The organism is Sphingomonas arabinosi (genome assembly GCF_036663715.1).
Classification (GTDB): domain Bacteria; phylum Pseudomonadota; class Alphaproteobacteria; order Sphingomonadales; family Sphingomonadaceae; genus Sphingomonas.
Window position 1 is genome coordinate 57672 of the sequence record NZ_JAXOJN010000011.1, and the last position, 57671, is coordinate 115342.

Consider the following 57671-nt stretch of genomic DNA (forward strand, 5'->3'; position numbering starts at 1 on the left):
GGCACATAGCAACCCGCAGCGTTCAACGGGATGTTCTTGTGCCCCAGCACCACGCCCGGGAGCGTCTCGACCTCGACGTCGGTCATGCTCGCGCGCTGCACCTCTGCAAAGCGTCGCACCTGCGTTTGAGCAAACTCGATATCGCTGATGGCCTGGGAATCCAGTTGATCGATGCAGTCCTGGATCTCCGCTGGGGTCAGCCGGTAGCTCTCACGGTCCCAGCCATCGAAACGGATCGACAGGTCTCGAACGGCAGCGTCACCCCGGTGCTCGATATCCTCCAGGATCGCTTCGACCGCAGTTTGCACTGCACGCCCCTGTTCTGCTCGTACGGACGGTAGCGTGCCGGTCTTCAGGTGCCGCATTTCTCTCTCCCTTGCATTCGGATGCAAGGCTACTATGATCGCTGCTCGACGACAAGGGCGTATCGCCGCGTTCCGGAACAAGCTGGAGACTGACAGCTATGCATTCACGTCGCTCTATGATTCTGTTCGGCTTGATTGCCGTTGCGATCGCTATATTGATCATGGTCCAAACATTTGGCGGCCGTCTCGATGGCTTGGATCCACACTTACTCGCCAGAGGACACTAGATCATCTATGGGGCTTAGCGCCTTTATGCAGACAGCGAAGTTCCAATAGCGATACCTGCGCGCTTGTAACTTACTTTGCAGTTCGAGAAGACCCACAAGCGGACGTTTAGGAGGCCTCGCCCCTTTTCCAACTTCGGACACTCATTCATCCTTAAAATGATAGTGCATATTGCCAAAGTTTGATCGTTAGCATCTTAGTACGATGGCAATACACAAAGCTTTGACGATATCATTTCAGTGCAACCAGGCCGGTCGGAAAGTTATAAGGTCAGTAACTAGAACAACGTAATCAGGCTAAGGTAGCCGTTAAGCGCCGGCCCGAATCTTGGGCTGAAGATCGGATGCACCGTTACTCCCAAGCCCGGCTGGATATAGATCCCCGCCGCAGCGCGATAGGCGTAGCTGGCCGTGGCAGCCCAGGTACCTTTGTAGAATGATTGGTTTGTCGGGACACGAGCGCGCAGTCCCTCCGGACTATACACGTTATACGTTGTTACCAACGACGCCAGATCGAACGGACGGCTTTTGATGAGACCGACGCCATAGACGCGGCCTTCGTAATATTGCGTGAAGAGGTTCTGTTCCGGTGGCGCGTAGTTGAATGTCGCTCCGGCATAGATTCCGCGAAAGGGTTTCGCCGGATCGGTCTGCGTCAGCTGTCGATCGGCAGCAACGAAAACGGCCCAATTATCTTTTTGCGCACCATCCGAGAAACGAGTGTAGCGCGTCGAATTGTGAATGCCGCCGAACCGTACCCAAGCAGATTTCGTTCCGGGCGCCGATGCCCGATTGAAACCGATTTCGTCGATCAATAAGACGCCAGTACCTGGCGGAGAGAAACGAAAACCTCCCGGGTTTACGGCGTTTTCCGCTGTCGCGCCCCCTGGTGGCAAACTGCGCTGAATACCGAATTTGTTGTAGAAGCCGGCCTTGGATCGTACCCGGACGTTGATACCGGGCGCGGCAAACCCGCCATAACTCAAACCGAGTTGGAATGGGATCGTCGCCTGCGGTCCAAGGTTTCCGGTTGCCAGATTGCCACCGACGTTGATCCCGAGGAACTCCTGCGTGTTGTCGATGTAGCCCGCTTTGAAGTCCAACACCCCGGCGATCACATCCTGATAATAGTGGAGACGACCGATCCGGATTTTCTTCGGACCGTTCACTGCTGGAAAGCTGTTGTCGACGATGCTCAATGTCGTCGCGATCTGTCCACCCTTGAGCCCAATACGGCCGAGGTCATAGGTCGCGGTGAGGCTGGCCGTGGTATTGGTCCGCGTTATACGCTGACCGTTATAAAGCTGTGGTCCACGATAGCCGCGATCGTTCTGCAAGAAATCATATTGGAAATTGGCCGTATTGATCGGCGAAATGCCTATCCCGATATCGGCGAGCGCATCACGAACGCCCAGATGATCGGCAAGGATCGTATCGGCAACCTTGGGATACGAGATTGCCCAACCCTTCAGACTAAGATCGTCGAACCGCTTAAAGCGATCGGGCGCGGGCAAGACGCTGTCGTCTGGCAGTGCGCTGGTTGTAGCAGGCTGTGTCGTCTGTTCGGGGGGAACCGGTCGCGGGGGCACCTGAGCAAGAGCCACGGAGGGCGCTGACACCGCCAATAGCGCTGCAACGCAGCAGAATGCGGTAGGATCGGACATACGCAACTCTCCAAATATCAGCGACGCGTCGCGCGCTCCGCCTGCGCCCAGGCCAGCGCCATCAACTCGGGCAGTACCGCGACGCGCTGGCGTGCCTCGGCAGACGCCGCCGTACCGTTCAGCACGCGGCCTTTTATTCCGTGGAAGATCGCGGCGAGGCGAAAGAAGTTGAACGCAATGTAGAAGTCGTATCCGGGCATCGAAGCCAAGCCACGCCGAGCACAATAGGCCTGCAGATACGTCTCTTCGGACGGGATCCGCAGCGAAGCTGGATCCACACCACCAAGCCCGGCGACGATATGTGCCGGCATCCGGTACATCATGGCATGATAGGCGAAATCCGCTCCCGGATGCCCGAGTGTCGACAATTCCCAATCGAGCACAGCCAATATCCTGGGTTCGCTGGGATGAAAGATCAGATTGTCGCAGCGAAAGTCGCCATGCACGATGGACGATGCATCGTCGTCGAGGGGAATGTTCGCCGGCAGCCATTCGACGAGCCGGTCCATATACGGGTCCCGCCCTGCGGCATCGTCGGACAGATACTGGCTCGACCAACGCACGATCTGACGTTCGAAATAATTGCCGGGCCTGCCATAGTCGGCGAGTCCGATCGCGTCTGGATCGATCCCGTGGAGCTGCGCCATCGTCGCATTCATTGCATCGAAATACGCAGCCCGCTCTTCGGCAGGTACGTCAGGGAAGGTCGCGTCCCAGACGACGCGCCCTTCGACCATGTCCATGACGTAGAACATCGTGCCGATCACCGTGTCGTCCACCGACAATCCGTGCACGTGCGCTACCGGAAAGCCGGCACGCTCGAGTGCGATCAGCACCCTGGCTTCGCGGTCGACGGCGTGAGCGCCCTTCAGCAACGGCCCGGGTGGCTTGCGACGCAGGACGTAACGTCGCTTCGGCGTGGCCAGATGGTAAGTCGGATTGGATTGCCCACCGCGAAACTGCGTGACGATCAGCGGCCCCTGATAGTCCGCAACATGCTCGCGCATCCACGTGTCCAACGCGGCTTCGTCAAGCTCGAAACCCGGGCGTACTGGCGTGGTCCCCAGATTGGCATCGGAGACCCTCGTCATGACGTGCTCGACCCGCAACTTGCGGCGCCGCGGTAGCGGTTCGCCGGGAAGACCAGCGTCAGTTCGGCGGCGCAACGTGCGATCTGGCACCGACCAACCCTGGTATGCCAAACCTTCAAAGCGTCTGTCCGTCGTCGATCGTCATCACCGAACCGGTCAGGTTCCGGCTCGAATCGGACGAGAAATACAGGATCATCGCGTCAAGCGCGTCGCTGTCCATAACGCGATTTCGCGGAAAGGACGCGAGCAGCCCCTGCCCCGCCGGCTGATCCCAAAGCGTTTCGTTCATTTCGGTGGAGATGTAGCCGGGGCAAAGCACGTTGACGTTGATGCCCTTGCGTGCCCAATCCTTCGCCAGCGATCGCCCCATCTGGGCGACGGCAGCCTTTGTCGCGCTGTACGGCGCAATGCCCGCCCCCGGCTGATGCGCGGTAATCGACGATATTATCGTGATGCGACCATGTTCGCGGTCCTGCGATCCGGCTGCCACCATGCGCCGCGCACCTTCGCGTGCCGACAGGAAAACACCGCGCAGATTGACCGCGACGATCCGGTCGAAGGCGTCGGCCTCCAGCCCAAGAGAACTGCCTGCGACGTTCAGTCCGGCGTTGGCAATGACCGTATCGACGGGGCCGAAGCGTGCTGCTGCTTCGTCATAGGCCGCGATGATCGAGGCCTCGTCGGTGACATCCATCGCCAGCGGCAGCGCTTCGCCGCCATTGTCCGAAATATCCTGCGCAAGCGTGTCAAGCAGATCGGCACGCCGCGCCCCGATTACGACTTTCGCACCGCTCGCCGCCAATATGGTCGCAAAACGACGCCCCAGTCCCGAGGAGGCCCCGGTGACCAGCGCGACACGGCCGGTCAGATCGAACGAAAATCCCGTCATGCCGACACCAGTGCCGCAACCGCACGCGCGGCCATGACCTTCTTGTCGAGCTTTCCGGTCGCGCCGATCGTCATCTCATCGACCAGGACCAGATGTTCCGGCCATTTCTTGCGCGACATTCCTTCGCGTTGGAGATGCGCGATCATCTCGTCGAAACTGATTGGCGACGCCCCATCGCGTATCCGACAGACTGCGCAAGCCTGCTCGCCAAGCTTGCGTTCGGGAACGCCGACCACTGCCACTTCGGCAAGTGCCGGATGGCGCAAGAGCGCGGCCTCGATCTCGGCTGGGTCGATATTGAGACCGCCGCGGATGATCTGGTCCTTGATACGACCCACCACCCGGACATAGCCCTCATCGTCGCGCACGATCTCGTCGCCGGTCAGGTAATAGCCGTCGGGCGTCATGCGCTCCTGTCCGGCTCCCAGATCCTCGGCATAGCCCAGGAACAGCGACGGTCCGCGCACGCCCGCCTGCCCGCGCTCACCGCGTAGCAGCGGGCGACCGTCCGTATCGAAAGCTTCCTCGAGCGTTCCCGGGAAGGGGCGCCCATCGGTCGATTGACGCCGCACGAGCGTGTCTGCCGGCACTGTCGAACAATGTCCCATGCATTCCGACATGCCGAACATACGCAGCGCCTTCAGGCCAAGCAGAGTATCGGCATCGGCGATCAATTCAGGCGTCATTGCACTACCGCCAACGGCCACGGCGCGTAAGGGCAGTCGCCCCGACCACGCGCCTGTCTTCGCCGCCTCCACCATCGTATAAAGGTGCGTCGGCACCATGATCGCCCAGCCGCAGCCATGAAGGGTCGCACGTCGCATCGCTGTCACGGGATCCCATGGATCGATCAGCACGAGGGGGTGGCCAAGCGACAGGGCGAAATGCGCGGTGAACGTGAAGCCCGGCGCGCTGTCGAGCGGTACGATCCCCAGGATCGAGTCTCCTGGCTTCAGGCCGGCATTGGCAGCGCAGGCACGCGTCGCGTAGTTCAACGCTGTCGACCCGTGCATCACGCCCTTGGGCACGCCTGTCGTACCGGACGTGAACCCGATCAGCGCGGCGTCGCGGTTGCGGAAATCGTTGGAGCGGACTGTCGAAGGAGCCGGATCGATACGGATGGCGTCGTCGGCATCCACGAAGATGTGCGCAGCATGGCCCAGCCGGCTCTCTAGCATTGTGCGGTCGGCGTCGGACAATTTCGGCGAATAGGGGCAGAAAATCGCCTCGCACGTCGATACGGCGAGCGCCACGACCAAGGTGCTCGCACGCTTGTGCCCGGCGACCAGCACGCGGGATCCTGCGCCGACACCCGCTGCACGCAGACGGACCTGCAGGGCTTCCGCCTCGATGCGAAGCTCGCCCCGGGTCCATCGTCGATCATCGCACTCGACAAGAGCAATCGCGGCTGGATCTTCGTCGGCCCTCGCCACGAACTGCGGCCACAGCCGGTCGTCGGACCAGACAAGTCCATCCGCGCTCAGGTCAGCCAAGGGATTGCCCTCCATCAACGAGGAAAGTCTGGCCGGTAATGAAACTGCCGGCCTGGGAGGCAAGCAGGGCCAGCGTACCGGAGACTTCGTCGGGGCGCCCGAAGCGCCCCATCAGGATGCGTGCCCGGGTCTTGTCCTGAATCGCGGGATCAAGCGTCTTTGTCATTCCGGTCTCGATCGATCCGGGCGCGATCGCGTTCACGCGTATGCCGTGCTCGGCCCATTGCGCAGCCAGATCGCTCGTCAGGTGGACGATGGCCGCCTTGCTCGTCGTGTACGGCACGACCTGGCCATCCGCAGGGCGGTAGGAGATGAAGGCGCCAACCGAGGCGATGTTGACGATGGCGCCGCCGCCATGAGCGATCATGTGCCGTGCCGCATGGCGGCATGCGAGGAACGTGCCGGTGACGTTCACCTCCATGACCTTGCGCCAGCCCTTAAGAGGAATGTCCTGGGGAAGCCCCCACCACGAGGCACCGGCATTATTGACGAGGATATCGAGACCGCCAAGTTGAGCGATCGTCTCGGCCACGGCGGCCTCGACGGAGTCCTCATCCGAGATATCGCAGGCCAGTCCGATCGTCTGCGTGCCAAAGCGCTCAGTGATCGTGTTGGCCAACGCAACACATTCGTCGCCGTTGCGGGAGGCGAGTGCTACGGCGCAGCCCAGATCCGCCAAGGTCGCGGCCATCGCCTCTGCCAGTGCGCCGCGTCCGCCCGTGATGAGCGCACGCTGGCCGTCCAGTCGAAAGCCTTGCGCCGTAAAGCCAGGAGAGAGTTCACCCATCTCCATACTCCTTCGACTGAACCTGTGCTTCCAGCAGATCGACCTCCTCGGTGATCAGGATGATCCGCCGGCCGCCCATCCCGCGGGTCTGGGCAGTCGCCGCCTTCCATTCGGAAGAGGCGAAGGCGACGTCGAGCGCCGCCTGATCAGCGAAGGTCAGCACGGCGTGCCCGTCCCATCCCGGCGTTTCGGGACTGTCATAGTCCTTCGTCACGACGCCGTGGCGATACGCAACGAGACCAGGCAGCACCCGAGCGGCGTCGGCATGGGGCCCGCGCCACCACTCGGTGAAACGCGCCTGCGTCCAGTCGTCGGGACGGCTGGCGAGCACGACCATGCTGACCTTCGTCACCTTAGTTGCCCGTCCAGACCGGCTTGCGCTTCTCTAGGAACGCGGCGACGCCTTCCTTCGCATCGGCGGAATGGTGGACGACGTTGCACGTCATCGTCTCAAGTGTGATGAGCGTGTTGGTGTCCGCGTCCATGCCGCGGTTAAGCGCCATCTTGGTCATCCACATGCAGAAGGGGCTCTTGTCGATCAGCGGTGCGCAGAAGTCGGCGATCAGAGCATCGAACTTGTCGGCGGGAGCAGACGCGTTGCACAGGTTCCACTCGACCGTCTCGTCGCCGGTCAGCAGCTTGCCGGTCAGCATCAGTTCCTTGGACTTGCGCATGCCGATGTAGCGCGGCAGGCGATAAATCGGTCCGGCACCGCCGAACAGCGCGCGGCGGATATGGAAATCGCCGATCTTGGCTTCCGATGCAGCCAGTGCGAAATCGCACGAGATCATCAATTCGAAGCCACCAGCGACTGCATAGCCTTCGACTGCGGCGATGGTCGGCTTCGACATGTTGTAGATCTTGTCGTAGGTCCGCGCCGAATCGATCGCGAGCTGTAGCGAAACCGTGCTCTCGTGCAGCACAGGACCGACCAGCTGATCCAGATCGGCGCCAGAGCAGAACGTGTTGCCGCGTCCGCGAAACACCACGGCCAACGCCTTCTTGTCGGCAGCAGCGCGATCGACTGCGACCTCGAGTTCACGCAGCAGCTGGGGGCTGACGCAGTTCCGCTTGTGAGGCCGGTTCAGCCAGATAGTGCAGATACCATTATCCGCCAGTTCATACTGGATGACGTCTTTTTCGAGTTCCATGTCGCTCTCCGTTTTTAGTGATGGAAATACTTGTAGAAAGTTCAGTCCGCTGCCGGTTCCAGCAGCGCGCCAACGGCCATCCAGGCGGCGACCCCTGCTGCAGGGATCGCGCAGAGCACCGCTTCGGCAATTTCCTCGTCGCTGGCGCCCGCCCGGCGGGCACCGCGAACATGCGTTGCTGCCATCGGGCTATACCCGGCTGCGAGGATCGCCAGCAGCAGCAGTTCGCCATGCTTGGGCGACAGCGGGTTGGCGTCGATGCTGCCGCGACGCATGAGATAATATGCGTCCGCGGCCCGCGGCACGAGCCGCAGCAACTGGGCGAGTGGCGGCGGAATCGTCCCGAAATACGCCTCGAAATTGGCGACCGCTTCGCCAGGCGCAGCGTCGGGTAGCCGCTGTGGTTCGGGCAACGCGCCCAGCGCCATGGTGCTGGTCACCAGTTCGGCGAATTCCAGCGCCGCGCCTTCACCGCGCAGGCTGCTCAAGACGATGATTCCGGCAGTCGCTTCCGTCACGGTCAGCCCCAGACCCACGCTACGAACAAGTTCGCGCCGAGCAAGATCGGGATAGCGCCGATCGATCGCCGTGACCGCGACGAACAACGCCTTCAACCGCGCCGGAATGGCTCCGTCCCGATCGATGACGTCGCGAAAGGCCGCATACCCAGCCAGCGTGTAAGGGGCGTGAGACCGCAGCAATACCGCGTCTTCCAGCCCGTTCGACGAACTCATCAGCACTATCCTCTCTTGCCGCCAATTGTGTCGACCGTCCGGTCGGGCGTCAATCTATTTTCTTGGTTGGCGGTCCGGTGGTCGTGATTATCATCCTGCCAAACCGATACTCCAACGTCAGTACCTAAGCACCGCCCGACTGGACGGTCGCCTATCTAATTGGTCAATGGATTTCCCGAATCGATCTCAGCCGAACCCGGCGATTTGGCGCGTCCATGTTCCGCCCCAGGCGCCACAAGACCGGTTGACAGCCGACCGGTCGGTCGAATAACTTTGGTAAGACACGACCGACCGGTCGATTGAGTGATGATTTAGCCGTTAGGCAGGGGTAGCCGCATGAATTTCGAGCATTCGGATCGATCGCGGGCCTGGATGGGCCGTGTCCGCGCCTTCATGGACGAGCATATCATTCCTGCCGTCCCGGTTTATCACGAGCAAGCCGCGAAACTGGATCGTTGGAAAGATATTCCATCGATATTCGAAGAGCTTAAAGACAAAGCCCGCAACGAAGGATTGTGGAATTTCTTTATGCCGCCGTCGGAGCATGACGATGAGTTCTTCACCAGTCCCGGGCTGACGAACCTCGATTACGCCCCGATCGCGGAGCTGATGGGTCGCGTGTCGTTCGCGAGCGAAGTCTTCAATTGCATGGCGCCCGACACCGGCAATTTCGAGGTCCTTCACCGCTATGGCACGCCGGCACAGAAGGCGCGTTTCATGGTGCCGCTGCGTGACGGGATCACGCGGTCTGCGTTCCTGATGACCGAACCCGCCGTCGCCTCGTCCGACGCGCGCAACATACAAACCGCGATCCGCCGCGATGACGATGAGTATGTCATCAACGGTCGTAAATGGTGGTCATCCGGTGCGGGCCATCCCAAGTGCGACTTCTTCATCCTCATGGGCAAGACCGATCCCGACGCGCCGGCCTATAAACAGCAGTCGATGATCCTGGTGCCGCGCGACACGCCGGGCGTGACCTTGCTGCGCCACCTGCCCGTATTCGGTTACGATCACGCGCCGCACGGCCATTTCGAGGTATTGCTCGAGGATGTTCGCGTGCCGGTCGACAACATGCTGCTCGGCGAGGGACGCGGCTTCGAGATCGCGCAGGGCCGCCTCGGGCCCGGCCGAATCCATCATACCATGCGCAACATTGCGACGATGGAGGTGGCGCTCGAAAAGATGTGCCGGCGACTCCTGACCCGCCATACGTTCGGCAAGGCGATTGCCGAACATTCGGTGTGGGAAGAGCGGATCGCGCGCGCGCGTTGCGAGATCGAGATGACGCGCCTCCTATGCCTGAAGGCGGCCGACATGATGGACACCGTGGGCAACAAGGCCGCCCGCGCGGAGATCGCGATGATCAAGATCGCCGCGCCCCGCATGGCGCAGCAAATCGTCGACGATGCCATCCAGGCGCATGGCGGTGGAGGCGTTAGTGACGATTTCGGATTGGCCGAGTTGTGGGCGAACACCCGCATCGTCCGTCTGACCGACGGCCCCGACGAAGTGCACGAGCGTCAGCTCGCACGCATGGAATTCGACAAGTACCGTGGGGAGTTGGCGGCATGAGTGCTCCCGCTGCAACGATCGGGCAGACCGAGGCAGTCGTGCCGGGCTCTCAGTTCGACGAGGCGACGCTGGAGCGTTACCTCGTTGGGGTGGTACCTGGATTTTCAGGTCCGATGGCCGTCGATCAGTTTCAAGGTGGCCAGTCCAATCCGACCTTTCTGTTGACGACTCCGGATGCCAAATATGTATTGCGCCGGAAGCCGGCTGGCGTCCTGCTCGCGTCGGCGCATGCGGTGGATCGCGAGTATCGCATCACGCGCGCGCTGTTCGAAGCGGGGCTGCCCGTTCCCGAACCGCTGGTGCTATGCGAGGACCTCGATGTCATCGGCACGATGTTCTACGTCATGCGACATGTCCCCGGCCGCGGCTTCTGGGACCCCCGCATGCCGCAATTGTCCCCGGCCGAGCGCGCGGCGGTGTATGATTCCGCAAACGACACGCTCGCCAGACTTCATCGCGTGGATTATGCGGCGCTCGGTCTTGGCGACTATGGTCGCCCGGGAAATTATTTCGTCCGTCAAATCTCGCGCTGGACGCGCCAATACGAGGCGTCACGGACGGTCGATATACCGGAAATGGACTGGCTGGCCGAGTGGCTGCCGGGCGCTATTCCGCCTAGCGACGAACGCACGACGATCATTCACGGCGACTATTCGTTCCACAATCTCCTGATCCACCCGACCGAACCGCGCGTCGCGGCGGTGATCGACTGGGAACTCTCGACGTTGGGGGATCCGCTCGGGGACCTGACCTATCACATGATGGAGTGGTTTCGCCCCGAGGGGGTGGATGTGCGCGGAACGTTGCGCGGCGCCGACCTGACGGCACTCGGTATCCCGACGCCCGAGGCTTATGCCCGGACGTATTGCGAACGCACCGGGTTCGACGTCGACCCCACGCATCCCTTCTACACCGCGTTCAACCTGTTCCGGGTTGCGGCCATCTTGCAAGGCATCGCCGGGCGCGCGCGAGACGGTGTGCAGACCGCCGCCAATGCAGGCGAAATCATCCAGCGGATCCGTCCCCTCGCCTTGGCCGCATGGCATTCAGCGCGCGAAGCCGGAGCAGGCTGACCTTCCTTTCGCGGCCCGAAACCTACCGTCGGGTCAGAGCGACCATCTGACTACGGAGCGAAACAAGCGACCATCAGATCCGACAACAGATCGGACGATATAAAGGAGAGGATTATATGACGCGATCGATGATTCCGTTGGCGCTAGGTGTTTCGACGCTGGCCCTGCTTACTCCGATGACGGCCTATTCCCAAGCCGCCGGCACCACGACGCCAGCGGAACAGGAATCCGTTATTCCGACTACACCAGCCCCCCCGGCCGGCAGCGTGACGAACACGGTACCGACGCCGCAGGCAGCAGCGGCAACTGGCATCGCCGGCGACATCATCGTCACCGCGACGCGGCGGTCCGAACGTCTCCAGAATGTGCCGATCGCCGTCAGCGCGCTGGGGGAAGAGCAAATTCAGGCTCGCAAGGTCGACAATTTCGCCGAGATCGTGAAGATCGCACCTGGCCCCACCTTCGTACCGGTCAAAGGTACATCGGTCGTTACGGTACAAATCCGAGGTCAGGGTACCATCAACGATTCACCCGGTCTGGAAAGTCCGGTCGGGGTGTATATCGACGACATATTCTACGGGACGCTCGCGTCCTTCGACGCCAATCTCTATGACGTCTCCCAGGTGTCGATACTTCGCGGGCCGCAAGGAACGACTTTTGGGCGCAACGCCGTGGGCGGCGCGCTCGTCGTCACCAACAACATGGCCGAGATTGGCGTGAACAGCGGCCGCGCGACGTTGACTGGGGTCACTTATAAAGGTGGTCGCGGCGGGTTGGAGGCTGACGGATTCATCAACGTACCAATATCGGAAACTCTCGCCGGACGTTTCGCTTACAGCGTGAAGTCGGTTGGCGGATATCAGCACAATTTGATCACCGACAACTACCTCGCGAATAACAAGGTATCTTCCTATCGGGCGTCTGTTCGCTGGCGGCCCAACGAGAAATGGAACATCGTCGCGAGCGGCTCCTACCTACGCCGCGTTGGGTCCGGCGATGGCCCTACCATCGTCGGCGACGGCGCCCTGGCGGCATCGGTAAAAGAACGAACGAACGGCAATCTCCACAAAGTGCTTCTCGATGACGATGGGTTCACGCGGCGTACGATCGGCACCGCGTTGCTCAATGCGAGTTACGAGACCGCCATCGGACAGGTCAGTTCGATCACGGGATACCGATACCTGAAGTCGAGGCTTGCCGAAGACGCCGATGGAGGCCCGAACCCCGTCAACTTTCCGTCACTCAACACGAACGACGAGTGGCAGGTAAGTCAGGAATTCCGGTTCACATCAGACCTTGGCGGCCCCTTCGATTTCGTCGCGGGCGCATATTTCGGCTATGAGGACTTGAACCACAAGATCACGTTCGGTTTCGACGGTCGCGATCCGAACCTCTTCTTCTCGGTCCTCAATGCGGGTCGATATACGCCAGGTCAGACGTTCGAGGGACAGATCGAGAATCGCAGCTTCGGACCGTATTCCGAGGGAAAATACAAGTTCACGGACAAATTGTCGCTGACCGCCGGCCTTCGTTACAGCTACGAGCGCAAAACGGGCTACACGCAGCATATCGGATCGTCTCCGTTCCAGGGCGGTCCCTACTTCCAGCAACTGCCGGCCAATGACGATGCGGTCGACAGCTGGAAAGGTTGGACCCCGCGCGTCATCGCGGAGTATCACCCATTCCGTGGCAGCCTATTTTACGCATCGGCGTCGCGGGGCTTTCAGGGTGGCGGCTGGTCGTTCAACGTCCGAACGCCGCTGGCTGCTGCTACTCCGCTGCGCGCCCAAACGACGTGGAGCTATGAGGTCGGCACAAAGACCGATCTCTTCAATCGTGCTCTCACCATCAATATCGCTGCCTTCCACGCCGACACGGCCAATCTCCAAGTGCGGTCACAGGTGGACGGCGTGTTTCAAGACTCGAATGCAGGGAAGCTTCGGTCTCGCGGCGTCGAGGTCGAGGCAGTGGTACGTCCCACGTCCAACCTGTCGATCGGCGCCAATTATGCTTACACCGACGCTTTTTATGCAAGTTTCGTCGGATGCACTGCAGCAGGTTTGAATTGTACCGGGAACCAGGCTCCATTCACGCCGAAGCATGATTTCACCGCCCTTCTCGATTATACTGCCGATCTTGCGAGCGGGGCTTCGGTGATTTTCCACTTTGATACGAAGTTCGCTAGCCCTTTCCAAGTTACCTCAACCGGACTTGGCCAGCCCGCAGTACGACTGACCGAGCGCAAGAATGTTGCCAATACTTCTTTGACTTTCAAACCGGCCGCCGCCGACTGGGATATCCGTGTCTGGGCCCGCAATCTGTTTGACAAGCAATATGCCACCAACGGTCTCCAGTATAATTTCTATCATGTGTCGCGCGCCGAAGTTGCCGCTGCAGGTGGCTTGGGCAACCTTGACGTTGAACGGATCACCGTCGGCGCACCGCGAACGATCGGTGCGACCCTGACGATACGATATGGGAAATGAAATGATGGGACAGGCCGCAGATACCCCGACGACGGCATCACGACGGATCGCATTGCTGGTGCTGATCGTGGTGTCGGTGTTCAACTATCTCGATCGGACGGTGATCTCGATCCTGCAGGTGCCGATCAAGCGCGACCTGTCCCTCAGCGATGCTCAGCTCGGCGCGTTGACCGGGCTGACGTTCGCCCTATTCTATTCCACGCTCGGCGTGCCGATCGCGCGGCTGGCCGATCGGTACAGTCGCAGGATCGTGATTGCGGGATCGTTGTTATTGTGGAGCGCGATGACTGCGGTAAGCGGGTTCGCTGGCAGCTTCGCCATGCTTGTCTTCTTCCGCATTGGCGTGGCGCTGGGAGAGGCTGGCAGCATTCCCGCAAGCCATTCGATGATCGCCGACTATTATCCGCCGGAGCGCCGGGCGACGGCGCTCGGTATCTGGGGGCTCGCACTCCCGATTGGGGTCATGCTGGGGTATCTGTCGGGCGGCTGGCTCGCCCAGGCGATCGACTGGCGGGCCGCTTTGTGGATTATCGGAGGGATCGGCGTCGTGCTGGCACCGATCGTCCTGATGATGCTCCGGGAACCGGTTCGCGGGCGCTACGATGCCGGGCCCGCCCCCGACGCCATGCCGTGGCGCGACGGGCTGGCGCTGATGGCACGACGGCCGAGCCTGCTGCTGCTGTTCGCCGGTGGCGCGCTGAACAACGTCGTGCTCAGCGTCGCGCTCAACTGGAACGCGCCATTCTATACGCGGCTGCACGGCATGGCGCTTGGTGACGTCGCAACTGCGCTGTCGCTGATGACAGGCCTTGGCGGGGCGATTGGTATTTTCCTGGGAGGGTGGCTGACCGACCGTATCGGCGCCGACAAGCCTCATCTCCGGCCGGTATTGACCGGAATTGCGCTGATCGCCGTCACGCCTGCCGCACTCGTCCAGCTGTTGTCGCCATCGACCACGGTATCGCTGATCGCGTGCGCGGTGACGGTCATGCTGCTGTTCTTTTACTATGCGCCGATCATCGCGATGACCCAGACGCTGGTGCCGGCATCGATGCGGGCATTCACGTCGTCGATCCTGCTGCTGTCGGTCAATCTCATCGGGCTCGGCCTTGGGCCATGGCTGACGGGCGTCCTGAGCGACGTCATCGGCATGGGCGACCAGTCGTTGCGTTATGCAATGGCGGCGATGTCCTTCGTCGGAATTTTCGCAGGGTCGTGCTTCCTGCTCGCCGCCCGCTATTATAAAAAGGATCTGGCAAAATGAGCGATTGGTCGAACGGCTGTGCTGTAATCACCGGGGGCGGCAGCGGGATCGGCGCTGCGCTTGGGCGCCATGCGGCGACATTGGGCATGAACGTCGTGCTCGCGGATATCGCAATCGAAGAGGCGCAGGCGGTCGCCGACGAGATAGGCACCGATCGTGCGATCGCGCTGCGCTGTGACGTGTCCTCCGAAGCGGACGTGACCGCGCTCGCCGATGCCGCGGAAGCGAGGTTCGGCCGTGTCGGCCTGCTCTGCAACAACGCGGGGATCGTGCCTGGTGGGCGTCATCGACGCGTGTGGGAATATACCGAAAACGACTGGCAATGGTCGCTCGGCGTCAATTTGGGGGGCGTATTGAACGGCATGCGCGTGTTCGTGCCCCGGCTATTGGCGGCGGAAGCCCCCGCCCACATCATGAACACGGCCTCGGTTGCTGGGCTGGTCAGCGGCTCGGGATCGGCCTGTTACGGTGCGGCGAAGCACGCCGTGGTCCGCGCGACGGAGGCCCTGTATGCTGGCTTGCAGGAAATGGACGCTCCGATCGGCGTCACGTTGCTCCTGCCCGGACTGGTAGCGACGCGGATCTACGATGCCGAGCGGTCTCGTCCGCAGGCGTTGGCAGGGCCAGGTGGCCCGCCCAGCGAGTCCGCCGCTCTGGAAGCGATGCGCAACGATCTTTATCGCGGCGCACTGACCGCCGAACAGACCGCCACGATCGCCCTCGACGCGATTCGGCAGAACCGCTTCTACGCGACGACGACCGACGCGTTCGATCCCGCAATCCGCGCCCGTGCCGATGCCATCCTGTCCCGGACGAACCCCCATTTCGAGAGCATCGTCGACATGAGCCGCAAGGATGCCGGATTGGCCGTCACGTCGGCGGGATGAGCTTCGTCGGCCGCTCCGTACTGATAACCGGTGCCGCAATGGGCATCGGCCTCGCTACCGCGCGTCGTTTCCTCGAACGGGGTGGCGATGTCTGGCTCGCCGACCGAGACGAACGCGCGCTCGCGTCTGCGTGCGGTGATCTACCCCTTGCCCGCCGCGATCGCGCCATCGTGCTCGACGTCACAAGTGAAAATGACTGGGCGGCCGCTGCCGGTCGCGTGGCAAGGCGGGCGGCTTGGACATCCTGATCAATAACGCCGGGCGTGGTCATTTCCGTATGCTTGCCGAGACCAGCCTTGCCGAGTGGCGTGAAATCCGGGCGGTCAATGTCGACGCGCTGTTCCTAGGCACACGCGCGATGCTTCCGATGCTTGTCGCGTCGGGGTCGGGTGCGATCGTCAACGTCGCGTCGATCCGGGGCCTGATCTCGGGGCCGGGATCGGGTTCGTATAGTGCAGCAAAAGGTGCGGCGCGCATGTTCGGCAAGGCTGCGGCGTTGGAATTCGCGGCGCTCCGCAACGGCGTGCGCGTCAACACGGTCAATCCCGGCCTGATCGACACCCAGCTATCGCGTGCGGTGTTCACCGACCCCGCTGCATCTGCCAAGCGATTGGCGGACATCCCGCTCGGTCGCGCCGGCACTGCGGAGGAAGTCGCGGACGCTATCGTCTTTCTCGCGAGCGACGAGGCCGCCTATATCACTGGCGCGGACGTGACGATCGATGGCGGCCAAACTGCGGGCTGACGCCTCACGCCGTGACCAGCAGCGTCCCGTCATTACCGCCGTCAAACAGTGCAACTAACGCTTCGGGCAGACACGCGAACCCGGCACGCTGGTCGATGCGGACGGTGAGCCGGCCCTCGTCAGCCCAGTGCCGCAACTTCGCGCGTGCGACAGCAGCGCGACCGACGAAATCACCGACTACGAACCCTTCCATGCGGATGCGGCCATAGACCAGCTTCATCATGTCTCGCGGCCCTGGAGCGCCGCCCGCCCGGTCGTAGGACGAGATCTGCCCGCACAAGACGATCCGGCCGTGGTCCGCCATCGCGTTCGCCGCGGCCTCGAGTTGCGCGCCACCGACATTGTCGAAGAACACGTCGATGCCACCGGGACACAGTTCAGCCAAGCGGGCCGGAACGTCATCGTTGCGATAATCGATCGCTGCCGTCGCACCGAGTTCTTCGACCAGCTTGCGACATTTGTCGGGGCCCCCTGCGATACCGATCACGCGACAGCCTATGATCCCCGCGATCTGACAGACAAGCGAGCCTACCGATCCTGCCGCACCTGATACGACGACGGTTTCTCCCGCCAAAGGCCGTCCGACGTCCAGCAATCCGAAATAGGCCGTCAGACTGTTGGGTGAATACATGCCAAGCGCCTCGATGAACGTCACGTCGGAAGGTATGGGAAATGGCGGAACCGAGGCTGCATTCGGACGAAGCACGCTCCAGTCCTCCCACCGCGCCATCGCGACCATCCGCGTGCCAACGGGATGAGCCGGATGGTTCGACTGCACGACCTCACATGCTGTCATGCCTGCGATCGTGCCGCCGATCGGGATCGAGCCGCGATAGCTCGCGGGTCCGGCGTTCAACCAGTTGCGGATCGTCGGGGCCACTGCGAAGATATGGTTGCGGACCAACATTTCGCCTTCGTCCAGCGCGGGAGGCGCGAATGGCTCGGTCAGCATGACAAAATCGCTTGTCGCGACCCGCCCGTCGGGCCGCTTGGCCAAAGTCCATTTGCGGTTAGACGTCACGCCGCGAGCGCCACGCGCGCCTCGCTGGCGCTGCCAAATGCACGTGCCAGCAGCATGACGCGGCGCAGGCCACGTCCGACCGGGAGTTCGTCGGTCACGCCCATACCACCGTGGAGGTGCACCGCCTCCTCGGCAAGCCGCTGTGCCGCGTCCGCCACATAGGCCTTGGCACCCAACACGCCGCGCACGAACCCTGCATCATCGCGGTCGACGATCGCCGCTTTCAGCATAAGTGATCGCGCCTGTTCAAGCGCGACGAACATCCGCGCCAACTTGTGTTGAACGACCTGAAAGCTGCCGATCGCGACGCCGAACTGCTGGCGCTGGCGTACATACTCCACGGTCTGCTCGTACAGCGTGGACATCGCCCCCACCAATTCGGCGACGTGGCAAAGGCGAATCATTGCCAAGGTCGTATCGCCGTCCGCTTGTGTCAGGGCCAGAGCGGGCGTGCCGTCAAACCGCACCATGCCTGCAGCCGATCCGTCGATCAGCCGGACCGGGTCGATCGAAAGCCCGTCGGCGTCGCGTTCGACAAGCCAGGTCGCACCGGCGCCTATCACGACCAGTGCGGCTGCATCGACTGCGGACAATATGAAATCCGCGCGTCCCGTCAGCCGCACGCCGTCGGTCGAGACATCGGCCACCGCGACGGCGAGCACATGATCGCCCGTCATTGCCGGTGCTACCCATGTCTCGATCGCGGCGGCGTCGCCCCCACGCGCGATCGCATCCGCGGCGCCGACGATCCCCTCAGCTAATGGCGTGATCGCAAGCGCGCGGCCGAACTCTTCCGCCACGATCATCACGTCCTGCGGCCCGCCGCCCAGGCCGCCTGCCGCTTCGGGCAACAGGAAGCCGAACAGTCCCAGTTCGCCCAGCGCATGCCAGTCATCCTGCGAGATCGGCCCCTCGCCCGCCGTTGCAGGGTCCGTCCGATCCGCCAGAAAACGGCTGACGGTATCGCGCAACAAGACCTGTTCCTCGCTGGGGGTGATGTTCATGTCACACCCGCTCCACGATCGTGACGTTGGCAATGCCCCCGCCTTCGCACATCGTCTGCAAGCCGTACCGCCCACCGCGCGCATGCAGCGCGTGAACGAGGGTCGCCATCAGCTTCGTGCCCGTCGCACCCAGCGGATGGCCAAGTGCGATGGCACCGCCATTCACGTTGAGCCGCGCTGGATCGGCACCGAGCGCGGACAGCCACGCCATCGGGATCGATGCGAATGCCTCGTTCACCTCGAACAGGTCGATCTGATCCAGCGTCATGCCCGCACGTTGCAGCGCGCGACGGGTCGCGGAGATAGGCTCCTCCAGCATGATGACGGGATCGCCCGCCGTCACGGTAAGGTTGTGGATGCGCGCGAGCGGCGTCAGGCCATGTGTCCGAACCGCTTCGGCGGAAGCGACAAGCACACCGCTGGCGCCGTCGCAGATCTGGCTGGCGGTCGCCGCGGACAATGTGCCCTTCTCGCTCAACAGCTTGACCGAACCGATCGACTCGAGCGACGCGTCGGCACGTACGCCCTCGTCATGATCATGCACGACCGAATTGCCATCGGGATCGATCGTCGTGACCGGAACGATCTCGGCAGTGAAGGCGCCGGACGCGCGAGCGGCTACCGCCTTACGGTGGCTTTCCAGCGCATAGGCGTCCATCGCAGCACGGTCGAAACCGTATTTGTCGGCGATCATCTGTGCACCGGTGAACTGGCTGAAGCCCTCGACGCCGTAGCGTTCCAGGATCTTCGCCGAGAAGGGACTCCCACCCATTCCGGCCTTGGCGGCCAGCGTCACAGGCGATCCCATATGGACGCGGGACATGCTCTCGACACCGCCGGCGATCACTAGGTCCTGCGTGCCCGACATTACCGCTTGAGCCGCAAAGTGCAGCGCCTGTTGCGAGCTGCCGCATTGGCGATCGATCGTGACGGCAGGCACGCTGTCGGGCAGCGACGAAGCAAGTACGACGTTGCGGCCAAGTGCGAAGGTCTGCTCGCCGATCTGGCTGACGCAGCCGATGATGACGTCGTCGATCGCCGCTGGATCGACACCGGTCTCGGCGATAATGGCGTCGAGTATCGTCGCACCCAGGTCGGCAGGATGAATCCCCGCAAGCCTGCCATTGCGACGGCCGCCGGGAGTACGTTTTGCTGATACGATGAAAGCTTCTGGCATGAAAATGGTCCTTCGATGGTCAGAGGCCGACGGCGGCCTTGGCAATGATGGTGAGCTGGATTTCGCTGGTGCCGCCGAAGATCGACCACGCCCGCGCGTTGAGATAGCGTGCGGCGGCCAAGCCTGCCTCGGGCGGGCCGACCAGTGCCGGCGCGTCGTAGGCGTGGAACGGGCGTTCGGCGGGGAGCTGCAAGCTCGCCATGCCGAACGCGTCGATCGCAAGGCCCTCGATCCCCTGGCGCACCTCGGAGGCAATGAGTTTCACCGCGAGGCTACGCGCATGCGGTGGATTGCCCTGCTCGATCTCCAGCAACGTGCGCAACTCGGTCATCTCGAGCGCTTCCGCCTCCAGCCGCAGCCGTACGGCGCGATCCGCCAGTTCGCCCCTCAACGTCGTGGCGCGCGTCAGACGATCGAGATCGGCCAGCAATTGCGGCGCATAGCAGGTACCACCGCGCTCGTTCTCGAGCAGGAACTTGGCGATCGTCCACCCCTGCCCTTCCTCGCCGACCAAGTTTGCAACGGGGACACGGACGTCTTCGAGAAAGACCTCGTTCAGTTCATGGTCTCCCGATGCACTCAGGATAGGTCGCACGGTAACACCGGGCGATGCCATGTCGATCAGCAGGAACGAGATGCCGCGCTGCGCCTTGACGGTGGCGTCGGTGCGCACCAGCGCGAACATCCAGTTCGCGAATTGCGCCTGCGTGGTCCAGATCTTCTGGCCCGAAACGATATACTCGTCGCCTTCGCGCACCGCGCGCGTGCGAAGCGAAGCAAGGTCCGAGCCTGATCCCGGTTCCGAAAAACCCTGTGCCCAGATGTGTTCGCCGCTGCGCAATGCGGGCAGAAACCGCTCCTGCTGTTCATCGCTGCCGTAGGTATACAGGACAGGCCCGACCAGCTTCAGTCCCATACCGGGCAGGATCGGTGCGCCCGCGGCCGTGCATTCGGTCTCGAATATCCAGCGGCGCACGGCATCCCATCCGGGACCACCAGCTGCTTTAGGCCAGAAATAGACAAGCCAGCCCTTGGCGTTCAACGCCGCCTGCCACGCGAGATACACATCGGGTTCGGCAAACACGCCCGACGTCAGGGTTGCGCCCTGCCGCATCGCCGGCGTCAGCGCGTGCTGCAGGAAGGACTGCACCTCGGTACGGAAAGCCTGCTGTTCCGGGGATAGCGAAAGATCCATCACGCGCGCTCCACGATCGCGACGCCCGAGACGCCGGGGGCGCCATAGACGTGACTATAACCCAACCGAGGGGTGCCCGGCACCTGCCGCGCGCCGGCCTGGCCTGTCAGCTGGCGGTAATTCTCGTACACCTGCCGCAACCCCGAGGCGCCGACCGGCTCCCCGCACGCGAGACAACCACCATCAGTGTTGACCGGCAGCGCACCGCCGATCCGCGTGCGTCCCTCGGCCAGCCACCGTTCCTGCTCGCCGTCGGCACAGAAACCGTTCTCGGCCATGTGCATGATCTCTGCCCCGCTTTCGGTATCCTGCAATTGCGCGACGCCGATATCGGCAGGACCGACCCCTGCCATCTCATATGCAGCGCGCGAGGCGATCTCGGTGGGCGATGGCCCACGATCGATTTCCAGCGCCGGCGAAAAGACCTCGAACGACCCCGGCGGGCGGCTACGGACCGCTGCCGCACGAAGCCGCACCATCGGCAATCCCAGTTCGCGCGCGCGCTTGCCACTGGCGAAAATCAGCGCGACCGCGCCTTCGCCGGGCGAGCAGAACATGAACTTGGTCAGTGGATCGCTCACCATGGTCGAGTGCAAAATCGTGTCCGCATCGACCGGTTCGCGTCGCCATGCATGCTCAGTCAGCGCACCATTTGCGAATGCCTTCTCCGCGACTGCCGCGAGGGTCGGTGGCGTAATGCCGTAAGCCGCCATGTACCGTTGAATCTTCATCGCGAAGAACTGCGTGGTCAGCATCAGGCCGGTTTCACCATACCATTCGGGCAGGCCCCATTCGGCAGGCTTCGGATCGAAGGCACCGCGCGGATGCTTGTCGAAGCCGACGGCGATACCCAGGTCGAACTCGCTCGACTTGATCGTCGTATAGGCGCCGAACATCGCCGAGCCGCCGGTCGCGCAACCGTTCGACACGTTGATGAACTGCAAGCCCGTCAGTCCCAGATCGGAGACCATGGTGTCCGCTTTGCCCGCGGCGTCCGATCCGCCGTAGGCGAACTGCACATCAGGCCACGACAACCCTGCATCGGCGAGCGCCGCACGAACGGCGAACGCCCCTTGCTGCAAGCCACTACGGCCCGGCGTACGGCCGAACGGGTGAATGCCAGCACCGACGATGAAGACGTCGCTCATGCCGCCAACGCCGTTGGCGCGAAAGCGAAGGTCGTACGAACCTCTCCATCCATTCGCGTAAAGGCCTGCGCCACCAGCGTCATCGGCATGTCGATCGCGAACTGGTCGATGGGTGCGCCGGTCAGCCGACCCTCGACGATCAGCGCTTCACCCAGAGCCACATAGCCGACCGCATAGGGTTCGAACGCTTCTGGCCCCGCATAGGGCGGCGACTTGGGACGGAAACGCTGCACCGTCCATGACCACAAACGGCCTTCGCGGGGCAAGGTTACCGTTTCAAAACGGTCCTCGTCATCGGGTAGCGGAAAGGCGATCGCGCCCGTCATGCGATTGCGGCCCGCCAACAAGGCGACGTCGCCCCGTCCATCGCGGACAAGCAAGCGATTGTCGATCAGGGGCGCATCTTCCAGCGGTGCATCCAGCATATCTCTCTCCTTGGTTCGAGAGACTAGCGGCATCGCCAATGATACGCCGCTGACCTTTGTGTCAGCGCACCTTGCCGAGAAAACCAAGCTGCGCCGCCTTGAACAGCGCTTGGTCGCGATTGACGGCATCGAGCTTCTGCGCAGCGGAGCGGATATGAAAGCGAATGGTGGTGCGCTTCAGGCCAAGGATGATCGCGATATCGTCGTTGGTCTTGCCCGCCCCCGCCCACCGCAGGCACTCTACCTCCCGCTTCGTCAGGGCCACTCCCGCCAGCTGCTCGCGTGGCTGTTCTGTTGCCTTGACGTAGCTGGTGATGAAGATTCGCGCGAGGAGCGCCAGTGCCTCGTCATGCGCGCCGAAGATCGCGCTCAGGTCCTCCACGTCATGGTCATGATGGACGAAACTCGCAGCGCCGATCTGTCCGAACGGGAGATGCACCGGCGCCACGATCGCCGTGCGCGTGAACGCCCGCGCCTCGAAATCGGAGAGATCGAGCGCTTCGAGCGCACGATTGCGCGACCGCGAATAAATGCCGCTTCTGTTGCACCAGAACGGTTCCCCCTCCAGCCGACACGCCTTGGGCAAAGGCGACGTCAGTCCGAGCAGGGGTACTTCCCACCATAACGCCCCAGCCTCGCCCGGGGTAAAGACGTCGCTGGCGAGCACGCGGCCGTCCACATCCTTCATCGGCGTCGAGGTGGCGATATTGTGCGTGATGTTGACGAGTAGCCCGGTGCGCTCGCTCACCGCATCGCGCAGCGCCTCGGCAGCCGGACGTATGTCTGCGGACGTCTGTATCCGTACCGCGTCGAGGATATTGTCGTCGATCAGCATGGCAGCGTGGAGGGACTCACCGTCCAAGCATAAACACGGTGAGGATCAGGTCGCGATCGGTCGTACATGGACGGGGTTTAACAGGATCGCCGCCGGCGCGTTACCCCTGCGATGGGTTGGTCTTGAGCCCGTCGAAGAAGGGTTGGCATAGCGCATCCGCGACTTGCTCCGGCGTCTGCGTCGGGGCCAGCGGCGGGTACCATTTATACGCCCAGTTGCACATGCCCAGGAAGCCGTAGGTCGTAATGGTCGGATTGACGCTGCGGAATTCGCCGCTCGCTATGCCGGCCTCGATCAAGCCCTTTACGCGAGCGAAATAATCGCGTCTTGCCTGGCGGATAGCATCGCGCATTTCCCCTTCCAGATCACCGTAATTGTCCATGAAGGCACGAACATAGCCCGGGTGGTTGGCGATCTGAGTCAGGATGCCGACGCACGCCGCGCGTAGCGACGGTACCGGATCGGAGCCCTCCTCCACCGTAAGCCCGGCAAGCAAGGCCTGGATATGCGTATCGTGGATCGCGTACAGAATGGAAATCTTGCTCGGAAAGTAATGGTATAGGGTCGGCTTTCCCATGCCGACCTCGTCCGCGAGCATCTGCATCGACGTATTGTGATACCCGACTTTGTCGAACAGGCCGGCGCAATGCTCGATGATCGCAATACGCTTCTCATCATGCGCTTCCGTGCGAACCTTGGTCGTCTTTGCCGGCATGCGGTGTCGTATCCTGTTCTCTAGCAGTTATCGTTCGTATGCCGTTCGAGCGCGTGCGTCCATGCATCCGCGCAGTCTTGGACTGTTATCCGCTCTTTGGCGCTTCCATCGCGGTTGCGCCGATCACCCATGCCGACAACCCGGCGACCGGGACCGCGCAGAGGATGGCTTCGGCGATCTGGGCCTCGGTCGCGCCTGCTTTTCGTGCGCCATCGATGTGAACGGAGGCCCAGTTACTATAGTCCGCGGCGAGCACGGTCACGAGCAGGAGCTCCGCATGAGCCGGCTCCAATGCGGTCCCCGACAGCGTCCCCTCACGCATGAGATAATAGGCGTCGGCGCCGGTGGGCACGAGATCGAGCAACAGCCGAAGCGATGGCGGCACCGTACCGAAATACTTGATGAAATTGCCTTCCGCGTCTCCCTCGGCGACCTCAACCGGCTGCTCGTCGGCCTCGATCACGGCATCGTCGGGATAGGTCACGCTCAGCACTTCGGCGAAACGCAGCGCCGCCCCCTCGCCTCGCGAACTCGACAGAATCGTCATCGCAGCGGCGGCATGCTCGCTCGTCAGCCCAGCGGTCGCGGCCTGCGCCAACTCTCGTCGCGCCATCGCCTCATAGCCTTTCGTACAGGCGGCCGCGGCGACAAACAGACGCTTGAGCGAAGCCGGCAGCGCACCGTCCTCCTCGACCACCTTACGAAACCGCGCATAACCCGCGACGGTCTTCGGAGCGTTGGAGCGCAGTCGCCCGCTTGAAAGCAGCAGATTGGCTTGGGGGGCGTCGCGAGTCACGTCTTTCTCCTTCAAGCATAAGCCGATGAGCCTTGGTTCGGCCTGTGTGCCGCCCTTCTTAACGACCATCCGGACGCTGACAACAGTTGACGACCGACCGTACGGTCGATTATCCGTCGTGACGATAATCGAGAAGGATGTCAGGCTATGACGAACGACCGGCAATCGACGTGATGAAAGCATTGGACAACCGCGTCGCCCTGGTCACCGGTGCAGCGTCGGGGATCGGGCGCGCTACCGCCCGTCGCATGGCCGAACACGGTGCGACCGTTATTCTCATCGATCGGACAGCAGACGCCTTGCCCGGCGCGCTGGACGACCTGCCGGCAGGTGCCCACCGCACCGTCACGCTCGACGTCACCGACGAAGCCGGATGGATCGACGTGGCGCGGACCATTGCCGATGAAATCGGGCATCTCGACATCTTGGTGAACAACGCCGGCTTCGGGACCTTCCGTTCCATCGCCGATACGACGCTCGATCACTGGCGGATGGTCATGGCCGTCAACCTCGACAGTATCTTTCTCAGCACTAAATATCTCCTGCCCCTGCTCGCGAAGTCGCCAACGGGCGGTGCGATCGTCAATATGTCGTCGATCCGCGGCATCGCGGGCGCCGCCAACACCGGCGCTTACTGCGCGGCAAAGGGCGGCGTTCGCATGTTTACCAAGGCCACTGCACTCGAATGCGCCGCCTTGGGCAACGGGATACGCGTCAACTCCATTCACCCCGGACACGTCGCCACGCCCCTGACGGCGGGAGCGCACGCGTCGGAGGAAGGACAGCGCGCGCTGCTGGCGGACACGCCGCTGGGGCGCAAGGCCTCGCCGGACGAGATAGCCGATGCCATTGTTTTCTTGGCCGGAGATGGATCGCGCTACATGACGGGCTCCGAACTGATCGTCGATGGCGGATCCACCGCACAATAGGAGACAGTCTTGAAGATCAACGACATAGCCGCCATCGTCACCGGTGGCGCATCCGGACTAGGCGGAGCCACTGCTGCGATGCTCGCGGCCAGAGGCGCCAGGGTAACGATCGTAGATCGGGATCGTGACGCCGCAGAGGCTCACGCCACCGCGATCGGCGGGCGCGCCGCGATCGTCGACGTCACGGACGATGCCGCCATCGAAACTGCACTCGCCGAGGCCGAACAGGCCCACGGCGTCGCCCGCATATTGGTCAATTGTGCGGGCGTAGCGCCCGCGATCAAGACCGTCGGCAAGGAAAACGTTCCGCATCCGCTCGACGCTTTCCGCCGCGCCGTCGAGATCAACCTGATAGGCACCTTCGCTATGATTGCCCGCTCCTCGGCGAGACTGGTCGCGGCCGAGCCGATCGGTGAGGAACGCGGCGTGATCATCAATACCGCTTCGGTGGCCGCCTATGACGGACAGGTAGGCCAGGCAGCCTATGCCGCCTCGAAGGGTGGCGTCGTCGGCATGACGCTCCCCATCGCTCGCGACCTTGCGCAGCATCGCATCCGGGTGATGACGATCGCCCCCGGGATCTTCCTGACGCCGATGCTCATGGGCCTGCCACAAGCGGCGCAGGACTCGCTGGGAACGCAGGTGCCGCACCCCAGCAGGCTCGGGAAACCAGAGGAATATGCCGCACTGGTCGAAGCGATCCTGACCAATCCCATGCTCAACGGCGACGTGATCCGCCTTGATGGTGCGATCCGGATGGCACCCCGATGAGCGGCACCACCATTGCCGCAGCCGTGGCAGGCTTCGTTCGCGACCAGGTGGTGCCGTACGAACACGATCCCCGGCGTAATGCGCACGGTCCTTCGGACGAACTCGTCCAGGAGTTGCGCAATCTGGCGCGCGCGGCCGGAGTCCTGACCCCGCATATTCTTTCCGACGGCAGCCACCTGTCGCATAGAGATACGGCTAAGGTGCTGCGCGCTTCCGGGTTGTCGCCACTCGGGCCATTGGCGGTCAACGTCATGGCACCCGACGAGGGCAACATGTATCTGCTCGGCAAGGTCGCCAGCACCGAGCAAAAGACGCGCTTCCTCTCGCCGCTGGTGGACGGAACGGCGCGATCCGCCTTCTTCATGACGGAGCCAGCTGCCGATGGTGGCGCCGGCTCGGATCCGTCGATGATGCTCACGACCGCAACGCGCGATGGAAACCACTGGGTCGTCAATGGTCGCAAGGCGTTCATCACGGGCGCCGACGGTGCCAAGGTCGGCATCGTGATGGCGAAAGCCGACGAAGGTGCGACGATGTTCCTGGTCGACCTGCCCGATCCTGCGATCACGATCGAACGCGTGCTCGATACGATCGACAGTTCCATGCCGGGCGGTCATTCGGTTGTCGCTGTCACAAACCTGCGCATCCCGGCCGACCAGATGCTTGGCAATCCGGGAGACGGCTTCAAGCTCGCGCAAGTTCGGCTGGCGCCCGCACGGCTTACCCATTGCATGCGGTGGCTGGGTGCCTGCGACCGCGCGAACGAGATCGCGACCGACTATGCCTGCCGCCGCCACGCGTTCGGCAAGCCGCTGGTCGATCACGAAGGGGTCGGCTTCATGCTTGCCGAGAATCTGATCGATCTGAGACAGGCCGAACTGATGATCGATTGGTGCGCCGACGTGCTCGATACGGGCGCGCTTGGTACCGTGGAAAGCTCAATGGCAAAGGTTGCGGTCAGCGAGGCGTTGATGCGCATCGCCGATCGCTGCGTGCAGGTCATGGGCGGCACCGGCGTGACCGACGACACGATCGTCGCCCAAGTCTTTCGCGAGGTACGCGCCTTTCGGATCTACGACGGTCCCACCGAGGTCCACAAGTGGAGCCTTGCCAAGAAGATCAAGCGCGACTGGCGCGACGCCCAAGGTCCGGTTCAAACATGAACGGCTTGCTGTTCGAGCGCGTTGGACCAGTGGCTTGGCTGACCCTCGATCGCCCTGCCGCAGCCAACGCGATAGACGTGCCGATGGCGAAGGCGTTGATGGAGACTACGATCGAGTGTGACGAAGACCCGGCGATACGGTGCGTCATCTTGACCGGAAACGGCCGCATGTTCTGTGCCGGTGGGGACGTCGCCGGCTTTGCAAAAATGGGTGATGCGTTACCAGCGCACATCAAGCAGACGACTGCGTATCTGCATGCCGCCATCACTCGCCTGGCGCGAATGGACAAGCCGCTGATTACGGCAGTCAACGGTCCAGCGGCGGGTGCTGGTATCGGGCTTGCCGTCATCGGTGACATCGTGTTGGCAGCCCCCGAGGCCCATTTCACGATGGCGTATACCGCACTCGGAATGTCGCCAGATGGCGGTACAAGTTGGCTTGTTCCACGTCTCGTAGGATTGCGACGGGCACAGGAACTATTCTTCTGCAACACACGTGTCTTGGCGACCGAAGCCGCCAAGATGGGACTTGTGACGCGCGTCGTAGAAGGCGGCAGCCTCAGAGAAGAGGCAACGGCATTGGCCGAAAAGTTGGTGACCTCCGCCACATCGGCACTGGGCGCAACGCGGCGTCTGTTATTCGATAGTCTGGTCACGCCGCTCGAAACACATCTCGACGCCGAAGCACGCAGTATCGCAAGTCAATCGCGACGGCCTGAAGGCCGCGAAGGCATCGCGGCCTTCCAGAGCAAACGCAAACCGACATTCCAAGGTGCTTCTTAGCCCTGTCTACACCGCGTTGAACGACAGAAATTCTGGAGACTGTATGACTTCGCCGATCCGCTCCGAACGCCATGACGACGTGCTCGTCATCATCTCGAACAACCCGCCTGTGAACGCGCTCGGCGCCGCGGTCCGGCAGGGCCTTGAGTCCGCGATCAAACAAGGCGTTAACGACGACAGCATAACCGCGATGGTGATCCGCTGCGACGGCCGCACGTTCTTCGCGGGCGCCGACATCACCGAGTTCGGCAAGGAGATGGTCGAGCCCGGCCTGCCCACCGTCGTCGACATGATCGAGGCGTCTTCTAAGCCCGTCGTCGCCGCGATCCACGGCACCGCGCTCGGCGGCGGCTGCGAGGTCACGCTCGGCTGCCATTACCGCGTCGCCGTTCCGTCCGCGAAGATCGGCACCCCAGAAGTGAAGCTCGGCCTGCTTCCCGGCGCCGGTGGCACGCAGCGTGTCCCGCGCATCGCCGGCGTGAAGCTCGCGCTGGAGATGACCGCGAAGGGCGATCCGATCTCGGCGAAGAAGGCGCTCGACGCCGGCCTGATCGACAAGATCGTCGGCGAGGACTCGCTCGAAGCCGATGCCATCGCGTTCGCACGCGAGATCGCGAGCAGGCGCCCCCTGCCCCGTGCGTCCGAAAAGACAGCGCAGGCCGATCCCGACGCGGTCGCCGCGTTCAAGAAGGAGAATGCGCGGCGTTTCCGTAACTTCGACGCGCCCGCCGCGAATATCGCGTGCGTCGAGAAAGCTGCGGACGGCTCCAGCTTCGAGGAGGGCATCGCCTTCGAGCGTCAGGAATTCATGAAACTGATGACTGGCGTGCAGTCGACGGCACAACGCCACATCTTCTTCGCCGAACGCCAGGCCGCCAAGATCGACGACGTCCCCGCGGACACCAAGCTGCGTGAGATCAAGCGCGTCGGCGTGATCGGCGCGGGCACGATGGGCGGCGGCATCTCGATGAACTTCCTGTCCGCAGGCATCCCCGTCACGATCGTCGAAATGCAACAGGAGGCACTCGACCGCGGCACCGGTGTCGTACGGAAAAACTACGAGGCGACCGCCGCCAAGGGCCGGATCAAACCCGAGCAGGTCGAACAGGCGATGGGCGCGCTGAAGCCGACGCTCGACTTCGCCGATCTCGCCGAATGCGACCTGATCATCGAGGCGGTGTACGAGACGATGGATGTGAAGAAGGAGATCTTTACCAAGCTCGACGCGATCGCCAAGCCCGGCGCGATCCTGGCGTCGAACACCTCGTATCTGAACATCGACGAGATCGCCGCGTGCACGAAGCGGCCTGAAGACGTCGTCGGCATGCACTTCTTCTCGCCGGCCAACGTGATGAAACTGCTCGAAGTGGTTCGCGGCGACAAGACCGCAGACGACGTGCTGGCGACGGTCATGGCGCTGGCCAAGAAGATCAAGAAAGTGGCCGTGGTGGCGGGCGTTACCTATGGCTTCATCGGTAACCGCATGCTGATGCCGCGGCAGGTCGAGGCGACCAAGCTGCTGCTGGAGGGCGCGAGCCCCGAGCAGATCGACAAGGTCCATGTCGCATTCGGGATGCCGATGGGGCCGTTCCAGATGAGCGATCTGGCGGGCGTCGACATCGGCTGGCACCGCGATCCGAGCCGGATCGAGAACATCCGCGATGCGCTGGCGGCGGAGAACCGCTGGGGCCAGAAGACCAAGGCGGGCTTCTACGATTACGACGAGAAGCGGACGCCGTCGAACTCTGCGCGCGTCGCCGAGATCATCGACGATTTCCGCAAGAAGTCGGGCGTGACTCCGCGCGAGATCAGCGACGAGGAGATCGTCGTGCGGACGCTCTATACGATGGTCAACGAAGGCGCGCTGATCCTCGAAGAGGGCAAGGCGCAACGTGCGTCGGACGTCGATGTGGTGTGGATCTACGGCTATGGCTGGCCGGTCTACCGCGGCGGACCGATGTTCTGGGCGCAGTCCGAGGGGTTGCCGAAGGTCGTCGCGGGGCTCGAGAAATACGGGTTCCCGGTAGCGGAGTCGCTGAGAAATGGGATACGCTGATCTTAGCATGCGCTGCTGTGGGGAATGCCGATGTGGCCCCGTCCGGCCGCTCGCATCCGTGATTAGGTGGTACAACACGGGCTGCGAGGCCCGATGATCCCGTCGCCGGCCCGACAAGTGAGCAGAGCGCTGACCGGTCGCCTCGCGCTTGTCACGGGCGCGGGTGGTGGTCTCGGCCACGCAATCGCTCGGAGCCTCGCTGAGACTGGTGCGGAAGTGGTAGTTCACGGTCGTGACCGGGGGCGGTTGGACGCGGTCGTAGCCGAATTGGTGGATGCGGGCGGCTATGCCAAGGCAATTGTCGTCGACCTGGAGGACGAGACCGCCCTACGCAATTCCGTAACAGCGCTCGGTCCGATCGACATACTCGTCAGTAATGCGGGTCTACGCGATCGACGTCCGCTCGCTGAACTCGACCGCGCCGCTTTCCGCCGGCTGCTCGAAGTAAACCTTGTCGCTCCGTTTGACCTCGTGCGAATGGTGGCACCGCAAATGCGAGAAGGTGGGCGAATTATTACGATCACATCGATTGCCGGACAGATCGCGCGCGCTGGTGACGCCGCTTATACCGCCACCAAGGGCGGGCTTGAAGCGCTGACGCGCGCGCTCGCTGCCGAACTGGGCCCACGTGGGATCACGGTCAACGCGGTCGCGCCGGGCTATTTTGCGACTGATGCCAATGCGCCGATGGTGGCCAGCGAGGAGATCGCGGCCCACCTTGCGAGGCGCACGTCACTCGGCCGCTGGGGCCATCCTGCCGAGATCGCCGGAGCGGTCGTGTTCCTCGCCTCGCCGGCAGCTTCCTACATTACGGGACAGGTAATTGCGGTCGATGGCGGATACCTTGCCCACTTTTAGGCCGTAGCTTGGTCGGCGTCGAGCGTATCGACCCAATAGCGGACGGTCCCGCCCCTTCGCCTGCCTCCCAACTTCGGACGCTGGTTCACCTACGCCATATGACCAATTTTGAATCGTGGCCTTCCGGTTTCGAATGACATGATTGGAGGAACGAGGACGTTCGCCGCCGACATCGAATGCCTCGCGCTCCACAGGAGGAATTCAGCCATTTGCCCTGCCGTGTCGCTCCGGGCTAGTGCGCGACACCCAGGAGATCATTCATGAAAACAGCGCCGGTCGCCATTCTCTACCAAGCGCTTCCGCCACCGTTGATCAACGGATTGCGAAAGGACGCAAAGCCGGGCGGATATTCAGATGGCGGCGCTGACATTGCTTTCGCATTGCGGACGGCAGGCGTGAATGTGGTCACGCCCACCTCCTTACCAGACCCTTCCACGGCACTCGACTGGGTGTTCCCGGACACCGTCGAGGGCATCCGTAGCGCAGGCGCCGCCGGCGCATCGGTCCTGTGGGCGAACACGGTCCTGTTCGGAGGACATCCGCTCGAGACTGTGATGGCCGACTTCGACATCGTCGGACAGCTTCCCGCGGCAATGCAGGCGTTCGACGACAAGTTCGAGACCAATCGCCTCCTTGCCGAGGCTGGCCTGCCGGTAGCTCAATCGTTTCTGCTGTCTGGCACGGCGAAAGAGAACGTCTGCGCACTGGCCGATGTCGAAGATGCGTGTGCTTCCCGTGACATGTCCTTTCCGATGATCGTCAAGCCGGTGCGCGGACGTGGCAGTCAGGGCGTCACTCTAGTGAGGAGCCTTGGCGACCTGCACGATGCCGCGACTGCGTTGATCAAGGCTGCCACCTTCGGCGACATGCTAATGGTGGAGGAGTTTCTTGATGGCGACGAGATGACCGTCACCATCATGCCGCCCGCCTCCCCGCGTCCGGATGGTTCGCCGGCACCGACGCACTGGGCGTTGCCGCCCGTGTACCGATTCGATCAGCGCGGCGGGGTAGCGCCGTATAACGGCGACGTTCCGGTCACCGCCAACAGTGTTGCAATCAGTCCCGAGCGACTGCGCGATCCTGTGATTTTGGCGATGATCGAAAGATGCGTCTTGGCAGCCGCGCTGGTCGACGCCCGCACCGCGATCCGGATCGATTGCCGGGCCGATCGCCATGGTACGTTCAAATTGTTCGACCTGAACATGAAACCAAACATGACGGGGCCGGGCCGCCCGGGTCGCGAAGATCAGGACTGCCTCTCGGCGATCGCCGCCCGCGCCGAGGGGTGGAGCTACGTCGATCTTCTGTTGGCGATGCTTGCTGCCAAATGGAAGTTCGAGGGATCGAACGGGGCTTAGCTACGCAAGCCAACTATTGGCTGTAAGCGGCCTAAACCTTCGCGAATTAAGCGACCCATTACCGTGCGCTCGCAGCGCATTTTTGACGCCCGTACTCCGGTCCTTTGATCGTCGCACCCGTCGTGATCACATATGACGTCACTAAGCCGCAGTCGGTCATACGAAAAGGGCGCCCAAGTTCCCTTGGGCGCCCTTCCAGTTCGAGCTGTGCTTGGGGGCGGCTTGTTCTGACTAGTGAAACTAAATACCGTTCGAGAGATTCGTGTCTGGCTCGTTTGTACGCATGTCCTGGCTTGGTTCTGACCGGTTGCACGGCGCTTAAGCCATTCGATACCATCTTCGCATTGCTGCGGAGCTCTCGACTTGGTGACAGATAGGAGGCGCTGATCTTCGCCCAGGAACAAAGACGCCTTAACTAATCCAGCGCTGCCGCCTCAGAATCCGATACCGATCGTCCCAAACACCTGCCGGGGCGCTAGCGGGAAGAAATTATACGTCCCCGACGCCGCGCCGATGCTAAGCGTCGACTCCGCCTTCTTGTCGGTGATGTTGGTGACGTTGAGGCTAAGAGTCAGCTTCTTTGCGACGAAGCCGTTGCTCAGCGGCACGTCGACCCCGATCCGTCCCGACATCGTGAAGTATCCGCCCACGGACAGATCATTGGTAAAAGTCGCATAGCGACGGCCAAGATAATCGCCGATCAGCTGCACGTCGAACGGGGCGACCGACAAGGTCGCCACCGTCTTATTGAGCCAAGCCGGGGATCCGGGCACTTTCTTGCCCTTGGTCGCGATGGTTGCGGTGCCGCTCAGATAATCGTCTCCGAAGCGCGAGTTGTTATAAGAGAGCGCGTTGTAGATCGAGAAGGTACTGCCGAACCGCAGCGTGCCCGCGACGTCGATGCCATCGGTTTTCACGCTGCCAACGTTCTGCAGGATCGTAGCGCCACTGACGATCGCTGTGATCGTTGCATTAGGACTAATCGACAGCAGCCGGTTGCTGAAATCAACATGATAGACGCTGATCTGGCCCTGAAATCCGGTGATCGGACCGAGATCGAAGCTGCGCTGCGTGCGGACGCCGCCTTCATAGGTCCAGCTCGTCTCGGGCTTTGTGTTGGCCTTGAAGAATTCGAATAAGGTCTGGCTGCCGAGTGCGAACGGCGAAAGGCCAGCGGCGGCGCTGGTCTGGAACTGGCGAATATTCTTCTGCCCATTGATGAAGAGCTGTTCGTGCTCGCTCGGCTCCCACAGCGCCCCCACCTGCGGCAGGAAGATACGGTTGGTGTCGAGCTTGCCGACCGGCAGTTCGCGCGAGCCCGTGAACGAGCCGGGAATCGGCTGCACCGGAATGGTCTGGCTCGCCTTCTGGAACGTGCTCTTGAAGCCCGCCTGCAGCGTCAGCGCCGGCACGATGCGCCACGCGTCCTGGATATGGGTCTGGATCTCATCGACACGGATCTCGCTGTGATATTGCGTGATCAGCGGTCGCGCGAGGTCGAGCGGGCGATCGTACGGCGTCGACGGATTGTTGATATCGAACGCGTACCAGCGCCGCTTGGCTGACGAGCTCTGATGTTCGTACCAGCCACCGATCTCGATCGTGTGATCGCCGATCTCGGCGCGCAACGTCGAGATCGCACCGACGCGGTCGATCCGGTATTCGGTCGTGCGCGTGGCGATCCCCGAGCCACCGAAGATCGTCGAGAGCCGCGCGAGGTTAGCCGCCGAGGTCGGGCTGCTACCCGGCGCACCTGGATAATAGAAGGAGAAGAGCTGCGGCAGGCCGGCTGCAGTGACCGGCCCCGCGACGACCCCGACGCCGTCGTTGTGATGGAAATAGGCCTGGTTCGACCAGGTGAGGCCCGGCGCTACATTCCAGTCGTATTTCGCATAACCGAGATAATCGGTGCGTTGCGCGTCGCTATAGTAATTGCGGTAGTTCGCACCCGGCGCAGCGTTGACCGAAGCATAAGCCGGCGACTGATAATAGGCGACTGCGCCGGCAGCGTCTGGGTAGAGGAACGGGCGGACGTAAGGCGCAACGCCACGGTTATCGACCGCCGCGGTCGTGCCCGATGCGGGTCGCACGACAATCGACGTCGCGTCCTCGTTCGGTTCGGTCTTGTCCGAATAGGCGAAATAGGCCGTCAGCTTGCCGTTGGAATCTTCGCGGACGAGTTTGGCATTGGCCTGGTAACCGCCCTGCTTGCCATTGAAATCCCAGGCGCGCGCATCCTGCCGCACGCCGGAGACATAGAGCCGCGTCCCGTCGCCGAGATCGCCGGTGTCGAGGCGGCCGTAAGTTCGCAAGGTCGAATAGCTGCCGAACACCTGCTGCAGGTTCACCCCCAAGTCGCGCTTCGGATCGCTGGAGAAGACGTCGATCGTGCCGCCGAGGTTGCTGGTCGACGGCGTGCCGAGATCGCCCGCACCGGTGGCCAACGTAATGCTACCGACATTTTCGGATATGACCGCGCGCTGCGGCGATAGACCGTTGTAATTGCCGTATTGCTGGTCGCCGAGCGGTACGCCGTCGAGCGTATAGCCCAGCTGCTGCTGGTTGAAGCCGTGGATGAACAGCGAGATGTTCTGCTCATTATTGCCCCACGGATCCGCGGTCAGGAAGGTGACGCCGGGTAGGGTCTGCAGCGCCTTCAACGGACTGATGCCTGGCAGCACCTTCTGGATCTCAACGCCCGACACCTGGCTCACCGACCGCGTCGTCGTGCCCGTGACGACGATGTCACCGGCCGCGCCGGCTTCGGGCGCCGGAATGTCCTGTCCTGCCGGTTCCGTCAGCACGGCCGTGGTTTGCGCCTGTGCCATCGACGATGCCAGCACAGCTAACCCGATGCCGCTCAACAGCCGTGCGGTCACCAAAAATGTCTTCATGAGCCCCGATCCCCGTCACGAACCGTTCCAGTTCGTTCGCGGACGGGTAGGCGGTGATTGCGACGATGGGGCGACAGCGATGTGACAAACGTGTTGCACACGACGGAAGGCGACGGCTCCCCACGTTACACCGCGTCCTCCTTACTACCGCCTAGCCACTTTCACAGATCGAACATGATCTCGTTCAGCCGCTCGACGGACTAAAGTTCCCCTATTCGGTCCCAGGTTCTAGACCCAATTACAGCCACTCAGCCCACTCAAGTGCTATTCGGAAGGGGGCATCCGTTCAGCTGCCAGCGCAGAGCAGTGTTACGCTCCGTAGTATCGTTCGATCTCATCCAACCGGAGCGTGCGCGCTCTGCTGGGCAAATGGATAGTTAGTCTCTGCCGTTCGTCTTCGTTGAAACGAGCGGCCTTCTTTAACAGGTCACGGATCACTCCGCGACCGACGACCCTGTCGCCGCCAAGCCAGCCACTTCCAAGCGCAATCTCAGGTGCTAAGATTAGGAGGCCATAAGCGTCAGGCGCGAGATGCTCGATTACGATGGTGTCCTTTCTGCCGTGATCGCAGCCTGCCCTTATAGCGAGGATCTTTGCTTGGCGACCGGCGGGCCATTGGGACCCAAATCCCGACATTTACGGCGCCATCGCCGCTTTCACAAACCGGACGCTTGTTCAGGTTTGTGGACCCGCTCGACATTCGGCAAGCCTATTGATCGGATCAGGCAAGAGGTGCCTGAGATTCGTCCCTTGCCGCTTCTCTAGCGTGAACTTCGTGAGCGCGCGGAGTCTGAAGATCGTCGATCAAGGCAATACGATCTGCCGCTTCTGCCCGGAAGGATTGACGACGCTGGTTGGGGGAGTACTCCTACAACCAAAATAGGGAGATGGACGTGAAACATTGGCTCGGCATGGTAGCGCTCGCGTTTGGTTCCGCGTTGGCTGCAATTCCGGCCGTGGCGACCGACGCCCCCGGCTCCAATCCGATCATCCGCGATACATTCATCGCCGATCCGGCACCCCTCGTTGTGGGCAACACGCTTTACCTCTACGTCGATCACGACGAGGCCAAGGACGGCGAGATGTTCAATATGAGCGAGTGGCTGGTGTACTCGACGACGGACATGAAGCACTGGACCTCTCATCCTTCAATCCTAAAGATCAGTGATCTCAAATGGGCCAAAAAGGATGCGTGGGCACCGCAGGCCATTGCAAAAAACGGCAAATTCTATCTGTATGTGCCCGCCGAGCATGACGACACCCACCCAGGCAAAGCGATCGGCGTTGCGGTGTCGGACAAGCCGACCGGCCCCTTTAAGGATGCGCGCGGATCGGCGCTGATCACCAACGAAATGACGCCCAAGGGCCAGCATAGCTGGGAAGACATCGATCCCACCGTGCTGACCGACACCGACGGCACGACCTGGATCGCGTGGGGCAATCGCCAGTGCTACATCGCCAAACTGAAGCCGAACATGATCGAACTCGACGGACCGATCCGGGAGATTACCCCACCCTTCTACGTAGAAGGCCCATGGCTGCACCGGCGCGGTAACCTCTATTACCTCACCTATGCCTCCATGGACCCAGCAGCGAAGCCAGGAGCCAAACCCGGGGACGAACACGTGTCCTACGCTACGGCGCCGGCGATCACCGGCCCGTGGACGTTCCGTGGCGAGCTGACGGGACCGGCGAAGAACAGCTTCACCATCCATCCCGGCATCGCCGAGTTCAAAGGCAACTGGTATCTGTTCCTCCACAACGCAGCGCTGACGATCGGTACTCAGAAGGGCGCGCTTGGACGTCGTGCGGTCACCGTAGAACATCTTTATTATAATTCGGATGGCACGATGAAACCGGTAGTCCAGACCGAAGTGGGCGTGTCTGCCCCGCAGCTCAAGCGTCATCGGTGAGGTGTCGCGCAGTTTGCTCGCTGCACGCCGCCCATCCTGCGTTAGTTAAGTGAATGGGGAAGTTTAAGATGACGCGATCTGGTTTGGCCTTGCTTTGTGCCATGGCTGCGATGTCGGTACCGGCCGCAGGCGCGCCACCGCGCCCTACGGCCGCGCGGGCCACCTCGGATCGCACGTGGGTCGCGGCGTGGGGGTATGTCATCTCGCCACCACCGCCCGGTCAGCAGCCCGCCCCTTTCACGCCTCCCGCCGGAGCGGTCGTCCCACTTGGTCCTGCTTCGGCACCGGCCAGCCCGCCCACCCCGCCCCGGCTGCTTGAGAACCCGGGCCAAGTGCCGGTCGACACCGGCACTGGCGATCTCGTCAACGCGACCATCCGGCAGGTGGTTCGCGTCTCCGTCGCAGGAAGCGCAGTTCGGCTGCGGTTGTCGAACGAAGGCGGCGTGGACATGCTTGCGATTGGAGCGATGCACGTCGGGCTTGCGGGGCCGGACGGATCGGTTCTGCCCGGGACCGATCAGATCGTCACCTTCGCCGGTCTGCCTGGCACTAACATCCCGGCCGGAGCGCCGTTGCTGAGTGATCCCATCATGCTCCCCGTGAAGGCGCTCGATAGGCTGGCAATATCGCTGTACGCGCCGGGTCGGCTACCGGTTCGTAACGTGCGAGCGCTGTGGCAGTATGTCGCCGGCCCGAGCGGCGACAGCGGCGCAATGCCGGTTTTGTCTAAGGTCCGCCTTGTGAACGCACCGGTCATCCTCACGCAAGTCGAGGTCGCACCTACTCAGCCGACGAGTGTAGTCGTTGCACTCGGTGACTCGATCACTGAAGGCTATGGCTCGACAAACAATGCCTTCCGCGGCTGGACCGATCGACTGGCCGAGCGATTGGCGGCGCGGCCGGGCCAACAACGCTGGGCGGTGGTGAATGCAGGGATCGGCGGCAATCGCCTGCTCGGCTATGGTGCAGGTCCAAATGCACTAGCGCGGTTCGACCGCGACGTGCTGAGCGTGCCCGGCGTGAAGGCCGTCATCTTGCTCGAGGGGATCAACGATATTGGTCGCAGCTTCAGCCCTCGCGGACCAAGCGATCCGGTAACGGCGGACGCCCTGATCGCGGCGGACAAACAGATTATCGAGCGGGCGCACGAGCACGGCATCCGCGTAATCGGCGCTACGCTCACCCCGTACAAGAACGCTGGTTATGCCAGCGAACGGGGGGAGGCAGTACGACAGGCTCTTAACAGCTGGATCCGGAGTTCGGGTGCCTTCGATGGCGTAATCGATTTTGCGTCGTCGGTCGCTGACAAGACCGATCCCCTAGCGATCGACTCTGCGTTCAACGACGGTGACAAGCTCCACCCGAACGATGCGGGCTATAAAGCCATGGCAGACGCGGTTGACCTGCAAGTTATTACCGGGATGTGAGCTGCTCGCCAGTACCATATTCTCTATCCCTTTACCGCCGTCCGAATTATGGGTCGCCTCTCCCCAGCTGAGATCGGCGGGGCGTTGGTCGCTACGACCCACATCCGGTCATTCGCTGCCTGTTTTTGACCCCCAACTTCGGCCTTCCATTCATGTTTGCGGCATCGCTGGCTTGGGCAAAGGATCGGCGCCTTTCACAAGCTTGGACCACAACGATCGACCGTTCTTAGTCTGAGCCTCCGGTCAGCTTGGGTAACTCAGGCAGATGCGTGGCTTGAAGAGCTCAGATGACCGGCGGTGTCCCGCCGTCGAGCATATATTCCGCGTCTCAGATCGACGCCGCGCGATACGACGTCAGCTATTACCCACGCCGGACACGAGTCCGCATGATGTTGCAAAAATGCAACTGCCATTGAAACTTCGCAATAGAGCGGCTGTCTCCAAATGACAGTCTATTGCGCCGCAGCACAATTTCCGAGACACCCCTGTTGGTTAATAGGGGGCTAGAAACAATGATGAACCGAACCTTGCTGCGCGCTGGCATATGCCTGCCCGCCATGCTTCTAGCTGCGGCTAACGCACACGCGCAGGCGGTAGACGTGGGACCCGCGGCTGCCGCAAGCGCCTCAAACAACGAGGCGGCAGACACGCCCGACGACATAATCGTCACCGGCTCGCGTATTCGCCAGAGCCCGCTCGAACAGCGCTCGCCTGTCGTCACGCTCGATTCTGCTGCGCTTGCGCAAACCGGTCTGACCTCGGTGGCAGACATTCTCCAGCGGCTCCCTAGCGCTGCGGGTGGCCTGAACACGAAGGCGAATAATTCGGGTAATATTGGCAACCCGCAGGATGGCGGCGGTGTCGGCGCCGGCTCGGCCGAGATCGATCTGCGGTACCTGCTTGCCAAGCGGACACTCGTGCTGGTCGACGGGCTTCGTTACGTCAACGGTGCGTCGGCAAGCGGCATTCCCGGCACTGTCGATCTGAACACCATTCCCAACAGTTCGATCGAGCGGATCGAGGTGCTGCAATCGGGCCAGTCGCCGCTGTACGGTTCGGATGCCATTGCCGGCGTCGTCAATATTATTACCAAGGCCAACCAGCAGGGACTGCGCATGTCCGGCCAGTTCGGTACGTATCGCGCAGGGGATGGGCATTCGTATAACGGCGACATCAGCTACGGCGTGAAGGGGCCCAAGACGTCGCTCGTCTTCGGCGGCAGCTATGTGAAGGAAGGCAGCGTCCGCACGAGTGATCGAGGCGGTTCGCAATTCCCCAACCCGGGGCAGACAACCTGCCTCGATCCTCGCGGCGGTTGCTCGGGCGCGGCTCTGGGCGGTCGCATCGTCTTTAACCCCGGCAACGCCGTCCGTCCGCAGGGCGGCACGCTCACGGTTCGCCAGAACGGCCTGACCAGTCGAGGTGTTTACGATCCAACGCTCGTGAGCGGCGATTTCCGCACTTTCACCGCCTCGGACCGGTTCAACTTCTCGCCGTTCAACTATTTCCTGACACCGTCCGAACGCTACGGTGCTTTCGTCAGCTTTAAAGGCGAACTCGGCTCCGGTATCAATCTGCGGGTCAAGACGGTGTACAATCACCGCAACTCGCAAAACCAAGCCGCCTTCCTGCCTCTTAACGTTGGGCCCGATGCGGGAACAGGCACGCTCACCGACCGGATCTCGATCGACGTGACCAATCCCTTCAACCCGTTTGGCGTTACGTTGTCAGCTGGTGGTGCCGGGCAGCCCCCAGCGAACTATGCCTTGGTCGGACGCCGCCTCGTCGAGGCGGGCCAGCGCACTTACAATCAGAGCGTCGATACGATGTCAGTGACTGCAACGCTGGACGGCAAGTTCCAGGTAGGCGGGAAGACGTTCTACTGGGACGTGAACGCGGTTCAGGGCTTCAATGACGCTAAGCAGGTGTTCACGGGCAACATAAATACTCAGCGCCTCGCGCAGGCGCTGGGCCCGCTTTCGCAATGCACCGGCGAGTGCGTGCCGTTCAACATCTTCGGCGGTGCCGGTTCAATCACACCGCAGATGCTGGCCTTTGTTGGCTTCACTGAGCGCGCCAAGAGCAACCAGGAACTACGCGATTACACCGCCAACCTCACGGGTGAACTGTTCGACCTCCCAGCCGGTCCGATCGGGGTCGCGGTCGGCTACGAACATCGCTACCAAAAGGGATCGTTCACCCCCGACGCGTTGATCCAGGCCGGTTTCGGCGCTGACATTCCCGCTCAGGCCGCCAGCGGCGCGTTCAACTCTGACGAGCTCTACGGCGAAATCCGCGTGCCGCTGCTGAAGGACGTGCCGTTCTTCAGTTCGCTGGAAGCCTCGGGCGCGGTTCGCCATGTGAACTATTCAATCAGCGGGAGTAACACCACCTACACCGGTACGGGTCTTTGGAAGCCGGTCCCGGATCTTCTGCTGCGTGCCTCCTATGCTACGGGATTCCGTGCGCCCAGCATCGGCGAGTTGTTCGGCGCGCAGTCGCGGTCCGATATCGGCATTCCCGATCCATGCAGCAACATCGCCGGCTCCCGCTATCAAGCTTCCGCCACGGTGCGGACCAACTGCGCAGCTAACGGCGTTCCCACGAACGGCAGCTATCAGGAACCGACCGGTCAGCTCGGGGTGACGACGGGTGGCAACAGGGCGCTCGCACCGGAAACCTCGAAGACGTGGCTGTTCGGCGGTGTGCTCAGTCCGGCGTTCATGCGTGAGAGCGGTTTTGCCAGCCAGTTCGCGCTGGAAGCCAATTATTACGACATCAAGGTGTCGGGCGCTATCGCCTCGACCAACCCGCAGGTTACGTTGGCACGGTGCTCCGAGGCGGGCGACGCGCTGAGCTGCTCGAACGTGGTGCGCAGCAGCAGCGGCCGCATATCGAGCATCGTCGGCCTGTTGCAGAATATCGGGCAGATCCGCACGCGCGGCATCGACCTGACGCTCAACTATCGTTCACCTCAGACCGGCGCGGGCATCTTCGGCCTGTCTCTGAACGGTAACCACCTCATGAAATACAGCGAGACGACGCCAACCTCGACCGGGTTCAGCGCAATCAGCTATCGCGGCACCACCCGCGGTTCTCCGGACCAGTCCTACCCCAAGTTCAAGGGGACCGGCGTCGTCACCTGGAGCATCGCCGATATCGAGGCGTCGTTCACGGGCCGTTACATCAACCATGTCCGGGAGAACACGGGCGCCCGGCTGGACAACACCTTTTACGGTGACGTGCAGCTGACCTTTTCGCCGGCCTTCCTGGACCGGAAGTTCGATTTCACGGCAGGCGTGCGTAACGTGTTCAACCAGGATCCGCCGGCATGCACGACCTGCACCGGTCCGAACTATGATCCGACCACCTACGATGTCCCGGGGCAGTTCGGCTATTTGCGCCTCTCGTACCGGATGTAAGTCAGCCATCTGATTGTTCAGGTGACCTTCGATGGACTGACCGTACTTCGAGGGAGGACCTCGTTCCTCCCTCGAAGTACGAACGACCTGCATTCGTCCGGCATTTTCTCAAGGAAACAGTTGGCGCGATGTGCGCCTTTCCTTGAACATCAAGCACCGACATGACCGCAACAACGCTTGCTCAAAATGCAATTTTTTGAAGCAGGCAATATCTGCAAAGCGGCAGCGGCTGTTACTTGCAGATCTGCTCCGGATCGGATTCCTTGCCGCGCATCAAGACAGTGATCGGCAATGATGGCGCGGCCGTCAAACGGACTGCCGGGCTCACAATGTGAAAGAAGGGCGACGCAAGATGCGGCTATGGACCTGGATCATCGGCCTGGCGTGCCTTAACGGCATGGCGACGGCACCGGTCGCGGCGACCCCCGATCGCACGCCCCCGCCCGCGGCACTGGTCCGCCTGTTCTACGCGTGGCGCGCAGCGGCTGCACCGCGGCAACGGGATGGCGTCGCAGACTTCAGTTCGGTTGCGCTGGCCGGGCAGGCTGCGGAACTCCGCCGGTTAAAGCATCGCCTCGCCGCCCTCGATCGCGCGGACTGGCGCCCGGCCGCCATCGCCGATGCGGCCCTGATCGAAGCCGAGATGAACGGTCTGGATTTCGATCTGCGGGTGCGCCAGCCTTGGGCGCGCGATCCAAGCTATTACGCCACGGTTTTCGGTGAGGAAAGCGACGTCCCGGCGCATGAAGGACCATCCGCCGATACGATCGATCTGTTCCGCTACCGCTATCCGCTGTCCCCGGGCGACGCCCGCGATCTGACGAGGCGGCTTGCGGGTGTGCCCGTGTTGCTGGCACGTGCTCGGTTCACAATAGCGGACAGCAATGCCGCAGACCTGTGGCGCTACGCCGGTCGAGCGCTGGACGAACAGGCCGAGGTGCTGGCTGCGCTCGCCACAGGCACGCTGACGATGCGGACAATCGATGGGCCGAAGCGGGGCACGCTCGCCGGTGCCGGCGCTCCAGTACGCGCCGCCGCCCTCGCCGCCGAAGCCGCAACCCGCGAATTCGCGCGCTGGGTCGCCGTGCAGGCACCGACGAAGACCGGTCCGTCGGGTGTCGGCAAGGATAACTACGATTGGTATATGAAGCACGTCCAGCTCGTGCCTTATGACTGGGACGAGCAGGTCGTGCTGCTGCAGCGCGAACTCGATCGCGCCTGGGCCGGACTGGCGATGGAACAGGTGCGCAACCGCTCCCTCCCCCCGGCGACCGCGATGGCCGACCCCGCCGCCTATGGCAGCTTCGCGGCCGAGCGGATGAAATACTTCACCAATTTCATCATTGGCGTTGGGTTCGTGCCCGATCGACCCTTTTACCGAGCGGCGCTGGCCGCACAGACTGTCGATTATATCCCGCCGGCAAAGCGCAACTTCTTCCATCACGTCACCGCGCTCGATCCGCGTCCGCTCTACGCGCACGACATCCATTGGGTCGAACTCGCGCGGATCAGGCAGGAACCGCACCCGGACCCGATCAGACGGACGGCACCGCTCTTCAACATCTTTGCTGCGCGTTCGGAAGGGTTCGCCACCGCGTTTGAGGAGCTGACGATGCAGGCCGGCCTGTATGATGATAGCCCACGCGGTCGCGAGCTTGTCTGGATCATGCTCGCCAACCGCGCCGCGCGCGGGCTCGCCTCGCTGCACGTTCAAGCGAACTCCATCGATCTCGCGGCTGCCGGCCGCTTTCACGCCGCATGGACACCGCGCGGCTGGTCAGATCCCGACAACGTGCTCGTCGGCTTCGAACAGCTTCTCTACCTCCGCCAGCCTGGCTACGGTACCAGCTACGTCACGGGCAAACTGCTGCTCGATGCCCGCATCGCTGCATTTTCGCAGGAGGCGGACCGTGCCCATCGTACGCCACCATCTGCCGCCGCAACTCTGTCGGACATCGCAGACCAGGGCATTCTGCCCTGGCCGCTGCTACCGCACCCGTCGGGCGACGCCGCGCAACCTGAAGGGAAGTAAGGTGAGCGAGAATGATGGTGGATTGGGCGGAGCTTACGCCCTGTTTGATTGGCCCGCAGCTTGAGGGACGCCATTGATCGGTAACCCGGACCCGATTTGGGAAGCAAAACTCGCAGCATGATCCATACCCGGACATTCGCAGGATGTTTTGCCTCCCAACTTTTGCCGTTCGTTCACCCCATTAAATACGTTTCCCTACCCACTAGGCAAACCCGACCGAACTCACCAAGGTGCGGTAAAAATGCAACATTATTGCAGATGCGTAGAGGGCAGCGAACTTTCTTATTGCCAGAACCGGGCCACTGTGGCCGTTTGTTGCATGATGACAGCGCATTGAATGACGCTGTCACGACATTCGCAGGGCTGATCAAAAAGCGTTTTCGATACGCCGAAAGCAATCGACGATCGAGGGCAGGAACATCTGGAGAAGGCTCTTGAAGGGCCGGGTTTCTTAAGGGGTTTCAGATGATCAGATACACGACTTCGACCGTCGCATTGGCGGTTGCACTGCTATCCGGCTCTGCCGCTTTTGCGGCCGGATCCGGGACTGCACAGGACGCCGCTACTGCCTCTGCCCAAGACTCAACGCCCCAGGCGGTAGCGCCCGCCGAGGCCGAACCGACGAGTGACATCCTCGTACTCGGTACGCGCCGTACCGACCGTACGCTAGCCAACTCAGCATCCCCCGTCGATATTATCAGTGCGGACGATCTAACCACGCAGCCCGCTGCCAACATGATCGACGCGCTGAAGAACATCGTACCCTCCTTCTACGCAGGCCAGAACTCGATCTCGGATGCGTCGACCTTCGTTCGCTCGCCCTCGCTTCGCGGCCTGTCGGGCGATCAGGTCCTCGTGATGCTGAACGGCAAGCGTTACAACCGATCGGCGCTGGTGCAGGTCTACGGCGGTAGCGACACCGGGCTTGGCCGCGGTGCGCAGGGACCCGACATTTCGGCGATTCCGTCGCTCGCAATCGGCAACCTTCAGGTGCTGCGCGAAGGCGCAACCGCCCAGTACGGCTCCGACGCGATCGCTGGCGTGCTGAACTACGGCCTGCGCCAGGATCAGGGGATAGAACTGGTCGGCCGGGCCGGCCAGTATTACGCTGGCGACGGCGAGAGCTACCAGATCGCTGGCAATGCGGGGCTCAAGGGCGATTGGGGCTTCATCAACGCAACCGGCGAGTATGTCGACGAAGGGCAGACCAGTCGCGGTCGCCAGCGTCCATCGGCGGCCAATTTCGCGCAGAACTTTCCAGCGCTCGCTTCGCAGCTGCCAAACTACCCGCTTCCCGTGCAGATCTGGGGCAACTCCCCCTCCCACGGCTTCAAGTCGGTGCTGAACGCCGCACTGAACGTGACCGCGGACAGCAAGCTCTACTTCTTCGGCAACTTCGCCGAGAGCAAGGGCAACCAGAGCTTCAACTACCGCCCGTCCGTCTCTAGCACTGCGGTCGACACGAACGGCGTGGTGCGCAATCAGGGTGCCAACGGCGCGTTCAACAACACGTTCTTCCTCACCCCCTGCCCGGCTGGCAACGCGACTTGTCCGACCGGAGGCTTCGTACGCGACGGCAACACGTTCCGGTACAGCCAGCTCTACCCCGCGGGCTTTACCCCTCGCTTCGTCGGCAAGACGCAGCAACTCTACGGCGTGCTCGGCTACAAGGGCACGGCTGGCGAGTTCACATACGATCTTTCCGGTACGCTCGCGCGCAACAAGCTGTCCCTGTCGATGTACAACTCGGCCAACTTTTCCTACGGTCCAGCGACAGAGACCAGCTTCGACTTCGGCGATCTGATCCAGAAAGAAGTCAATTTCAACGCTGACTTCACCTATGCGGCCGACCTTGGTCTCGCTGCCCCGCTAACCATCTCGGCTGGCGGTGAATTCCGCAAGGAAACCTACGAGCAGACCGCCGGCGACCTGCAATCCTATAGCGCAGGTCCCTATGCCGTCGCGCAGCAGCTTTATACCCTGACTGCACCGGGCGTTTACACGCCATCGGGTGCGACCGCGGCACAAGGCGTAGGCGCCAGTGGCTATGCCGGCACGAGCCCAGCGACCGCAGGCAAATTCAGCCAGAAGGCCTATGCCGCCTATGTCGGTCTGGAGACGGATCTCACCGAGGCGCTGACCGTCGGCGCAGCGGGCCGATACGAGCATTATAACACGTTCGGCGATGCCTGGGTCGGCAAGGTCAACGCACTCTACAAGTTCGTGGAGGGCCTCTCGGTTCGCGGCAGCTTCGGCACCGGTTTCCACGCACCGTCGCCGGGCCAGTCGAACGTCTCGATCGTCACGACGTCGTTCAACAACGGTGTCGCTTTCCAGGCCGGAACGTACCCGACGAATACCGCGGTCGCGCAATATTACGGGGCCACCAACCTGTCGCCCGAGAAGTCGACCAACTACGGTCTGGGCGTCATCCTGGAACCGGTTCGCGGCATGACCATCACGGTCGACGGATACCGCATCAATCTGCGCAACCGCATTGGCCTGACGTCGCCGTTCATCGTCACGGCAGCGGACCTCGCGGCGCAACCGGCGCTGCTGCCGGTCGGTATCGGTGGTCAGGTTCAGTACTTCACCAACGGCTTCAAGACCCGCACGCAGGGCATCGATGTCGTCGGGACGTACCGGACGAAGCTGAGCGATGCGCTGCTCAACTTCTCGTTGGCGTACAACTACAACGACACCAAGGTCACCGATTACGACGCCCGGATCATCAGCGTCGCACAGCTCATCGATGCCGAAAATCTTGCGCCGAAGCACCGCGTCGTGTTCAATGCGAACTGGTCCCTGGACAATCTGAGCTTCAACGTTCGCGAGAACTATTACAGCTCATTCACCAGTGCTCAGGATTACGGCCAGACCAACGGCGTCGCGAACCAGACGTTCGGCGGCAAGTTCACCACCGATCTGGAACTGAGCTACACCTTCAAATACTTAACTCTGTCCGTTGGCGCTCAAAACTTCACCGACGAGCATCCGGATCGGCTCTCGCCCAACTCAACGGTGCAGATCTATCCGCTCACCGGTGGCACGTCGGACGGTCAGGTCTATCCGCGTAACGGCGGTCCATTCGGCTTCAACGGAGGTTTCTACTACACTCGTCTTCGCGTGAAGATCTGAAATGTCGTGGGGGCGCAATGGCGCCCCCACGATCGTACTTCGTGACGTAGCATGGTGACTGGACTCACTCCTCAGGGCCCCGGTCGTGCACGTCTCGCGTGGAACACTCTCACACGAACACGGGCTCATTACGCGGGAACAAGCAACCACTCAGCCCCCCGCTGGTTTATGGTAAACATCGTCGGCGGCCGGTCCGGTTCATCGCGGGTACTTTCTCGACGAGGCACTATGCTCATCCACGCTGGCTATACCCTGACCTTCGACTGCAACGCCCCGACGCCGGTCATCGCCATGCTCAATCTCCACCCTTCGCGGATGGCAGATTTGCGATCACCCTACGAAATGTCCATCGGCACGGCGACCGATCGGGAAGACTATCGTGATGCGTTCGGCAATATCTGCACCCGCCTGATGCTGCCAACCGGCATGACGACGCTGTCCTGCGACTTCGTCATTGAGGATAGCGGCAAACCCGATCCACAATATCCCGCTGACCAAAAACCGATTGAGGAACTTCCAGCTGAAGTACTGACCTATCTATTGGGCAGTCGGTACTGCGACACCGACCGCCTGACGACAGAGGCTTGGCGCCTGTTCAGCGGAACTGCGTCTGGCGCGCCGCGCGTCCATGCGATCGTTGACTTCGTTCATCAGCATATCACCTACGGGTACTGCTACGCTCGGGCTACAAGGACGGCTTACGAGGCTTATGAGGAACGGGTTGGCGTCTGCCGTGACTTCGCCCATCTCGCGGTCGCCTTGTGCCGCTGTATGAACATCCCGGCGCGCTATTGCAGCGGCTACCTCGGCGACATCGGCGTGCCGCCCGTCGGCGTAGCAATGGATTTCCATGCCTGGTTCGAGGTGTATCTCGGTAATTCATGGCACGCATACGATGCACGGCATCGCATTCCGCGCACCGGCCGCATCTTAATGGCAGTAGGCCGCGACGCGGCGGATACCGCCCTCACCACCGCCTTTGGCTGGGCGCGGCTCATTTGCTTCAATGTTCACACTGACGAGATGTCCGCGGTTTCACTGCGAATTGTATCGCGTCACGCTCCCCTCCTGCCGCACGATGGTATGCTGGAACTCATCGTCTAGTCTAGCGAACCTACCTTGCCCTTTCCTTTTTCTTGCCGAGCTAACTGACCCACTTGCGGTCGTTTAACTCTCGTTCGCCATTCGCTATAAGCGGCCGTTTGTTCATCCACGGTTTGGTAAAAGGTCTCAGTTACCCGGCGACGAACCTCGCGACCAGATTGAAACCGGCTGCGGGAAAGATCTGGCGGACGTGCGTCACCGGCTTGTTGTTTCGCCAGGTCTGTCGCTCCAGCCCCAAGCATGCCGACTCGGCGGTGATCTCCAGATACCCCGAATCATCGCCCGCAAGCCGCGCATAAATACGGTTTTCGGCTTCAGTCCACGGCACGTTATCCAACAGCCAGCTTCCCGGCGCGACCGTTCCGAAGTCGATCTCTTCCGCAGCCGGCACTTCGGTCAGGTTGATAAGCCGGTGCTCGACCGCGAACGGCTTCTCGTCGGCCCAGTGCCGACAGACCAGAGCCAAGAGCATCGTCCCCTTGGGAACGACGATGTCGGGCGCGTTTCCGTCAGCCTTTCGCAAGACCTTCCGGGACAGGAGCTCGATATCGTACCGCGCCCCGCGTCCCTCGACCTCGACGCGCATGTCTGGAATTGCCAGCGCCGCCATGTCGATCCGCTGCGGCGCGACGAACGATCCCGCGCGGCGTCGACGCACGATGAGCCCCGCATCCGACAGCGCGGAAAGCGCTTTGCTGACGGTCATCCGGGCGCAGTCATATTGCGCCATCAGTTCGTGCTCGAAGGGAATCCGATCGCCGGGATTGAGCACACCGGACATGATCCGCTGCTCGATATCGCTGCGTATGCGAATGTGAAGGGGGCGGTCTGCGCCATCGTCGATCTTATTGGCCATCCAGCAACAGTCCTAGCGCGTGTTTGTAGCGTTGCGCCACTTGTTCACGCGCAAAATGCCGACCCTCGCTGACCAGGCGCTGCCCGCGGCGCCAGACACAGTCGATCGCGCCTTGCCCGGCCGCGAATACCCAGCTGTCGAGGATCGCATCACCGTTCCGTCCGGCGAGCGACGGATGCTCGCCATCGAAGCTCACTAGATCCGCGCTTGTGCCCGCGACGAGCCCGGCGACGGGCATGCCGAGTGCCTGTGCACCACCGGCGATCGCCGCGTCGATCATCGCCCGCCCGCTCGATCGCGATGATGCGGCCAGCACGTTGCGCTCCCGCGATACCAGGCGTTGCCCGTATTCCAGCATCCGCAGTTCCCCGCCGGCATCGATCGCGACGTTCGAATCGGATCCCACACCGTACCGTCCACCCTGCGCGGCAAAGGCGTTGGCGGGAAATATGCCGTCGCCCAGATTGGCCTCGGTAACGGGACACAGCCCGACTACCGCGCGACTCGCGACGATCGCCTCGACTTCGGCCGCCGAGACGTGCGTGGCGTGCACGAGACACCAGCGCGCATCGACAGCGAAAGTATCAAAGAGCCACTCGACCGGCCGCCGTCCGCTCCACGCCACGCAGTCCTCGACCTCGCGCACCTGCTCGGCGATGTGCAGGTGAAACGGCGCGTTGGGACGCATCTGCGCAAGAGCCTGGAGGGCATCGGGCGGCACTGCGCGCAGACTATGCGGCGCGATACCGATGATCGCATCGGGGAGCGTCGCGACGGCCGTCTCGGTCGCATCGAGGAGCTTTGCGAACCCGTCGACCGACGACAGGAACCGCCGCTGCCCGGTGGTCGGCGCCTGCCCACCGAACCCAGACGCAGCGTAGAATACCGGCAACACCGTCAGTCCGATCCCGGTAAGGTCGGCCGCGCTTGCCAGGCTGGCTGCCATCGCCCCAACGTCGTCATAGGCAGAGCCCGAAGGCTGGTGATGAACATAGTGGAACTCGCCGGTTCGGGTGAACCCGCTTTCGAGCATCTCGACGAACGCCATGGCCGCGACGGCTTCGAGCAGATCGGGATCGATCCGTGCCGCGAACCGGTACATCAGGTCGCGCCACGTCCAGAAACTGTCGCGCGTACTCCCGCGGCGTTCGGTAAGTCCGGCCATCGCGCGCTGAAAGGCATGGCTATGCAGGTTGGGAACACCCGGCATCGCCGCCCAATGACGTTCATCAACCTCTTGGTACGGCGTGTCGGCGTCGACGGACGCGATCCTGCCGTCCTCGCCGATCGCGATCCGCACGGCCTTCGCCCAACCCTGCGGCAACAACGCCGTCTCAAACCACAATGTCGTCATCACGCACCTCCGTTCCCGATTTCGCTTGCCCGGCAGTAAATGTATAGACATAAAAGATCGAAATCGGGAGTTTCGAAGTGACGAGCTGTGATCGGATCTGGCGCAACGCCCGCCTCGCCACGATGGCAGCGCACGATGGCGATCCGATCGGCATAGTCGAAGACGGCGTTATCGCGGCACGGGACGGTATGATCGTCTACGCTGGCGCCGCGACCGACCCACCGGAGCTGACAGCGACCGAGATCGTCGATTGCGAGGGTCGCTGGATCCTGCCCGGCCTGATCGATTGTCACACCCACCTCGTCTACGCGGGCGATCGCGCGCACGAGTTCGAACAGCGCCTCGGTGGTGTCAGCTATGAGGAGATCGCGCGCGCAGGTGGCGGTATCGCCTCGACCGTAACGGCAACGCGATTGGCAAGCGAGAACGCACTGGTCGAGATCGCGCTGCCGCGGCTCGATGCGTTGCTCGCAGAGGGCGTCACGACCGTCGAGATCAAGTCGGGCTATGGCCTGACGCTCGATCACGAAGCCAAGATGCTGCGCGCAGCGCGGCGGCTCGGCGAACTGCGGCAGGTCGGCGTCCGGACGACGTTTCTCGGAGCACACGCGCTTCCCCCCGAATGGCGCGACGACCCGGACGGTTACATCACTCTGGTCGCCGAACAGATGATTCCAGCGATCGCGAAGGCGGGCCTAGCCGATGCGGTCGACGCGTTCTGCGAGGGTATCGGCTTCTCGGCCGAACAGGTGGCGCGTGTGTTCGATGCCGCCGCGGCTGCGGGCTTGCCCGTCAAGCTCCACGCCGAACAGCTGAGCAACCTCGAAGGGGCGACGCTTGCCGCTTCGTATGGCGCGCTGTCGGCGGATCATCTCGAACACGCCAGCCCGGCTGCGATCGCAGCGATGGCGAAGGCGGGAACGGTCGCGGTGCTGTTGCCCGGTGCATTCTACTTCACTCGCGAAGAACGCCGCCCCCCGATCGCCGAGTTGCGCGCGGCAGGCGTACCGATGGCGATCGCGACCGACTGCAATCCGGGCACGTCCCCCCTCACTTCGCCGTTGCTGGCGATGAACATGGCCGCGACGTTCTTCCGCATGACCGTCCCCGAATGCCTGGCGGGCGTCACACGCGAAGGAGCACGTGCGCTCGGCCTGCTCGACCGCATCGGCACGATCGAGGCCGGCAAGCAGTGCGACCTGTCGATCTGGTCTATCGAGCGCCCGGCGGAACTTGTCTACCGGATCGGCGCCAATCCGCTCCATTCCCGCATCGTGAAAGGCCGACATGTCCGTTGAACTCATACCGGGCGCCGTCTCGCTCGATCAGTGGCACAACATCTACCGCGGTGCCGCGGTGACGCTCGACCCCGCCTGCCTGGACGCGGTCCGCGCTTCGGCCGCGGTGATCGAGCGGATCATCCAGGGCGATGCGCCGGTGTACGGCGTCAATACCGGGTTCGGCAAACTCGCGTCGATCCGCATCGCGACGGGCGACCTTGCCGAACTTCAGCGCAATATCGTGCTGTCGCATGCCGCGGGCACCGGCGAACCTACCGCCAAGCCCGTGGTCCGGTTGATGATGGCGTTAAAGATCGCCAGCCTCGGCGTTGGTGCGTCGGGCATTCGGGAAAGCACGCTGACGATGCTCGCCGAGATGCTGGCGCGTGACCTGATCCCGGTAATCCCAGCGCAGGGATCGGTCGGCGCGTCGGGCGATCTCGCGCCGCTCGCGCACATAACCACGACGATGATGGGCGTGGGCGAGATCTTCGATGGCGACATGCCCCGCCCTGCTGCCGAGATGCTGGAGCGCGCCGGCCTGACGCCGGTGACGCTGGCCGCGAAGGAAGGCCTCGCACTGCTCAACGGCACGCAATTTTCGACCGCGCAAGCGCTGGCGGGGCTGTTCGAGGCGGAGCGCGTATTCGCTGCGGCGCTGGTGACGGGCGCGCTGTCGACCGAGGCTGCGCGCGGATCGGATACGCCGTTCGACCCGCGCATCCACGCGCTGCGCGGTCATGCCGGGCAGCGTGAGGTCGCGGCGACGCTGGCGACGCTGATGGACGGCTCGGCGATCCGCGCCTCGCACCGCGAAGACGATCCGCGCGTGCAGGATCCGTATTGCCTGCGCTGCCAGCCGCAGGTGATGGGCGCGGTGCTCGATCTGCTGCGCCAGGCCGCGACGACGCTCGCGATCGAGGCAAACGGCGTCTCCGACAACCCGCTGGTATTTCCGGAGGACGGATCGGTGCTGTCGGGTGGCAATTTCCACGCCGAGCCCGTCGCCTTCGCTGCGGACATGATCGCGATGGCGATCTGCGAGATCGGATCGATCTCCGAACGCCGCACCGCGATGCTGGTCGACCCCGCACTGTCGGGACTTCCTGCGTTCCTCACGCCCCGCCCCGGCCTCAATTCGGGGTTCATGATCCCGCAGGTCACGGCCGCCGCCTTAGTCTCGGAGAACAAGCAGCGCGCCTATCCGGCCAGCGTCGACTCGATCCCGACGTCGGCGAACCAGGAGGACCATGTGTCGATGGCCGCACACGGCGCGCGGCGGTTATCGCCAATGGCGCTCAACGCCGCAGCGGTGGTCGCGATCGAGCTGCTCGCGGCGGCTCAAGGTTGCGATTTCCATGAGGGGATGCGCTCCAGTGCGCCGCTAGAGGCAATGCGAGCACGGTTGCGCAGCGAAGTACCAACGCTCGACACCGATCGCTACTTCGCACCCGACATCGAGGCCGCGGTGGCCATGGTCCGCAGCGGGGTTCTGGCGAACATTGTCATGGCAAGCGGCGTGGTACTGCCCGGGTTGGCGGCATGAGCCTCGACTGGCTGACCGTGCAGCGCGGCCACGCGCCGTTGCTGGTCGCGATCCCGCATGCCGGCATCACCATTCCCGAGGAGATCGAAGCGCGGTTCGTTTCTCCCTGGCTCGCACGGAAGGACGCGGACTGGTGGATTGACCGGCTTTATGCGTTCGCATCGGAGCTCGGCGCGACGATCGTGTCGACCGCTATGTCGCGCTCGGTGATCGATGTGAACCGCGATCCGTCGGGGGCGTCGCTCTATCCCGGCCAGGCGACCACCGAGCTATGCCCGACGACGACCTTCGATGGCGAGCCACTCTACCAAGCTGGCATGACACCCGACGATGTGGCCATCGCCGATCGCAAGACACGGTGGTTCGCACCGTATCATGCCGCGATCGAACAGGAACTTGCACGGTTGCGCACCGCGCATGACCGCGTCGTGATCTACGACGCGCACTCGATCCGCAGCCATGTCGGCCGGCTGTTCGAGGGCGAACTGCCGCAGTTCAATATCGGCACCAATGGCGGTACAACCTGCGCCGAGGCTTTGCGCCACCGGGTCGCCGCGATCTGCGCCGATAGCGGGCATAGCCATGTCGTCGACGGGCGGTTCCGCGGCGGCTGGACCACGCGTCACTATGGCCGACCGCACAACGGCATCCACGCGGTCCAGATGGAGCTCGCGACGCGCGGCTATCTCGACGAGCCGGCCGAATTCACCCCCGCCAGCTGGCCCACCCCGATCGGGCCACAGGCGAACGGCTTGCGCATCATCCTGCGCGATATTTTGCAAGACTGCATCGACTGGACAAGGAACCCGGACGCGTGACCGATCGCATCGACAATAGCCGCTCCATCCGCGCCGCGCACGGCACCGAACTGACCGCGAAAAGCTGGCTGACCGAAGCGCCGCTGCGGATGCTGATGAACAATCTCGACGCCGGCGTCGCCGAGCGCCCCGAGCAGCTCGTCGTGTATGGCGGGATCGGGCGCGCCGCGCGCAACTGGCAGGCGTATGATGCGATCGTCGCGACCCTGGAACGGCTAGAGGCGGACGAAACGCTGCTGGTGCAGTCGGGAAAGCCGGTCGGCGTGTTCCGTACGCATGCCGACGCGCCACGGGTGCTGATCGCCAATTCCAACATCGTGCCGCACTGGGCGACCTGGGACAAATTCCACGAACTCGATCGCGCCGGGCTGATGATGTACGGCCAGATGACCGCCGGCAGCTGGATCTATATCGGCACGCAGGGCATCGTCCAGGGCACTTACGAGACTTTCGTCGAGATGGGCCGCCAGCATTACGACGGCGACCTGACCGGCCGCTGGATCCTGACGGGCGGGCTCGGCGGCATGGGTGGCGCGCAGCCGCTGGCCGCGGTCATGGCGGGCGCATCGTGCCTCGCGGTCGAATGCCAGCCGAGCCGGATCGAGATGCGGCTGAGCAACGGCTATCTCGACGCGCGCGCCGATACGCTCGATCAGGCGCTGGCGATGCTCGACGGGGCCAAGGCCGCGCGGAAGCCGATCTCGGTAGGGCTGCTCGGCAATGCCGCCGACGTCTTCGCCGAGATCCACGCGCGCGGCATCCGTCCCGATGCGGTGACGGACCAGACGTCCGCGCATGATCCGATCAACGGATACCTGCCGCAAGGCTGGACGCTCGATCAGTGGCTACGGATGCGGCAGAGCGATCCGAAGGCGGTCGAGGCCGCGGCACGTGCGTCGATGGCGGTGCAGGTCCGTGCGATGCTTGCCTTCTGGAAGGACGGCGTGCCGACCGTCGATTACGGCAACAACATCCGCCAAATGGCGCTGGAAGAAGGTGTCGCGGACGCGTTCGCGTTCCCCGGTTTCGTCCCCGCCTATATTCGCCCGCTGTTCTGTCGTGGCATCGGCCCGTTCCGCTGGGTCGCGTTGTCGGGCGATCCCGAGGACATCTACAAGACCGACGCCAAGGTGAAGGAACTGCTTCCCGACAACAAGGATCTTCACCGCTGGCTCGACATGGCACGCGACCGTATCCAGTTTCAGGGCCTGCCCGCGCGGATCTGCTGGGTCGGTCTCGGCGATCGTCACCGGCTCGGACTCGCCTTCAACGAGATGGTCGCGAACGGTGAATTAAAAGCGCCGGTAGTGATCGGTCGCGATCACCTCGATTCCGGCTCGGTCGCCTCCCCCAATCGCGAGACGGAAGCGATGCGCGACGGATCGGACGCGGTCAGCGACTGGCCGCTACTCAACGCGCTACTCAACACCGCGAGTGGCGCGACCTGGGTGTCTCTGCATCATGGCGGCGGCGTCGGCATGGGCTTTTCGCAGCATTCGGGGATGGTGATCGTCGCGGACGGCACGCCCGACGCGGCGCGCCGGCTTGAGCGCGTGCTGTGGAACGACCCGGCAACGGGAGTAATGCGTCATGCGGATGCGGGCTACGACATCGCGGTCGATTGCGCACACGAACAGGGCCTCGACCTGCCGGGGATCACGCGCTGATGGTTCCACGGCTGCTCCGCGCAGACGAGCGCGTGGCGCAGCCGTGGCGCAACGGTGGCGGGCTGACGCGCGAGGTCGCAGGCAATCCGGGCGACGATTTCGGCTGGCGCATCAGTGTAGCCGAGATTGCTGAAAGCGGTCCCTTTTCGCGTTTCGAAGATTGCGATCGTACGCTGGTCCTGCTCGACGGCGGGCCGGCCACACTTGGCGACGCGCGACTCGAGGCAGGCGACATGCTCGTCTTCTCGGGCGACGAACCGATCGCTGCGGCGATCTCGAGACCTGCGACCGCTTTCAACGTCATCACAAGACGCGGTCGCTTTCATCACCAAGTGGCCCGCCACGTGGCCGGCGATCCACGGCCGATGCTGATCTTCGCACTCTCGGACGGGGTATGCATCGACGGGATCGCGTTAGGGCGCCACGACGCGGTGCTGATCGATCGTGAAAACGCGCCAGCGGTGTCGGGGGACACGCTGGCGGTATATCTTACCGAATCCTGAGCCCATCCGTCATCCCAGCGAAAGCTGGGATCTCGCGGTTCGAGTACGACTGGGGGCGCTCCTTTACGAAGCGCCCCGACCCCATCAATGCGCGCCCTCGGGATACAGCAGGTTGAACATCAGCTTGTACGTGCCGTGGCTCTGCCCGCGCCACTGCGGCTTGAACCCGTAGAGGTAGATCTTGCCCTTCCCATAAGGCACTTCCATCGCCGCGGCCTTGCCCTGGATCGCTTCGGGGTGGAGCAGCACGCCGCTACGCAACGGGTTGCCGGTCTTCGCATAGGAGGCCAGCACCCGACCGGTGAACCCGGCCTTGGGCGTGAACGCCGGTCCACCCTCGAACATCACGATCGGGTCCACTGGCATCCCCGCACTCGCGCGCGTCCCCCGTGCGAGATCGACGGCCAGCAGCGCGCCCGAACAGAAGAATGTGTCGCTCGACACGCCCTTCAGGATGTTGGTCACCGGCAGGTCGAACAGGTCGATGACCGCGTCCGATGAATTGTTAAACGCGACCAGCGTCCCGCCATCGCGGACGAAGCGCTTCAACTGCTCGCCGCCATCCTCGCCGATCCCGCCGGCATATTGTGCAGGGACGTCGTCGGGCGAGATGCCGTTGACCAGCGATCCGACCGATCCGGTGCGCCTTGGCTTCGGCGCGTCCTTCGGCTTGCCATCGGGGCGTTCGCGGCCGCCGATATCGGGCAGCACGATCGTGTCGAACCTGCCCGCCAGCGCGCCCTTCTTCACGTCGGCGTTATACAGGCTGGTGGGGGCAAACGCGTACTTTTCGAGGATCCAGCGCGTCCAGCCCTCGTCGATGTTCGATCCCCATGGTCGATACAGCGCGACGCGGCCCTTGTGCACGCTAGCCCCATTTACTGGAGCAGCCGGCATTGCGGTCACCGCGATCCGGTTGTCGGTCGCGATCTTCGTCATCTGCGTGGCACCGAGCCCAGATACGATGATCGCATCCTCGGGCGCCCCGCCCGGCGTCAACGCAGCGGTTGTGAAACGCGCCTTGGCACCGCTCGCCAGTGCGGCATTGAGCGCCTT

The 57671-nt window shown here is 62.8% G+C and carries 45 protein-coding genes and 1 pseudogene (2 of these 46 cut by a window edge); 24 read left to right on the plus strand and 22 right to left on the minus strand.

The window, feature by feature from the left end; genetic code table 11:
- The 9 genes from hisD to U1708_RS16135 all read right to left on the minus strand — a co-directional run.
- Nucleotides 1-365, minus strand: partial view of a histidinol dehydrogenase gene (gene hisD / locus U1708_RS16095; RefSeq protein ID WP_332746857.1) — the 5' portion only. Its footprint begins 958 nt before the window's first position; the window shows 365 of its 1323 coding nt (coding positions 1-365); the start codon lies at nucleotides 363-365; its stop codon lies beyond the left edge, outside the window.
- A gap of 502 nt (nucleotides 366-867) precedes the next feature.
- A complete protein-coding gene (locus U1708_RS16100) occupies nucleotides 868-2253 on the minus strand; it encodes a carbohydrate porin (RefSeq protein ID WP_332746859.1) in 1386 nt (461 codons plus the stop codon).
- A gap of 17 nt (nucleotides 2254-2270) precedes the next feature.
- Nucleotides 2271-3344, minus strand: coding sequence for a phosphotransferase (locus tag U1708_RS16105; protein WP_332746861.1), 1074 nt, complete (start codon nucleotides 3342-3344; stop codon nucleotides 2271-2273).
- Between the two features lie 115 nt (nucleotides 3345-3459).
- Nucleotides 3460-4233, minus strand: a complete 774-nt coding sequence (locus U1708_RS16110; protein WP_332746862.1) for an SDR family NAD(P)-dependent oxidoreductase — start codon at nucleotides 4231-4233, stop codon at nucleotides 3460-3462.
- Nucleotides 4230-5741, minus strand: a complete 1512-nt coding sequence (locus tag U1708_RS16115) for a class I adenylate-forming enzyme family protein (protein WP_332746864.1) — start codon at nucleotides 5739-5741, stop codon at nucleotides 4230-4232. The genes U1708_RS16110 and U1708_RS16115 overlap by 4 nt, the downstream gene beginning before the upstream one ends.
- Nucleotides 5719-6513 (minus strand): SDR family NAD(P)-dependent oxidoreductase, encoded by a 795-nt coding sequence (locus tag U1708_RS16120; RefSeq protein ID WP_332746866.1) that lies wholly within the window; start codon nucleotides 6511-6513, stop codon nucleotides 5719-5721. Before U1708_RS16120 ends, U1708_RS16115 begins: the two co-directional genes overlap by 23 nt.
- Complete coding sequence (locus U1708_RS16125; RefSeq protein WP_332746948.1) at nucleotides 6506-6850, minus strand: EthD family reductase; 345 nt, start codon at nucleotides 6848-6850, stop codon at nucleotides 6506-6508. The genes U1708_RS16120 and U1708_RS16125 overlap by 8 nt, the downstream gene beginning before the upstream one ends.
- Nucleotides 6851-6866: 16 nt before the next feature.
- Entirely contained in the window at nucleotides 6867-7664 is a 798-nt protein-coding gene (locus tag U1708_RS16130; protein ID WP_056485440.1) for an enoyl-CoA hydratase/isomerase family protein, read from the minus strand.
- A gap of 41 nt (nucleotides 7665-7705) precedes the next feature.
- Nucleotides 7706-8398: a carboxymuconolactone decarboxylase family protein gene (locus U1708_RS16135; protein ID WP_332746870.1), complete on the minus strand. Its 693-nt coding sequence runs from the start codon at nucleotides 8396-8398 to the stop codon at nucleotides 7706-7708.
- A gap of 336 nt (nucleotides 8399-8734) precedes the next feature.
- Between U1708_RS16135 and U1708_RS16140 the strand changes: the two genes are divergently transcribed.
- The 6 genes and pseudogenes from U1708_RS16140 (at nucleotide 8735) to U1708_RS16165 (ending at nucleotide 16428) form a co-directional block, all read left to right on the plus strand.
- Entirely contained in the window at nucleotides 8735-9973 is a 1239-nt protein-coding gene (locus U1708_RS16140; protein WP_332746871.1) for an acyl-CoA dehydrogenase family protein, read from the plus strand.
- Nucleotides 9970-11046 (plus strand): phosphotransferase family protein, encoded by a 1077-nt coding sequence (locus U1708_RS16145; RefSeq protein WP_332746874.1) that lies wholly within the window; start codon nucleotides 9970-9972, stop codon nucleotides 11044-11046. Before U1708_RS16140 ends, U1708_RS16145 begins: the two co-directional genes overlap by 4 nt.
- 116 nt (nucleotides 11047-11162) lie before the next feature.
- Complete coding sequence (locus tag U1708_RS16150; RefSeq protein ID WP_332746877.1) at nucleotides 11163-13532, plus strand: TonB-dependent receptor; 2370 nt, start codon at nucleotides 11163-11165, stop codon at nucleotides 13530-13532.
- A gap of 4 nt (nucleotides 13533-13536) precedes the next feature.
- Nucleotides 13537-14796, plus strand: coding sequence for a spinster family MFS transporter (locus tag U1708_RS16155; RefSeq protein WP_332746879.1), 1260 nt, complete (start codon nucleotides 13537-13539; stop codon nucleotides 14794-14796).
- Complete coding sequence (locus tag U1708_RS16160; protein ID WP_332746881.1) at nucleotides 14793-15683, plus strand: SDR family NAD(P)-dependent oxidoreductase; 891 nt, start codon at nucleotides 14793-14795, stop codon at nucleotides 15681-15683. The genes U1708_RS16155 and U1708_RS16160 overlap by 4 nt, the downstream gene beginning before the upstream one ends.
- 38 nt (nucleotides 15684-15721) lie before the next feature.
- Nucleotides 15722-16428 (plus strand): annotated as a pseudogene (locus U1708_RS16165) (SDR family NAD(P)-dependent oxidoreductase).
- Between the two features lie 4 nt (nucleotides 16429-16432).
- Here the strand turns inward: U1708_RS16165 and U1708_RS16170 are convergent.
- The 9 genes from U1708_RS16170 to U1708_RS16210 form a co-directional block, all read right to left on the minus strand.
- Complete coding sequence (locus U1708_RS16170) at nucleotides 16433-17449, minus strand: NADP-dependent oxidoreductase (protein ID WP_332746884.1); 1017 nt, start codon at nucleotides 17447-17449, stop codon at nucleotides 16433-16435.
- Nucleotides 17446-18453 (minus strand): acyl-CoA dehydrogenase family protein, encoded by a 1008-nt coding sequence (locus tag U1708_RS16175; RefSeq protein ID WP_332746885.1) that lies wholly within the window; start codon nucleotides 18451-18453, stop codon nucleotides 17446-17448. Before U1708_RS16175 ends, U1708_RS16170 begins: the two co-directional genes overlap by 4 nt.
- Before the next feature lies 1 nt (nucleotide 18454).
- Nucleotides 18455-19630, minus strand: coding sequence for an acetyl-CoA C-acetyltransferase (locus U1708_RS16180; RefSeq protein WP_332746886.1), 1176 nt, complete (start codon nucleotides 19628-19630; stop codon nucleotides 18455-18457).
- 19 nt (nucleotides 19631-19649) lie between these two features.
- Complete coding sequence (locus tag U1708_RS16185; RefSeq protein WP_332746950.1) at nucleotides 19650-20825, minus strand: acyl-CoA dehydrogenase family protein; 1176 nt, start codon at nucleotides 20823-20825, stop codon at nucleotides 19650-19652.
- Complete coding sequence (locus tag U1708_RS16190; RefSeq protein ID WP_332746888.1) at nucleotides 20825-21973, minus strand: thiolase family protein; 1149 nt, start codon at nucleotides 21971-21973, stop codon at nucleotides 20825-20827. The genes U1708_RS16185 and U1708_RS16190 overlap by 1 nt, the downstream gene beginning before the upstream one ends.
- Complete coding sequence (locus tag U1708_RS16195) at nucleotides 21970-22398, minus strand: Zn-ribbon domain-containing OB-fold protein (protein WP_332746889.1); 429 nt, start codon at nucleotides 22396-22398, stop codon at nucleotides 21970-21972. The genes U1708_RS16190 and U1708_RS16195 overlap by 4 nt, the downstream gene beginning before the upstream one ends.
- A 61-nt stretch (nucleotides 22399-22459) precedes the next feature.
- A complete protein-coding gene (locus U1708_RS16200) occupies nucleotides 22460-23260 on the minus strand; it encodes a helix-turn-helix transcriptional regulator (protein ID WP_332746890.1) in 801 nt (266 codons plus the stop codon).
- Between the two features lie 73 nt (nucleotides 23261-23333).
- The gene (locus U1708_RS16205; RefSeq protein ID WP_332746892.1) at nucleotides 23334-23948 is read right to left on the minus strand and encodes a TetR/AcrR family transcriptional regulator; all 615 of its coding nucleotides are present in this window, start codon (nucleotides 23946-23948) and stop codon (nucleotides 23334-23336) included.
- Between the two features lie 85 nt (nucleotides 23949-24033).
- Nucleotides 24034-24744, minus strand: coding sequence for a carboxymuconolactone decarboxylase family protein (locus U1708_RS16210; RefSeq protein WP_332746893.1), 711 nt, complete (start codon nucleotides 24742-24744; stop codon nucleotides 24034-24036).
- A 173-nt stretch (nucleotides 24745-24917) separates the two neighbouring features.
- Here U1708_RS16210 and U1708_RS16215 point away from each other — a divergent pair, with 173 nt between their 5' ends.
- The 7 genes from U1708_RS16215 to U1708_RS16245 all read left to right on the plus strand — a co-directional run bounded on the left by U1708_RS16215 (nucleotide 24918) and on the right by U1708_RS16245 (nucleotide 32661).
- On the plus strand, nucleotides 24918-25673 hold the full coding sequence (locus U1708_RS16215) for an SDR family NAD(P)-dependent oxidoreductase (RefSeq protein WP_332746952.1): 756 nt from the start codon (nucleotides 24918-24920) through the stop codon (nucleotides 25671-25673).
- Nucleotides 25674-25682: 9 nt separating this feature from the next.
- Nucleotides 25683-26444 (plus strand): SDR family NAD(P)-dependent oxidoreductase, encoded by a 762-nt coding sequence (locus U1708_RS16220; RefSeq protein WP_332746894.1) that lies wholly within the window; start codon nucleotides 25683-25685, stop codon nucleotides 26442-26444.
- Nucleotides 26441-27607 carry an acyl-CoA dehydrogenase family protein gene (locus tag U1708_RS16225; protein ID WP_332746895.1) on the plus strand — a complete coding sequence of 389 codons (1167 nt, stop codon included), beginning with the start codon at nucleotides 26441-26443 and terminating at the stop codon, nucleotides 27605-27607. Before U1708_RS16220 ends, U1708_RS16225 begins: the two co-directional genes overlap by 4 nt.
- Nucleotides 27604-28389 (plus strand): enoyl-CoA hydratase/isomerase family protein, encoded by a 786-nt coding sequence (locus tag U1708_RS16230; protein WP_332746896.1) that lies wholly within the window; start codon nucleotides 27604-27606, stop codon nucleotides 28387-28389. Before U1708_RS16225 ends, U1708_RS16230 begins: the two co-directional genes overlap by 4 nt.
- Before the next feature lie 43 nt (nucleotides 28390-28432).
- Entirely contained in the window at nucleotides 28433-30445 is a 2013-nt protein-coding gene (locus tag U1708_RS16235) for a 3-hydroxyacyl-CoA dehydrogenase NAD-binding domain-containing protein (RefSeq protein WP_332746897.1), read from the plus strand.
- A 93-nt stretch (nucleotides 30446-30538) separates the two neighbouring features.
- On the plus strand, nucleotides 30539-31303 hold the full coding sequence (locus U1708_RS16240; RefSeq protein WP_332746898.1) for an SDR family oxidoreductase: 765 nt from the start codon (nucleotides 30539-30541) through the stop codon (nucleotides 31301-31303).
- Nucleotides 31304-31563: 260 nt separating this feature from the next.
- Nucleotides 31564-32661, plus strand: a complete 1098-nt coding sequence (locus tag U1708_RS16245) for an ATP-binding protein (RefSeq protein WP_332746899.1) — start codon at nucleotides 31564-31566, stop codon at nucleotides 32659-32661.
- Between the two features lie 434 nt (nucleotides 32662-33095).
- Here the strand turns inward: U1708_RS16245 and U1708_RS16250 are convergent, their stop codons facing one another.
- On the minus strand, nucleotides 33096-35555 hold the full coding sequence (locus tag U1708_RS16250) for a TonB-dependent receptor (RefSeq protein WP_332746900.1): 2460 nt from the start codon (nucleotides 35553-35555) through the stop codon (nucleotides 33096-33098).
- Between the two features lie 854 nt (nucleotides 35556-36409).
- Between U1708_RS16250 and U1708_RS16255 the strand changes: the two genes are divergently transcribed.
- From U1708_RS16255 to U1708_RS16280, 6 genes are all read left to right on the plus strand, one after another.
- Nucleotides 36410-37468 carry a glycoside hydrolase family 43 protein gene (locus U1708_RS16255; RefSeq protein ID WP_332746901.1) on the plus strand — a complete coding sequence of 353 codons (1059 nt, stop codon included), beginning with the start codon at nucleotides 36410-36412 and terminating at the stop codon, nucleotides 37466-37468.
- A 332-nt stretch (nucleotides 37469-37800) separates the two neighbouring features.
- Nucleotides 37801-38895: an SGNH/GDSL hydrolase family protein gene (locus tag U1708_RS16260; RefSeq protein ID WP_332746903.1), complete on the plus strand. Its 1095-nt coding sequence runs from the start codon at nucleotides 37801-37803 to the stop codon at nucleotides 38893-38895.
- Nucleotides 38896-39494: 599 nt separating this feature from the next.
- A complete protein-coding gene (locus U1708_RS16265) occupies nucleotides 39495-42317 on the plus strand; it encodes a TonB-dependent receptor domain-containing protein (protein WP_332746905.1) in 2823 nt (940 codons plus the stop codon).
- A gap of 352 nt (nucleotides 42318-42669) precedes the next feature.
- Nucleotides 42670-44349 (plus strand): DUF885 family protein, encoded by a 1680-nt coding sequence (locus tag U1708_RS16270; RefSeq protein ID WP_332746907.1) that lies wholly within the window; start codon nucleotides 42670-42672, stop codon nucleotides 44347-44349.
- Between the two features lie 465 nt (nucleotides 44350-44814).
- Entirely contained in the window at nucleotides 44815-47487 is a 2673-nt protein-coding gene (locus U1708_RS16275) for a TonB-dependent receptor plug domain-containing protein (RefSeq protein WP_332746909.1), read from the plus strand.
- Between the two features lie 228 nt (nucleotides 47488-47715).
- On the plus strand, nucleotides 47716-48591 hold the full coding sequence (locus tag U1708_RS16280; RefSeq protein ID WP_332746911.1) for a transglutaminase-like domain-containing protein: 876 nt from the start codon (nucleotides 47716-47718) through the stop codon (nucleotides 48589-48591).
- 130 nt (nucleotides 48592-48721) lie between these two features.
- Here the strand turns inward: U1708_RS16280 and hutC are convergent, their stop codons facing one another.
- The gene (gene hutC, locus U1708_RS16285; protein WP_332746913.1) at nucleotides 48722-49447 is read right to left on the minus strand and encodes a histidine utilization transcriptional repressor HutC; all 726 of its coding nucleotides are present in this window, start codon (nucleotides 49445-49447) and stop codon (nucleotides 48722-48724) included.
- Nucleotides 49437-50801 carry a formimidoylglutamate deiminase gene (locus U1708_RS16290; protein WP_332746915.1) on the minus strand — a complete coding sequence of 455 codons (1365 nt, stop codon included), beginning with the start codon at nucleotides 50799-50801 and terminating at the stop codon, nucleotides 49437-49439. The genes hutC and U1708_RS16290 overlap by 11 nt, the downstream gene beginning before the upstream one ends.
- A 122-nt stretch (nucleotides 50802-50923) precedes the next feature.
- On the opposite strand from U1708_RS16290, the gene hutI reads away from it, so the two are divergent.
- Genes hutI through U1708_RS16315 form a run of 5 tightly spaced genes read left to right on the plus strand, consistent with a single transcriptional unit; the run spans nucleotide 50924 to nucleotide 56615 of the window.
- Complete coding sequence (gene hutI, locus U1708_RS16295) at nucleotides 50924-52099, plus strand: imidazolonepropionase (protein WP_332746955.1); 1176 nt, start codon at nucleotides 50924-50926, stop codon at nucleotides 52097-52099.
- Nucleotides 52089-53627, plus strand: coding sequence for a histidine ammonia-lyase (hutH, locus tag U1708_RS16300; protein ID WP_332746917.1), 1539 nt, complete (start codon nucleotides 52089-52091; stop codon nucleotides 53625-53627). Before hutI ends, hutH begins: the two co-directional genes overlap by 11 nt.
- The gene (gene hutG, locus U1708_RS16305) at nucleotides 53624-54445 is read left to right on the plus strand and encodes an N-formylglutamate deformylase (RefSeq protein ID WP_332746919.1); all 822 of its coding nucleotides are present in this window, start codon (nucleotides 53624-53626) and stop codon (nucleotides 54443-54445) included. Before hutH ends, hutG begins: the two co-directional genes overlap by 4 nt.
- Nucleotides 54442-56112: a urocanate hydratase gene (hutU, locus tag U1708_RS16310; protein WP_332746921.1), complete on the plus strand. Its 1671-nt coding sequence runs from the start codon at nucleotides 54442-54444 to the stop codon at nucleotides 56110-56112. Before hutG ends, hutU begins: the two co-directional genes overlap by 4 nt.
- Nucleotides 56112-56615, plus strand: a complete 504-nt coding sequence (locus tag U1708_RS16315; protein ID WP_332746923.1) for a HutD/Ves family protein — start codon at nucleotides 56112-56114, stop codon at nucleotides 56613-56615. The genes hutU and U1708_RS16315 overlap by 1 nt, the downstream gene beginning before the upstream one ends.
- A gap of 84 nt (nucleotides 56616-56699) precedes the next feature.
- Here U1708_RS16315 and U1708_RS16320 read toward each other — a convergent pair whose 3' ends face one another.
- Nucleotides 56700-57671 carry the 3' end of a M14 family metallopeptidase gene (locus U1708_RS16320; RefSeq protein ID WP_332746925.1) on the minus strand. 1650 nt of this gene lie beyond the right edge of the window, so only the last 972 of its 2622 coding nucleotides appear in the window; the start codon falls outside the window, past its right edge; it ends in the stop codon at nucleotides 56700-56702.

What these genes read in the sequence shown, in the direction of transcription:
- U1708_RS16100 (WP_332746859.1), bottom strand. Translation starts at nt 2,253, where the DNA reads ATGTCCGATCCTACCGCATTCTGCTGCGTTGCAGCGCTATTGGCGGTG.
- U1708_RS16105 (WP_332746861.1), bottom strand. Translation starts at nt 3,344, where the DNA reads ATGACGAGGGTCTCCGATGCCAATCTGGGGACCACGCCAGTACGCCCG.
- U1708_RS16110 (WP_332746862.1), bottom strand. Translation starts at nt 4,233, where the DNA reads ATGACGGGATTTTCGTTCGATCTGACCGGCCGTGTCGCGCTGGTCACC.
- U1708_RS16115 (WP_332746864.1), bottom strand. Translation starts at nt 5,741, where the DNA reads ATGGAGGGCAATCCCTTGGCTGACCTGAGCGCGGATGGACTTGTCTGG.
- U1708_RS16120 (WP_332746866.1), bottom strand. Translation starts at nt 6,513, where the DNA reads ATGGGTGAACTCTCTCCTGGCTTTACGGCGCAAGGCTTTCGACTGGAC.
- U1708_RS16125 (WP_332746948.1), bottom strand. Translation starts at nt 6,850, where the DNA reads ATGGTCGTGCTCGCCAGCCGTCCCGACGACTGGACGCAGGCGCGTTTC.
- U1708_RS16130 (WP_056485440.1), bottom strand. Translation starts at nt 7,664, where the DNA reads ATGGAACTCGAAAAAGACGTCATCCAGTATGAACTGGCGGATAATGGT.
- U1708_RS16135 (WP_332746870.1), bottom strand. Translation starts at nt 8,398, where the DNA reads ATGAGTTCGTCGAACGGGCTGGAAGACGCGGTATTGCTGCGGTCTCAC.
- U1708_RS16140 (WP_332746871.1), top strand. Translation starts at nt 8,735, where the DNA reads ATGAATTTCGAGCATTCGGATCGATCGCGGGCCTGGATGGGCCGTGTC.
- U1708_RS16145 (WP_332746874.1), top strand. Translation starts at nt 9,970, where the DNA reads ATGAGTGCTCCCGCTGCAACGATCGGGCAGACCGAGGCAGTCGTGCCG.
- U1708_RS16150 (WP_332746877.1), top strand. Translation starts at nt 11,163, where the DNA reads ATGACGCGATCGATGATTCCGTTGGCGCTAGGTGTTTCGACGCTGGCC.
- U1708_RS16155 (WP_332746879.1), top strand. Translation starts at nt 13,537, where the DNA reads ATGGGACAGGCCGCAGATACCCCGACGACGGCATCACGACGGATCGCA.
- U1708_RS16160 (WP_332746881.1), top strand. Translation starts at nt 14,793, where the DNA reads ATGAGCGATTGGTCGAACGGCTGTGCTGTAATCACCGGGGGCGGCAGC.
- U1708_RS16175 (WP_332746885.1), bottom strand. Translation starts at nt 18,453, where the DNA reads ATGAACATCACCCCCAGCGAGGAACAGGTCTTGTTGCGCGATACCGTC.
- U1708_RS16180 (WP_332746886.1), bottom strand. Translation starts at nt 19,630, where the DNA reads ATGCCAGAAGCTTTCATCGTATCAGCAAAACGTACTCCCGGCGGCCGT.
- U1708_RS16185 (WP_332746950.1), bottom strand. Translation starts at nt 20,825, where the DNA reads ATGGATCTTTCGCTATCCCCGGAACAGCAGGCTTTCCGTACCGAGGTG.
- U1708_RS16190 (WP_332746888.1), bottom strand. Translation starts at nt 21,973, where the DNA reads ATGAGCGACGTCTTCATCGTCGGTGCTGGCATTCACCCGTTCGGCCGT.
- U1708_RS16195 (WP_332746889.1), bottom strand. Translation starts at nt 22,398, where the DNA reads ATGCTGGATGCACCGCTGGAAGATGCGCCCCTGATCGACAATCGCTTG.
- U1708_RS16205 (WP_332746892.1), bottom strand. Translation starts at nt 23,948, where the DNA reads ATGCCGGCAAAGACGACCAAGGTTCGCACGGAAGCGCATGATGAGAAG.
- U1708_RS16215 (WP_332746952.1), top strand. Translation starts at nt 24,918, where the DNA reads ATGAAAGCATTGGACAACCGCGTCGCCCTGGTCACCGGTGCAGCGTCG.
- U1708_RS16225 (WP_332746895.1), top strand. Translation starts at nt 26,441, where the DNA reads ATGAGCGGCACCACCATTGCCGCAGCCGTGGCAGGCTTCGTTCGCGAC.
- U1708_RS16230 (WP_332746896.1), top strand. Translation starts at nt 27,604, where the DNA reads ATGAACGGCTTGCTGTTCGAGCGCGTTGGACCAGTGGCTTGGCTGACC.
- U1708_RS16235 (WP_332746897.1), top strand. Translation starts at nt 28,433, where the DNA reads ATGACTTCGCCGATCCGCTCCGAACGCCATGACGACGTGCTCGTCATC.
- U1708_RS16240 (WP_332746898.1), top strand. Translation starts at nt 30,539, where the DNA reads ATGATCCCGTCGCCGGCCCGACAAGTGAGCAGAGCGCTGACCGGTCGC.
- U1708_RS16245 (WP_332746899.1), top strand. Translation starts at nt 31,564, where the DNA reads ATGAAAACAGCGCCGGTCGCCATTCTCTACCAAGCGCTTCCGCCACCG.
- U1708_RS16250 (WP_332746900.1), bottom strand. Translation starts at nt 35,555, where the DNA reads ATGAAGACATTTTTGGTGACCGCACGGCTGTTGAGCGGCATCGGGTTA.
- U1708_RS16270 (WP_332746907.1), top strand. Translation starts at nt 42,670, where the DNA reads ATGCGGCTATGGACCTGGATCATCGGCCTGGCGTGCCTTAACGGCATG.
- U1708_RS16275 (WP_332746909.1), top strand. Translation starts at nt 44,815, where the DNA reads ATGATCAGATACACGACTTCGACCGTCGCATTGGCGGTTGCACTGCTA.
- U1708_RS16280 (WP_332746911.1), top strand. Translation starts at nt 47,716, where the DNA reads ATGCTCATCCACGCTGGCTATACCCTGACCTTCGACTGCAACGCCCCG.
- hutC (WP_332746913.1), bottom strand. Translation starts at nt 49,447, where the DNA reads ATGGCCAATAAGATCGACGATGGCGCAGACCGCCCCCTTCACATTCGC.
- U1708_RS16290 (WP_332746915.1), bottom strand. Translation starts at nt 50,801, where the DNA reads ATGACGACATTGTGGTTTGAGACGGCGTTGTTGCCGCAGGGTTGGGCG.
- hutI (WP_332746955.1), top strand. Translation starts at nt 50,924, where the DNA reads ATGGCAGCGCACGATGGCGATCCGATCGGCATAGTCGAAGACGGCGTT.
- hutH (WP_332746917.1), top strand. Translation starts at nt 52,089, where the DNA reads ATGTCCGTTGAACTCATACCGGGCGCCGTCTCGCTCGATCAGTGGCAC.
- hutG (WP_332746919.1), top strand. Translation starts at nt 53,624, where the DNA reads ATGAGCCTCGACTGGCTGACCGTGCAGCGCGGCCACGCGCCGTTGCTG.
- U1708_RS16315 (WP_332746923.1), top strand. Translation starts at nt 56,112, where the DNA reads ATGGTTCCACGGCTGCTCCGCGCAGACGAGCGCGTGGCGCAGCCGTGG.